Origin of the sequence: Trinickia caryophylli (assembly GCF_034424545.1) — a bacterium.
Classification (GTDB): Bacteria; Pseudomonadota; Gammaproteobacteria; order Burkholderiales; family Burkholderiaceae; genus Trinickia; species Trinickia caryophylli.
In genome coordinates, this window is the sequence record NZ_CP139970.1 from 1,375,139 (window position 1) to 1,431,080 (window position 55,942).

The following is a 55,942-nucleotide window of genomic DNA, read 5'->3' on the forward strand; positions in this document are numbered from 1 at the left end:
ACACGATGGCCGGACGAGAAAGCTTGCGCGCGGGCAGCGAGTCGAGCGCATCGACGGCGACGGTCGCACCGTCAGCGAGCATCACCTCCCGCGCGCTCGAAGCGAACGCATGAATCCGCCCTTCGCCGCCATCCGGAAGACGCCGGCGAAGGTGGTCGAGCGTTGCGCGCCCCAGCCAGCCCGTCGCGCCGGCAACGACGTAGTCGAAGTCGGTATCGGTTGCCATCGCCATGCCAGTCAGAAGGTCTCGATCCCGCGGGCAAACGCCCCGACGATCGCGGCCTGGTTGGCCTCGTTGCGCTCGAGCGGCACGCGCTGGAGCTCGCCGTCGCCCACCGGCATGATCACGCGATAATGCGTTTGCGAATGCTTCTTGTCGCTTTCGAAATGCTCGAAGAGCGACTGAGCCGACACGCGGCCGAGCGAACTCAACGTGCCGCGCACCGGCTCGAGCAACGTCTTGACATGCGCGGCGAGCGTCGCCGCACGCGCTTTCCCGTGCTCGGACAAGCGCTGCGTCTCGAGTGCGAACTGATGGGCCGTCAGCATGCCGACGCCCACGGCGATGCCGTGCGGCACCTCGAAGTGCGTAGCGGATTCGAGCGCGTGACCGAACGTGTGTCCGAAGTTGAGCAGCAACCGTTCCGCGCGATCGAACTCGTCCGTCTCGATAAACCACTTCTTCGCTTTCAGGCTGCGCTCGACGATCGAAAACGCCTTGTCGCGCGCGAGCGGAACACCGGGCTGCAATGCCAGATAGGCGTCGAATTCGTCAGCGCCGCGTGCATAACAGATCTTCACCGATTCCATGAGGCCGCTCGTCAGTTGAGCGGCGTCCAGGCTGTCGGTGAAGCCAAGATCGATGAGGATCCGCGCCGGCGGATGGAAGTTGCCGACGAGATTCTTGTACGTGCCGACGTTGATGGACGACTTGCCGCCGATGCAGGAATCGACCATGCCGAGCAAGGTCGTCGGACAGTAGTGCCAGCGCAGGCCTCGCATGTACACCGATGCGACGAACGTCGCGATGTCCTGGACGATGCCGCCACCTACGGCGACGATCTCGGTCTCGCGCGTGGCGCCGAAGCGCTTCAACTGCTCGATGACCGGGGCCATGCGCTCGAGCGCCTTGTTTTCCTCGGTCGCATCGATTTCGATGACGGGGCCGGAAACGAAGCTCACCTGCTCGCGCAGCCGTGCATCGACGATAAAGATACGGTGCGCGGGCGATTCGACGACCTCGCGCACCAGTCCCTCTCCCAGCGCGACGCTGTAAGCGCCCGTGGAGCTATTGATTTCAAAGGATGCGCGCATACGAAAAACCTTTATCGACAGTGATGAACTGCCCTGTGATCGCCCGATGCGAGGGCGAGCAGCAGAATTCCACCGCTGCCGCGACATCGTCGACGCGCGCAAGCTTGCCCGACGGCGTGGCAGCCTCGAGCTTCGCGATTTGTTCGGCGCTCAGATTCGCCCGCGTCATCGGCGTATCGAGCGCGCCGGGCAGCACCGCGTTGATGACGTGGCCCGCCGCGGCGAGATCGATCGAGACCGAACGCACGAGCCCCTGCAATGCCGACTTGGTCACGCAATAGGACAGCTTGTTCTGGCGGGCGATGTCCTGCCAGATCGAACTGATCACGCACAACCGCGCACCGTCGCGCGCAAGGCGCCCATGCTCGATGAGCGCGTGCAGCGAGGCAAGCACGTGCACGACGTTGGCCTCGTACATCTGACGATGCCGTTCGAGGTCGAACTGGGCGATGTTGTCGTTGCAGTTGTCGCCCTGCGCCCATACCACCGCATCGAGCGACTCCAGTGGAGCAGGCGGCACGGCCTGCGCCGCGGGCGCCCACGCCACGCGCGCGCAGCCGGCCACGGGCTCGCCGTCGCCACGGGCGACGGCGAGTACCTCCCACCCTCGCTGGGCAAACCAGGCCACCAGCGCACTGCCGATGGCCCCGGTCGCACCGAAGACGGCGATTCGAGCTCGCTTCGATGACACGACGCGCCTCTTAGGAGTTGCCGTTCAGCACTTTCCACCGCTCTTCGAGCATGCGGATGCGCTTGTCGTCTTCCTTCTCGATGAGGCCGTAGTACTCACGCTTGTTTTGCAGCCACAGCAATTCGAAGTGCACGGCCTGCAGCAGACCGGCCTCGATGTTCGGCTGGCGCAGCGCATCCGCCGAGTAGATGATCTTGCGCGTTTCGAAACGCGTGAGATAGTTTTCGCTGAGACGGCGCAGGGCCGGCAAGGCATCCATCGACACGCCGCCGCCCACGACGAGCTCGAGGCCCGCCTGCTTCGCCGCCGTGCCGGTGGCGATCGCATAGTCGGTTACCTTGTCGCTGTTGATATCGTCACGCGACATGCCGTTCGAGAGCGAGAAATCCACGCGGCCGAACACGACACCCGTCAGGCCGTTGGGTACGCTCGCCGCGCCCACGAGGCCCTGCAGGTTGTTGTAGCCAGTGATCGTCTCGAGGTTGAACAGGAACTTCGTATCCTGTTGCTCTTCGGCCGAATAGACCTTGTTCTTGGCTTCGATAAACTTGCTCACCGCATAGGGCGACTCGATCATCGGCGCAATGATGTATTCGACGCCGATTTGCTTGCTTTCGAGCAGATCGCGGATGGCTTCACAGCCGCCGATCTTCAAACCCACACCGACACCCGCCTTGCGCGCGATTTCGATCAGGCGCAGCAGTTCGTCGACACGCGTGCCCTCCGCTTCGAACTCGGCCTTCACGGCGAGGTAGCCGAATTCCTCCTTCCCTCGGCGAAGGATTTCCAACATCTTGCGTTCACGGCTATTCATCAACAGCTCCTCATTAAGAATATCTGCGCTGACGCCGCCAACGGCCAGCGGCGGCAACCACTTCTGTTCGACTTTGGGAATGCGGGGGGCGCATTTTCGCTCGCTGACTTGTCGTTGGCGGGCAAACAATACCCGGCCGGCCCTGAGCAGCGTGCAGTGTACTCGTTACAGTTTGCGCTGCAAAGCCTTCGGAGACCGGCCATGGGGGCGAGTCGGCAAACGTTTCCCGATTTCGGCTGCACAAACCACATCTGTAGGGATTTTCTGCCCGATCTTTAAGGCAATTGCCAATGATACTCATTGACAATTGTTGATACTCCTACCGTTTGTAACCAGCCGTATCACGCCTTGAGGAATTGTTCGCGCCCCCCGAGCCAGCGCCCAAGGTGTTGCGCCACCGTCTCGGGATAATCGGACATGAGGCGTGCCGCCGCCTCTCGTGCCGGCTCGATGAGCCACGCGTCATGCTCGAGGTTGGCAAAACGCAACATGGCCGCCCCCGATTGACGCGCCCCGAGAAATTCGCCCGGGCCGCGGATCTCGAGGTCGCGCCGAGCGATTTCGAAGCCGTCGGTCGTCTCGCGCATCGTCTTGAGCCGCGCACGCCCCGTGAGCGACAGCGGTCCGCCATAAAGCAGCACGCAGACGGAAGCCGTGCTGCCGCGGCCAACCCGCCCTCGCAACTGGTGCAATTGGGCAAGCCCGAACCGTTCCGCATGCTCGATCACCATCAGCGAGGCATTCGGCACGTCCACGCCCACTTCAATAACCGTCGTGGCCACGAGCAGTTGGACCTCGTTGCGCGAAAACGCATCCATGACGGCGGCCTTTTCGGCAGGCGCCAGACGGCCATGCACGAGCCCCACGCGCAATTCGGGCAAGGCCGCGACGAGCGTCTCGAACGTTTCGACGGCCGTCTGCAACTGCAGCGTCTCGCTTTCCTCGATGAGCGGACATACCCAATACACCTGCCGCCCGCCGAGCGCCGCCTCGCGCACGCGCGCGATCACTTCGTCGCGGCGCCCATCCGATATGAGCTTGGTCACGATTGGCGTCCGGCCCGGGGGCAGTTCGTCGATCGTCGATACGTCGAGATCGGCGTAATACGTCATCGCGAGCGTGCGCGGAATCGGCGTGGCCGACATCATCAGCTGATGCGGCTGAAAGTCGCTCGCGCCGTCGGCCGCGCGATGCGCCTTGGCCCGCAGCGCGAGCCGCTGCGCGACGCCGAAGCGGTGCTGTTCGTCGACGATGACGAGGCCGAGCCGCGCGAATTCGACGGTGTCCTGGATGATGGCGTGCGTACCGACCACGAGCTGCGCGGCGCCCGATGCCGCGGCTTCGAGCGCCGCGCGCTTGTCTTTCGCCTTGAGGCTGCCCGCGAGCCAGGCCACGCTCACCCCCAGCGGCTCGAGCCAGCCGCGCAGCTTGCGGGCATGCTGCTCCGCCAGGATTTCCGTCGGCGCCATCATCGCCGCCTGGTAGCCCGCGCCGATCGCCTGGGCAGCGGCAAGCGCCGCCACCACGGTCTTGCCGCTGCCGACGTCGCCCTGCAAGAGCCGCTGCATCGGATGCGGCGCGGCCAGGTCGCCCGAGATTTCCGCGCTGACGCGCCGCTGCGCGCCCGTCAGCGCGAACGGCAGCGCGCCGAGCAGCCGGGCCGTGAGCGAGCCCGCGTCCGCCTCGGCCGGCCGTGGCATGGGCGGCGCCGTGCGGCGGCGCCGTTCGTCGTGCGCGCGCTTGAGCGAAAGCTGCTGCGCCAGCAACTCGTCGAACTTGATGCGCGCCCAGGCGGGATGGGTGCCGTCGATGAGCGCCGTTTCATCCGCATCCGCACTCGGATGATGCAGCGTGCGCACGGCCTCGTCGAGCGGCGGCAGGCCGAGCGGGCGGCACAGGGCGTTCTCCACCGGCTCCGGCAGAAGTTCGGGCAGCCGCGTGCACGCGAGCGCATTGTCGATCGCCTTGCGCAGGTAGGCTTGGGATACACCGGCCGTGCTCGGATAGACGGGCGTGAGCGCCTGCGGCAGCGGCGTATCGTCCTCGACCGGCCGCACCGCCGGGTGCACCATCTCGAGCCCGAAAAAGCCCCCGCGCACATCGCCGCGCACACGCAGGCGGTGCCCCACCGCCATCTGCTTCACCTGCGAGCCGTAGAAGTTCAGGAACCGCAGCATCAACTCGTGGCCAGCTTCGTCGCGCAGCTTGACCACGAGCTGGCGCCTGGGCCGATAGGCGATCTCGTTGTCGACCACGACCCCTTCCGCCTGTGCCGTTTCGCCGGGCAGCAACTCGCCGATCGGCGTGAGCGACGTTTCGTCCTCGTAGCGCATCGGCAGATGCAAGACGAGATCGATGTCGCGCAGCAGGCCGAGCTTGGCGAGCTTGTCGGCCGGCTTCGGGGCGGACTTCGGCGCCTGCTTTTGCGGCTGCTTCGGCGCCTGGTTTGCCCCCTTGGGCGCGGATGCGGCGTCATCGGCCGCCGGCTGCCTGTCGGTGGCCGGGGTAGCCGGGGTAGCCGGGGTAGCCGCAGCGGCCGGTCCGCGCTTTTTCACCCGCGCCACCGCGCCGCGGCGCGGGCCGGCTGCCGGCTCGCCCGCATGCGGCAATGCCCCGGCGGAATCGACGGCATCGGCCAGGGGTTCGGACGGGCTGCGGCGCGGCAAGGGCATGACTCTCTTCGCAAGTACAATATCGGTTTTCGTTCATTCGATCGCGCTGCACACGCGCGAAGCGGGCCTGGATGATCGCTCGCGGCTGCCGCGATCTTGCGATCATAGCGGCTCGCAGCGCTCGCGCACGCCGCGGCGCGGTGCAGTGCGGATCAACCCAGCATGTTCACGCTTTCCGATTTCGATTTCAATCTGCCGCCCGAACTGATCGCGCAAGAAGCGCTGCCCGAACGCAGCGCGAGCCGCCTGCTCGAGGTCGACGCGGCGCACGCGCCGGCGCGCCTCGTCGATCGCCGCTTCGCCGAGCTGCCCGATTGCCTGGCGCCCGGCGACCTGCTCGTATTCAACGATACGAAGGTGATCAAAGCACGCTTTTTCGGGACCAAGGCGAGCGGCGGCAAGATCGAGGTGCTGATCGAGCGCCTGACCGGGGAGCGCACGGCGCTCGCGCAGATCCGCGCGAGCAAGAGCCCTGCGCCAGGCACGACGCTGCGCCTGGCCGACGCCTTCGACGTCTCGGTGGGCGAGCGCGTCGAGCCGTTCTACACCCTGCATTTCCCCGCGCCGTGTCTCGCGCTCATCGAGCGCCACGGACGTCTGCCGTTGCCGCCCTATATCGAGCACGATCCCGATTCGACCGACGAGGCGCGCTACCAGACGGTGTTCGCGCGCAACCCCGGCGCCGTGGCAGCGCCCACGGCGGGGCTGCATTTCGACGACGCGGTTCTCGCGCGGCTCGAGGCACGCGGCATCGAACGGGCGACGCTCACGCTGCACGTCGGCGCAGGAACCTTCCAACCCGTGCGCGTGGAAAATATCGCCGAGCACAAGATGCACAGCGAGTGGTACCAGCTCCCGCAGGCGCTCGTCGATAAAATCGCGGCCACGCGGGCGCGCGGCGGGCGCGTCGTCGCCGTCGGCACCACCTCGCTGCGCGCGCTCGAAGCCGCCGCGCGCGACGCCGAGGCGGCGGGCGGGCCGCTCGCGGCCGCCACGGCGGAGACCGACATCTTCATCACGCCCGGCTACCGGTTTCGTCTCGTCGACCGCCTCGTCACGAACTTCCACCTGCCGAAGTCGACCCTGCTGATGCTCGTGTCCGCGTTCGCGGGCATGGACACGATACGCGCCGCCTACCGGCACGCCGTCGAAGCACACTATCGCTTCTTCAGCTACGGCGACGCCATGCTGCTCACGCGGCGGGACGGCTGATTTCCTCGCCGTGGGGCTCGCTCTGCGGCTTTCGCCCGCGCAAGACCAATTCGCGCGCGGGTGCTCGTGCGCATTTCGCCGGGCCGCGCCGCACCGCGACGCGCCCGGCGGTACAAGAAGCAAGGAGTTTTGAATGACCGAAGGTCATCGCCATCATCCGAACGCCGCTGCGTCCACCGTCGCGGGCGGCTTGCGGTTCGAGCTCATCGCGACCGACGGGCAGGCGCGTCGCGGGCGGCTCACGCTCAATCACGGCGTGGTCGAGACGCCGATTTTCATGCCGGTGGGCACCTACGGCACCGTGAAGGCGATCCAGCCGCGCGAGCTCGAAGAAATTCAGGCGCGCATCATTCTCGGCAACACGTTCCATCTGTGGTTGCGCCCGGGGCTCGAAACGATCGCCGCGCACGGCGGGCTGCACGACTTCATGGGCTGGCGGCGGCCGATCCTCACCGACTCCGGCGGCTTCCAGGTCTTCTCGCTCGGCGATTTGCGCAAGATCACCGAGGACGGCGTGACGTTCGCCTCGCCGATCAACGGCGACAAGCTCTTCCTGTCGCCCGAAGTGTCGATGCAGATCCAGAAGGTCCTGAACTCGGACATCGTCATGCAGTTCGACGAGTGCACGCCGTATGCGACCGACGGCGTGCCGACCTCGCACGCCGACGCGGCCGGGTCGATGCGCATGTCACTGCGCTGGGCGCTCCGCTCGATCGACGAATTTTCGCGGCTCGCGAACCCCAACGCGCTCTTCGGCATCGTGCAGGGGGGCATGTACGAGGACTTGCGCGAGGAGTCGCTTGCGGGTCTCGCTGAAATCGGCTTTCACGGCTTGGCCGTGGGCGGCCTGTCTGTTGGCGAGCCGAAGGAGGACATGCTGCGGATCCTCGATTTCATCGGCCCGCGGCTGCCCGCCGACAAGCCGCACTATCTCATGGGCGTCGGCACGCCCGAGGATCTCGTGGCCGGGGTCGCGGCCGGCATCGACATGTTCGACTGCGTGATGCCGACGCGCAACGCGCGCAACGGCTGGCTCTTCACGCGCTTCGGCGATGTCAAGATCCGCAATGCCGTGCACAGGAATTCGCTGCGCCCGCTCGACGAATCGTGCGGTTGCTACACTTGCCGCCATTTCACGCGCGGCTATCTGCATCATTTGCACCGCGTCGGCGAAATTCTCGGTGCGCAGTTGAATACGATTCACAATCTGCATTACTACCTGGAACTGATGAGCGAAATCCGCACCGCCATCGAGACCGGAACTTTCGACGCTTTTCGCAAGCGCTTCGCCGAGGAGCGCGCAAGAGGCGTCGAATAAGCCTCGGACCGCCGTCGCCGCTTGGCGCCGGTGGTAAAATACGCGGCCCTTTTTCGATCGTCCCGATCGTTTTTAACGGAGAAACCAACGTGTCGCTGATTCCCAACGCATTCGCGCAAGGCGCAGCCGGCGGTGGAGCCGAGTCGAGCCTGATGAGCTTTTTGCCGCTCATCCTCATGTTCGCGGTGCTCTATTTCATCATGATCCGCCCGCAAATGAAGCGCCAGAAGGAGCATCGCAATATGCTGGCGGCGATGGCCAAGGGCGACGAAGTGGTGACCACCGGCGGCGTCGTCGGCAAGGTGACGAAGGTCGGCGAGGCGTATGTCGGCGTCGAGATCGCCGAGGGAACCGAGATCACCGTGCAAAAGGCCGCCGTGACGACGATCCTGCCCAAGGGCACGATCAAGTCGCTCTGACGCGACCACACTCCGCGCGCGGCGGCTACGCGCGCGGCCGGCGCGCCGAAAGCCGCGCTCAGCCGCGCCCCGACGCCCTCACGCCCACACCCGTTCGGCAGACCCCATGAATCGTTATCCCCTCTGGAAATATGTCGTGATGGTCGTGGCGCTCGCCATCGGCCTTCTCTACACATTGCCCAACTTCTTCGGCGAAGCGCCGGCGGTGCAGGTGTTGAGCGGCAAGGCCACCGTCAAGCTCGACGCCACCACGCTCTCCGAGGTCGAGGCTGCGCTGGCCGCGAACCAGATCAAGCCCGACGACGTCACGTTCGACAACAACGCGGCGAACCCGACCATCCGCGTGCGGCTGAAGGACACCGACACCCAGCTCCACGCGAAGGACGCACTGCAAAAGGCGCTGAACCCCGATGCCGGCGATCCGCAGTACGTCGTCGCGCTGAATCTGCAAAGCGCCTCGCCGCGCTGGCTTTCCGCGCTGCACGCGCTGCCGATGTACCTCGGCCTCGACTTGCGCGGCGGCGTGCACTTCCTCATGCAGGTGGACATGGCCGGCGCGATCAACAAGCGCCTGGACGCCGATGCGTCCGAAGCCCGCACGCTCCTGCGCTCGAAGAGCATCCGCGAGGGCGGCGTCAATCGCGTCGGCCAGAGCGTCGTCGTCAGCTTCGCCGATCCCGACGCGGCGAACCGCGCCCGCGGCGAGCTCGCCAGCGCGGTGACGGAGCTGCAGTGGAACAGCCGGCCCGCGGCCGGCGGCGGCGTGGAGCTCGTCGGCACCTTCGCGCCGGCGCAGCAGCAGGCGGTCGAGGAAGCCGCCGTCAAGCAGAACATCACGACCCTGCACAACCGCGTCAACGAACTCGGCGTGGCCGAGCCGATCATCCAGCAACAAGGCGCCGATCGCATCGTCGTCGAGCTGCCGGGCGTGCAGGACACGGCCAAGGCGAAGGAAATCATCGGCCGCACGGCCACCCTCGAAGCCCGCCTCGCCGATCCGCTCAACACGCACCCCACCCCCGGCGCGCCCGTGCCGGCCGGCGACGAGCTCTTCACCGAAGGCAATCAGGTGCCGGTACTGCTGCGCAAGCAGGTCATCTTCACGGGCGACAGCATCATCGACGCTTCGGCGGGCTTCGACGAGCATCAGCGGCCGTCGGTCAACATCCGACTGAATTCGTCGGCCGGCCGCGAACTCGCCAGCGTCTCGCGCGACAACCTGTATAAGCCGATGGCGATCGTGCTCTTCGAAAAGGGCAAGGGCCAGGTGCTCACGGTCGCGACGATCCAATCCGAGCTGGGCGACCGCTTCCAGATCACGGGCCAGCCCACGCCGCAGGCGGCCACCGATCTCGCCTTGCTGCTGCGCGCGGGCTCGCTCGCCGCGCCCATGGACATCATCGAAGAGCGCACGATCGGCCCGAGCCTCGGCGCCGACAACATCAGGAAGGGCTTCGACTCGGTTGTCTACGGCTTCGCGGCCATCGCCGCCTTCATGATCGCCTATTACCTGCTCTTCGGGCTCGTCTCGGTCATCGGCCTGTCGGTGAACCTGCTGCTGCTCGTCGCCGTGCTGTCGATGCTTCAGGCCACGCTCACGCTGCCCGGCATCGCGGCCATCGCGCTCGCGCTCGGTATGGCGATCGACTCGAACGTGCTCATCAACGAGCGCGTACGCGAGGAGCTGCGCAACGGCGCGCCGCCGCAGTTGGCCATCCAGAACGGTTATGCGCATGCCTGGGCCACGATCATCGACTCGAACGTAACCACGCTGATCGCCGGCCTCGCACTGCTTGCCTTCGGGTCCGGTCCGGTGCGCGGCTTCGCCGTGGTGCACTGCATCGGCATTCTCACGTCGATGTTCTCGGCGGTGTTCTTCTCGCGCGGCCTCGTCAACCTTTGGTATGGCGGCAAGAAGAAGCTGAAGTCGCTCGCGATCGGGCAGGTGTGGCGTCCGGCCGGCGCCGGCGCGTCCTACGCGGGTGTCGATACGGATGCCGATGCCGAGGGTGCGGCGCAAGCCCCCGCGCTCAACGCGCCGGGCAACGCGGCTGCCGCGCCGAAAGCAAGGAACAAGGGTGGCCGCGAAGGAAAGCCGGTGCTGCGCAATCGCGCGCGCGACGGCGCGGCCCCGCGTAAACCGGGCTCGCCCAGCTAACGGGTCCATCGGGCTCCGGAGATCAGAACATGGAATTTTTCCGCATTCGCAAAGACATTCCGTTCATGCAGCGCGCGTTGATCTTCAACGCGATCTCGTTTCTCACCTTTTTCGCAGCGGTGTTCTTTCTGCTCCATCGCGGGCTGCATCTGTCGGTGGAATTCACCGGCGGCACGGTGATCGAGGTGCAGTATCCGCAGGCGGCACAACTCGAGCCCGTGCGCGAAACGCTCGGCAAGCTCGGCTACCCTGACGCGCAGGTGCAGATTTTCGGCACCTCGCGCGACGTCATGATCCGCCTGCCGCTCAAGGCCGGCCTCAGCTCGTCGCAGCAGAGCAATCAGGTCATGGACGCGCTCAAGCAGCGCGACGCGGCCGCCCAGTTGCAGCGCGTCGAGTTCGTCGGTCCGCAAGTCGGCAAGGAACTGGCAACGAACGGTCTGCTCGCGCTCGCCTGCGTCGTCGCGGGCATCATGATTTACCTGTCGTTTCGCTTCGAATGGAAGTACGCGGTGGCCGGCATCATCGCCAACCTGCACGACGTCGTGATCATTCTCGGCTTCTTCGCATTCTTCCAGTGGGAGTTCTCGCTATCCGTGCTGGCCGCCGTGCTGGCCGTGCTCGGCTACTCGGTGAACGAGTCGGTCGTCATCTTCGACCGGATCCGCGAAACGTTCCGGCGCGAACGCAAGATGGGCGTGATCGACGTCATCAATCACGCGATTACGAGCACGATGTCGCGTACGATCATCACGCACGGTTGTACGCAGATGATGGTGCTGTCGATGTTCTTGTTCGGCGGCCCGACACTGCACTACTTCGCGCTCGCGCTGACCATCGGCATTCTCTTCGGCATCTACTCGTCCGTGTTCGTCGCGGCCGCGCTCGCGATGTGGCTCGGCGTCAAACGCGAAGACCTGCTCAAGGAAAAGCGTCCGCGTCACGACCCCAACGATCCGAACGCGGGCGCCGAGGTCTGACGCACGTTCGGGGCGGCCCACCCGGTCAAGGCGTTTCGAACACCGTCGACGCCTGGCCGAGAAACGTTTCCCGTCCAACGCCCAACGATCGCGTGGCCATCCGGCCGCGCGATTTTTTTTGCCCACCCGCATCGCGCACGCGCGCCCGACAAACAAAGAAAAGCCGCCACGGGCAGGCGGCCCGAGGCGGCTGGTGGCGGATGCGGCGCGCCGGCGGATTTATTGCTGCTTGACGCCTTCAGCCTGGATCTGAAGCGCCGTTTCCATCTTGAAGCCGTACTGCTTGCCGAAGTCAAGACCGTAGTCGGCGCGGTCGAACTTCGCACTGGCTTCGACGCCGCACACTTCACGCTTGAGCATCGGATGCATCATGCATTTGAACGAATCGATCTTCAGGTTCAGCGGTTTCGTCACGCCATGCAGCGTCAGCGTGCCGATGACCTCCACGGGCTTGTCGCCGTCGAACTTGATCTGAGTGCCCTTGTACGTAGCGGCCGGGAATTTCGAGGTATTGAAGAACTCGTCGCCCTTCAGGTGATCGTCGAGCTTCGCGTTACCGGTGTCGATCGAGGCCGGATCGATCGTGACGTCGACGGTTCCCGTCTTGGCCTGACGATCGAGCGTCACGGTGCCGGCTGCCTTCGTGAACTTGCCGCGCCAGACAGACAGGCCGCCGAAGTGGTCGGCCGCGAAGCTCGGGTAGGTGTGGCTCGGATCCAACTGGTACGTGTCGGCGGCGAAGACACCGCACGAGAGGGAAGCGGCGATCGCCGCGGCGGCGGCCAGAACGGTCGTTTTCAAAGGACTCTCCTTATACGAGCAATAAGTGCGTTAAATGCGCACAACGCGCAGAAAGCGAAAAAACGTCAACAACGCGACAGCGAGCGGACAGAACCCCGGGGGCAGCCCCGGGGCCGGGCGTTCGGTTTCACGCCTTTTTAGCCGAACCGGCAACGACGATATGGAACTTGATGATGACCTCGTCCGCAACGACAGAGGTGTCTTTCCATTCGCCGGTGCCGACCCCGAACTGCAGGCGCTTGATCGGCAATGCACCGTCGAATACCTGCAACGGACCTTGCTGTGTCACGGTCACGGGCACGGTTACGTCCTGCGCGTGGCCCTTGATCGTGATCTTGCCCTTCACGTTGTATTTATTGCCGCCCGCCGGGGCGATAGCGCTCGAGACGAACGTCGCCGTCGGATAGCTCTTTGCATCGAACCAGTCCTTGCCCGCGACCTGGTTGTTGTATTCCTTGTCGCCGAGATCGTAGCTCGCGACATCGATGGTGAACTGCGCGCTGCCGGCGGTTGGCTTGGCCGGATCGAAGCTCACCTGCGCGGTGAACTTGTTGAACTTGCCGTCTACCGGCACGTTCATCTGCTTGGACGTGGCCACGATCGAGCTTTTGGCGGTGTCGACCTCGGCTCGCGCGGCGCCGCTCGCGGCGAGCGCCGTCGCGGCAAACGCGGCAAGCATGTAGCGATAAAACGAAGCTTTCATCTTCATGTGGTTGAGCTCAGGAGGAGGATCGTTTCAAAAACGGGATCATCCGCGCGAGCAGCCCGTCGCGGTCGATCCAATGATGCTTGAGCGCCGCGGCCACATGCGCGAGCACGAACGCGCCGAGGACATAATCGAGCGTCACGTGCGCCGTCTTCAACACTTCCTTCAACGTCGGATCGGGCGCGATGATGCGCGGCAGCGGCACAAGGCCAAGGTAGACGACAGGCACGTTGGCAGCCGAGCTGTACAGATAGCCGGTGACGGGCACCGCGATCATCAGCAGATAAAGCAGTCCGTGCACGGCATGGGCGGCGGTGCGCTGCCATGCCGACATTCGCTGAGGCAACCCGGGTGCTTCGTGCGTGAGGCGCCAGAGGATCCGCAGCAGCGCGAGCGCGAAGACCGTCACCCCGATCCACTTGTGCCACGAGAAATAGCGGAGCTTTTGCGGCGTGAAGCCGGGAATGTCGGTCATGACGAGGCCGATCGCGAAAGCGCTCACGATCAAAAGCGCGATAAGCCAGTGCAAGGCGATCGCAGTGCGCGTGTAAGCCTCGGCAGAGGCAAATGAAGGCAGTCGTTCAGTCGACATATGAAGCGGCGGCGATTGAGCGCGAGAAAAAAAATGAAAGGGCGGATATCGCAACAACGAACGGGCGACGGTCCTTATTCCACACCGGCGCCATGCTACCGCAAGCGGGGATGGCGTGGGGAAGGCGCCCGGCCCCGATTCCGGCTGCTTGCGGCGCATGGCCGGGCGTCCCAGCCGCGAGGACACGCCCGGCCGGCAACGAAACGAAATATGCGGCGCTGCCCGGGCCGAGTTGCCGCAAATCCCCTTTTGGTAAGATGGGCGCGGGTTTGCGGCCCCTGGCCACGACCCCGATCTGCCCCGAACCGTGAGGACCGCAGCCCGTGCCTATGAACCGCCTGAACGTGATTGCATGCCACGAATGCGACGCACTGTTGCAAAAACCGCACCACGCGCAACAGGCGAACACACGCTGCCCACGCTGCGGAGCCATCCTTTTCCGCTCGAGCGCGATGCATATCGACCGCATCGCCGCCCTCGCGCTCGCCGCGCTGATCACGTTCGTGATCGCTCAGGGCTTTCCGATCGTCGAGCTCGAACTCAATGGCAACACGTCGCAAACGACGCTGATGGGCGCGCTCGTGGCACTGTGGAGCGAGGGCATGGAACTCGTCGCCGTCATCGTCTTCTGCTCGACCATCCTCTTTCCGCTGATCGAGCTCGTCGCGCTGCTCTACGTGCTGATGCCGATACGCTCGGGCGTCGTACCGCCTGGGTTCAATCTCGTCTTGCGCGCCATTCAGTTCGTGCGCCCATGGGGAATGGTCGAGGTGCTGATGCTCGGCATTCTGGTCACGATCGTGAAAATGACTTCGCTCGCACGCGTGGTTCCGGAAGCCGCGCTCTTCGCCTTCGGCGGCCTCACGCTGATGCTCGCCGTCGTGGTCATGTTCGATCCGCGGGCGCTCTGGGACATCGCCGATTCGCTCGAGAACCGGCGTGCCGATACGGCGGGCACGGACGCAGCCCGATCCCACCCGGGCGCGCGATGAAGTACACAACGGCGGCGCGCACAGGACTCGTCGGCTGCCATGCATGCGGCAACGTCGAGCCGCGCGTGCGGCCGGCGCACGGCCATCAGCATTGCTCGCGCTGCGGCGCCGCGCTGCACCTGCGCAACCCCGACAGCATCATGCGAACATGGGCGCTCCTCATCGCGGCGGCGCTGCTCTACATCCCGGCCAATCTGCTGCCGGTGCTGCACACGAGCTCGCTCTTCGGTGACGAAGACGACACCATCATGAGCGGCGTCGTGTACTTCTGGGTGTCCGGAGACTGGCCGCTCGCCGTCATCGTCTTCGTCGCCAGCATCCTCGTGCCGATGATGAAGCTCTCGGTGCTCGCCCTGCTCGCCGCCACCGCCCAGCAACGTTCGCCGTGGCGGCCGCTCGAGCGCACCCGGCTCTACCGCATCGTCGAGCGCATCGGCCGCTGGTCGATGCTGGACGTATTCGTCGTCACGCTGACCGTCGCGCTCGTGCGCTTCAAGTCGCTCGCCGTCATCACCGCGGGCTGGGGCGCGCTTGCGTTTGCCGCCGTCGTCGTACTTACGATGCTGGCCTCGCTGCAATTCGACCCTCGCCTCATCTGGGATGCCATCGATGACGATGGCGAAGGCAACGGCCAAAACGAAGCCTACGGACGCGGCCGCCCCACGCCCCCTCGCCGCAGCAACGATTCAGGAACCACGCCATGACCAGCCCGCAAGGACAGCCCCCCCGATCCAACGGCGGCGGGAATTTGCCGCCCGATCTGCCAGAGCCGCTGAGCGCGCGGCGCGGCGGCTGGCTGCCATCGCTCGTCTGGCTCGTGCCGCTCATCGCCGCATTGATCGGCATCTCGCTCGTCGTCAAATCGATCGCCGAGCGCGGCCCGACGATCACAATCAGCTTTTCGACGGCCGAAGGGCTCGAGCCCGGCAAGACCAAGGTCAAGTACAAGGACGTCGATATCGGCGCGGTCAAGACGATCCGGCTCTCGAAGGACCACCGGCGCGTGCTGGTCGAGGTACAGCTCTCGAAGGAAGCCGAGGATTTCGCGGTAGAGGACACGAAGTTCTGGATCGTGCGCCCGCGCATCGGCACGAGCGGCGTATCGGGGCTCGGCACGCTGCTGTCGGGCGCCTACATCGGGGTCGATGCGGGGCGCTCGCACAACGCCGAATCGAGCTTCGTCGGGCTCGAAAAGCCGCCGGCCGTGACGGGCGACCAGCGCGGCCGCCGCTACACGCTGGAGGGCGGCTCGCTCGGCTCGATCGACATCGGCTCGCCCATTTATTACCGGCGCGTGCAGGTAGGCCAAGTGGTCGGTTTCTCGCTCGACAAGGACGGCACCGGCGTGACGATCGAAGTCTTCGTCGACGCGCCTTACGATCAATACGTGGGCACCAACTCCCGCTGGTGGCACGCGAGCGGCGTCGATCTGCGCCTCGATTCGAGCGGGCTCAAGCTGAACACGCAATCGCTCGCAACGGTGATCATCGGCGGCATCGCGTTCGAGTCGCCTCCTGGCCAGGCGGTAGGCGAAACGGCGCCCGACAACGCGGTGTTCCGCCTCGCCTCGAACGAGGGCGATGCGATGCGCGAACCCGATGGGCCGCCCGTCACCGTGGTCATGAAGTTCAATCAGTCGCTGCGCGGGCTGTCGCCGGGCGCGACGGTCGATTTCCGCGGCATCGAGCTCGGTGAGGTCACCCAGATTGGCGTCGAGTATGACCCGAAGGCGCGCAACTTCACGATGCCGGTCACGATCAACCTCTACCCCGACCGGCTCGGCAAGCAATTCCGCGAAGCGATCGCGCGCGGCGGCCCGAGCGCCGGCAACGATCTGCTGAGCACGCTCGTCGCGCATGGTCTGCGCGGCCAGTTGCGCACGGGCAATCTGCTCACGAACCAGCTTTACGTGGCGCTCGATATGTTCCCGAACGTGCCGAAGGCGGCGGTCGACGTGAGCAAATCGCCGATCGTACTGCCGACCGTACCCAACACGCTCGATGAACTGCAGCTGCAAGTAGCGGACATCGCCAAGAAACTCGACAAGATACCGTTCGACGAAATCAGTCAGAACCTGAACGGCACGCTCAAGAACGCGAACAACCTGTTCAAGCAGCTCGACACCGAGCTCGCTCCGCAGGCACGCGAGACGCTCGCGGCCGCCCGCCAGACGTTCGGTGCCGCGCAAGCGACGCTGCAGCAGGATTCGCCGCTGCAGTCGGACATGCATCAGGCGCTCAATCAGCTCACCCAAACGCTGCAATCGCTCAATGCGCTTGCCGACTACCTGGAACGGCACCCCGAATCGCTGCTTCGCGGCAAGCCCAAGGACCAACCATGATGGATGCATGCCTTTCGCGCGGCACGCGCGCCCTGCTCCGCCTCACGGCGCTTGCCGCCGCTCTGGCGCTCGCCGCCTGCGCCTCGCCCGCGAGCCGCTTCTATACGCTCGGCGCCGGCAGCGGACCGGCAGGCGGCGACGCGCCGGGCGCGGCCCGCACAGCCGGGGCCAAACCGGCGTTCCTCTTCGAATTGGCGCCAGTCGACGTGCCGTCGCAAGTGGCGCGCAACCAGCTCGTCGTGGAAGCGGGCGGTTCGCGCGTCGACGTCCTCGAGCAGGAACGCTGGGCCTCGCTTCCGGGCGACGAGATCCGCCGCGCGCTCTCGGGCGATCTCGCGGCCCGGCTCGGCACGTTCGACGTCTATGGCGCGCCCTATCCTGCCGGCGTACCCGTCTATCGCGTGACGGCGAACGTGCGCCGCTTCGAGTCGTGGCCGGGCGAGCGGGCCGTGCTCGATGCCGTCTGGAGCGTGCGTGCCGTCAGCTCGCAGTCGGTTCTGACGTGCCGGACGCTCGCGGACGTGCCGGTGGGTGCAGGCTACGCCGCGCTCGTGGAAGGCCACCGGCGCGCCGTGGCGCAAATGGCCGATCAGATCGCGGCGGTCCTGCGCGCGCAACGCGGGCCGTCGCAGCCGGTGCCGCCGGCCGACATCGACTGTACCGTGGGACGCCCGACGCCAGTCAAATGAGCGCGGAGCTCGAACGGTTGCATTGCCCTCGGCCCCATCGAGCGCTATCGGACGCCGCCTGCTCGGGAACGAGCCGGGGAAAATCCCAAGCCTCGGTGGCTGCGTGTCTCGGTGGCTGCGTGTTCCTGACGCCCGCGTGCGACCGCGGTATTTAGTCGGGCCACACGCTCGGCCGGCATAAGGCAATCGATCTGCTCGTGCCAGGGACCAGCGCATCGGCCCGGGAGTGCCCGCTGCGGCGGGCCGCGTACAATGGCGTCTTTGCACGCCTTGTGTCGCCTTATGTCCTCCCCCACGCCGTTCGATTTTTTCGCCCCCTGCCCGCGCGGGCTCGAAGCCGCACTTGCAGCCGAACTCGCGGAGATCGCCGCGCGCCTCGCGCGTGACGCGACCGCACCCGCCCTGTTCGAAGCCGGCTCACAGGTGCCCGGCGGCGTGCATTTTCGCGGCGGCTGGCCGATCGGCATGGCCGCCAATCTGCATTCGCGCATCGCCAGCCGTGTCTTGCTCAAAGTCGCCGAGCGACCCTATCGCAACGAGCAGGACATTTACGCGCTTGCCGCGGAGCAGCGCTGGGAACAGTGGTTTTCCGCGAACGAAACGCTGCGCGTGGATCTGACCGCGATCAAATCGCCGCTGCGCAGCCTCGAGTTCGCCACGCTGCGTGTCAAAGATGCGATCTGCGACCGCCTGCGCAGCATCAGCGGCGCGCGCCCGAGCATCGACACGGCGCAGCCCGATGTGCGCGTGTTCGCCTTCCTCACGGCCGATGCCTGCACGCTCTATCTCGACACCTCGGGCGAGCCGCTTTTCAAGCGCGGCTGGCGCCTCGACAAGGGCGCGGCACCGCTGCGGGAAAACCTGGCGGCAGGCATCCTGCGCGTCGCGGGCTGGGCGCCCGGCACGCCGCTTTACGATCCGATGTGCGGCAGCGGCACCTTTCTCGCCGAAGCCGCGCAGATGGCACTCGGCGTCGCGCCCGGCGTCGAACGCCGCTTCGGCTTCGAAAAGCTCAAGCAATACGACGTCGGCGCGTGGCAGGCCATGAAGGTCGCCGCCCTCGACGCGAAGCGCGCCGCACGCGCGACGGACGCCGCCACCTTGCAGGTTTTCGGCAGCGACATCTCCGGCGACATGCTCGAAAAAGCGCGCGCCAATCTCGCGCGAGCCGGCGTGCCTGCGCTCGCCCTCAAGCAGATCGACGCGCGCGCGATGACGCCGCCTTGCACGACACCCGGCATCATCGTCGCCAATCCGCCCTACGGCGAGCGGATCGCCGTTCGCGGGCGAGGGCCTCGCGACGCCGGCGGCGATGGCTTCCGGCGCGCACAGGACGAGACACCCGACGCCGAGTTTTTCCACGCCTTCGGCGACGCGCTCAAGCAGCGCTTCGCGGGCTGGCGCGCGTTCGTACTCACGGCCGACCGCAAGCTTCCCGGGCAGATGCGCCTGCGGGAATCGGCCAAGACGCCTCTTTTCAACGGCGCGCTCGAGTGCCGGCTCTTCCGCTTCGATCTCGTGGCGGGCAGCGTGAAATCACGCTCGGCCGGCACATCGGAAGATACGACGCGCGCCGGGTAAATCGCGACGCGCAGTACCAGGCACAGCCAGGCAAAACCAGGCAGTACCCCGCAGAAGCAGGCAAAAGCAGACAAAAACGAGCTGACGCGGCGCGGGAGGCAATCCGCGCCGCACTTCGCTGCAAGCCCCATCAAGACACGTCCGCTCCCGGTCGAAAACCGCGCCTTCGGCGTTCGTGCCCGCCGCGCGCGCCCCTCGGCGCGTCCTTCGCTCCCTCATTCCTCCCGCCATCCTGCTGACAGAACGGTGTCAGCAGTGCCTGTGCACACTTCTCCTCACGCGCTACCCGGCGCTTCCCTCACACCCCGCCACTCTGTATGGAGACTGACATGACTGCCGTCGCTACTGCCAATCGCGTCATCAACTGGTTCGAAATTCCCGCCATCGATTTCGAGCGCGCAGTCCGCTTCTATGAAACGGCGCTCGACGTCGAGCTGCGCCGCGAGACGATGGCGGGCGTGCCGATGGCCATTTTCTCCCGCGCCGACGAAGCGACGGGCGGCTCGATCGTTCACAACCCGCGCCAGATGCTGCCGGCCGAAAACGGCGCGGGTGTGGCCGTCTATCTGAACGCCGAGCCCTCGCTGCAGGCAACGCTGGCCCGCATCGAACGCGCGGGCGGCAAGCAATCGGGCTCGCTCCTCGAATTGCCGCGCGATCTCGGCTATATCGGCTTTTTCGTCGATACGGAAGGCAACCGGATCGGCCTTCACTCGCAGCAGTTGCGCTAAGGCGCTTTCTGCCCCGCGCGCGCTATCATCGCGCCATTCCCCGCGCGCCGCGCGGGCCACGTCATGCCGCCGCCCCATCGACGCCCCATCGACGCCCCATCGACGACCGTTGCCAGAATGAGCCGCCGAGCCGACCGTCTTTTCCAAATCGCCGAATTGCTGCGCGGCAGGCGGCTCACGACCGCGCAGCAACTGGCCGAATGGCTGCGCGTATCGCCGCGCACCGTTTATCGCGATGTGCGCGATCTGCAGCTTTCGGGAGTGCCGATCGAGGGCGAGGCCGGCATCGGCTATCGGCTGAGCCGCTCGGCCAGCCTTCCGCCGCTCACGTTCACGGCCGACGAACTGGCGGCCTTGGCGGCCGGCGCGCGCATGATCGAAACGTGGGGCGGCACGGCCATGGCGGGCGGTGCCCGCAGCGCGCTGGCGAAAATCGCCTCGGCCATGCCCGCCGAAAAGCGAGCGACGCTCGAGCGGCTCGCCGTCTTCGCTCCCTCGTATCACATCGATCGCCAATTCTTCGAGAACGTCGACGCGCTGCATCGCGCGGTCGACACGCGTCATGTCGTGGAGTTTGCCTACCGCGATAAAGTCGGCGCCGAGACACGGCGGCGCATCTGGCCGCTCAGCCTCGTCTACTGGGGCGGTCAGTGGACCGTCGGCGCGTGGTGCGAGCTGCGCGCCGACTTCCGCAACTTCGATATCTCGCGCATGAGCGAAGTCATGCTGCACGAGCGCTTTCCCGACACCGAGGGCCGGCGGCTCGCCGACTACCTGCGCCGCGTCGAAGCGCCATCGGCGTGATGGCGGCACCCGGCGGTCATTCGACGGCCTTCACCATGTCCTCGATGACTTTCTTCGCATCGCCGAAGACCATCATCGTCTTGTCCATGTAGAAGAGCTCGTTGTCGAGGCCCGCATAGCCGGCCGCCATCGACCGCTTGTTGACGATCACGGTACGCGCCTTGTATGCCTCGATGATCGGCATGCCCGCGATCGGCGATTTGGGGTCGTTCTTCGCGGCGGGGTTCACCACGTCGTTGGCGCCGAGCACGAGCACGACGTCGGTCTGCCCGAACTCGTTGTTGATGTCCTCCATCTCGTAGACGAGATCGTAGGGCACCTCGGCTTCCGCGAGCAGCACGTTCATGTGCCCCGGCATACGGCCCGCAACAGGATGGATCGCATAGCGCACATCCACGCCCTTGTGGACCAGTTTGTCGGTCAGTTCCTTGAGCGCATGCTGTGCGCGCGCCACGGCAAGCCCATAGCCGGGCACGATCACGACGTTCTCGGCATTCGAGAGCATGAACGCCGCGTCGTCGGCCGAACCTGACTTCACCGGCCGCTGCTCCGCCGCGCCGCCCGCCGCGGCCGCTCCGGGTTCAGCGCCGAAGCCGCCGAGCAGCACGTTGAAGAACGAGCGGTTCATCGCGTGGCACATGATGTACGACAGAATCGCGCCCGAGGAACCGACGAGCGAGCCGGCCACGATCAGCATCGCGTTGTTGAGCGAAAACCCGATACCGGCCGCAGCCCAACCCGAATACGAGTTCAGCATCGACACCACGACGGGCATATCCGCTCCGCCGATCGGGATGATGATCAGCACGCCGAGCGCGAACGCGATCAGCGTCATGACGATGAACGGCAGCCACGACTGCGTGAGAAAGAAGATGACGCCGAAGCCGACCATTCCGAGCGCAAGCATGAGGTTGATCAGATGCTGACCGGGATATACGACGGGCGCGCCCTGAAAGAGCCGGAACTTGTATTTGCCCGAGAGCTTGCCGAACGCGATGACGGAGCCCGAAAACGTAATGGCGCCGACGAACGTACCGATGAAAAGCTCGACGCGGTTGCCATACGGCAGATAGCCGTCGAACGGTGCATCGGGCGGCACGAGGCCGAATGCGGCGGGCTCGGAAACGACCGCATAGGCGATCGCCACCGCCGCGAGGCCGATCAGCGAGTGCATCGCGGCAACGAGCTCGGGCATCTTCGTCATCTCGACGCGTGCGGCCACATAGGCGCCCACGGCGCCGCCGACGACGAGCGCGGCAAAGAGCAGCCCAAGGCCGAGCCCCAGGTTGGAGCCGAAAAGCGCCGCCTCCTTGACGATGAGCGCGAGCGTCGTGAGGATGGCAATCGCCATGCCGGCCATGCCGAAGACATTGCCGGCTCGCGCGCTTTTCGGATTCGAGAGCCCCTTGAGCGCCTGGATGAAGCAGACCGACGCGACGAGGTAGAGGAGCGTGACGACATTCATGCTCATTTACGCACCCTCCTTGCCGGCCTGCTTCTTCGGCTCTTTCTTCTTGAACATCTCGAGCATGCGCCGGGTGACGAGAAAGCCGCCGAACACGTTGACCGCCGCGAGAAGCACGGCGAACGTGCCGAAGAACTTGCCCGCGCCGCCGACGGTCAGGCCCGTGGCCAACATTGCACCGACGATGACGATCGCCGAAATCGCGTTCGTCACGGCCATGAGCGGCGTATGCAGCGCGGGCGTGACGTTCCAGACCACGTGGTAGCCGACATAGACGGCCAGCACGAAGATGATGAGGTTGATGACCGTGTGGCTGATGATTTCCATCGTCTGTCTCCCTGAGCCTCAGGCTTTGCGCGCGAGCTCGCCGTCGCGCGCGATCAGCGTCGCGGCGACGATGTCGTCGGCCATGTCGATGTTGAGTGCGCCTTCTTTCGTCACGATCAGTTTCAGAAAATCGAACAGATTGCGCGCATAGAGCGAGGATGCGTCGGCGGCCACCATCGCCGGCAGATTCGTGTGGCCCACGATCGTCACGCCGTACTTCGTCACGACCTTGTCGGCCTCGGTAAGCGGGCAGTTGCCGCCGCGCACGCCGGGCTGTCCCGGCAGTTCGGCACCGCGCCCGGCCGCCAGATCGACGACGACCGAGCCCGGCCGCATGGCCTGGACGGTGGCCTCCGGCAGCAGCATCGGTGCGTCGCGCCCTGGAATCAGCGCCGTGGTGACGACGATATCGGCCTGCTTCGCGCGCTCGTGCACGCGTTCGGCCTGGCGCGCAAGCCAGCTGGGCGGCATCGGTCGCGCATAGCCGCCGACGCCCTCGGCCGCCTCGCGCTCCTCCTGGGTTTCGTACGGCACGTCGACGAACTTGGCGCCGAGCGATTCGATCTGCTCCTTGACGGCCGGCCGCACATCCGAGGCCTCGATCACCGCGCCGAGCCGCTTCGCCGTGGCGATCGCCTGCAGGCCCGCCACGCCCGCGCCCAATATCAACACGCGCGCGGCTTTGACGGTGCCCGCCGCCGTCATCAGCATCGGCATGAAGCGCGGGTAGAGATCGGCCGCGATCAACACGGCCTTGTAGCCGGCGATGTTGGCCTGCGACGACAGCACGTCGAGGCTTTGCGCGCGCGTCGTACGCGGCGCGGCCTCGAGCGCGAACGCGGTGAGGCCGGCTGTTGCGAGCCGCCCGGCGTTCGCGGCGTTGAACGGTTCGAGCATGCCCACGAGCACCGCGCCGCGCTTCATCATCGAAAGCTCGGTTTCGTTCGGGGACTGGACTTTGAGTACGAGCTCGGCGCCGAACGCCGTGGCGGCATCGGTGAGCTCGGCGCCCACCGCGGCAAAGGCGTCGTCGGTATAACTCGCGGCGCTGCCCGCGCCTCGCTCGATCGTGACGCGGTGACCCGCCGCCACGTATTTCCTGACCGTCTCGGGCGTCGCGGCCACGCGCGCTTCATACGGGCGTGTCTCGGCTGGCACTCCGATGTGCATCGTTCGATCCTCCTCACCTTCTCGTTCATCAAGCGAAGACGGGCCGACGATGCGTGGGGCCGGCTCCATCTCTCGAGTACTCGGCTTCAACGGCTGATTCGGGTGCTTCCGGTCGGAGCGCGGCTCCTGCGAGGGGGCGCGCCGAAGCGTCACTTTAACCGAACTTGCCCGGTGCGACGAAAATCGGTGCGGATCCACCACGGGCAGCCGCGGCCGGCAGGCGGTAAAATGCCGGGCTATGGCACAGTCGCGCTGGACACCGCATGTCACGGTCGCCGCCGTCGTGGAGCGCGCGGGGCGCTTTCTCGTCGTCGAGGAAAACACCATCGACGGCTTGCGTATCAATCAGCCGGCGGGCCATCTCGAGGCCGGCGAGACGCTCGTCGATGCCGTGGTGCGGGAAACGCGCGAGGAAACCGCGCACGCGTTCGCGCCAGCAGCACTGGTCGGCGTCTACATGACCCACATCGACCGGCCGGACGGCGGCGCCACCTATTTGCGCTTCACGTTTTGCGGCACGACGGCCACGCGCGGCCACGAGGCCGCCTCGAGCAGGCTCGACGCGGGCATCGTGCGCGCGCTGTGGCTCACGGCCGACGAGTTGCGCGCGTGCCGCGCGCGGCACCGCACGCCGCTCGTGCTGCGCTCGCTCGAGGATTACCTCGCGGGGCGCCGTTTTCCGCTCGACTTCGTGCACACGCACTCGGTCGCGCCGCCGGGCACGAAATAACCCCGGCATCAACCAGGCAGCAATTGATTCGATGAGCAAGCAAAGAGTCGTAGTAGGGATGTCGGGCGGCGTCGATTCGTCGGTCACCGCATGGCTCCTGAAGGAAGCGGGTTACGAAGTCGTCGGCCTCTTCATGAAGAACTGGGAGGACGATGACGACAGCGAGTACTGCTCGACGCGGCAGGACTGGATCGACGTCGTCTCGGTGGCCGACCTCATCGGCATCGACGTGGAGGCAGTCAACTTCGCATCCGAGTACAAGGACCGGGTATTCGCGGAGTTCCTGCGCGAATACTCGGCCGGCCGCACCCCCAACCCGGACGTGCTTTGCAACGCCGAGATCAAGTTCAAGGCGTTTCTCGACCACGCGATGTCGCTGGGCGCCGAGACCATCGCAACCGGCCACTACGCGCGCGTGCGCGAGGTGGACGGCCGCTTCGAGCTGCTCAAGGCCAATGATCTGACGAAAGACCAATCGTATTTCCTGCATCGGCTCAATCAAGCCCAACTGTCGCGCACGCTCTTTCCGCTCGGGGAGATGCCGAAGACGCGGGTCCGTGCAATCGCCGAGCAGATCGGGTTGCCGAACGCGAAGAAAAAAGACTCCACCGGCATCTGCTTCATCGGCGAACGGCCGTTTCGCGAGTTCCTCAGCCGTTATCTGCCGACGAAGCCGGGCCCGATGAAGACGCCCGACGGGAAGATCGTTGGCGAGCACATCGGGCTGGCGTTCTACACGTTCGGCCAGCGCAAGGGGATCGGCATCGGCGGCAGCAAGGCCGGCAGCGGCGAGCCCTGGTTCGTGGCCGGCAAGGACATGGCGGCAAACACGCTCTACGTCGTGCAGGGCCACGACCATCCGTGGCTGCTGTCGGAAACGCTCGTGGCCGGCAACACGAGCTGGGTCTCCGGCGCGGCGCCGCAACCGGGCACCCGCCTCGGCGCGAAGACGCGCTACCGGCAGGCCGACGCACCGTGCGTCGTCGGTCCGCGGGACGATCCCGAGCGCTTCTCGCTGCACTTCGACACGGCTCAATGGGCGGTCACGCCCGGGCAGTCGGCCGTGCTCTACGACGGAGAGATCTGCCTCGGCGGCGGCATCATCGAGGAGGTGGCGGCCAATCGCCAGATCGCGCAGGCCCACGAGTCCGCGCTCGTCCAGGCGGGTTGAGCCGCTCGAGCAGGCGCGGCGCCGCGTCGGCTCCCGGCACTCGACGGCGGCCGAACCGCATGGCCGTCGCGCCGCGCTAGTCGCGCCATTGCCGCGGCGATGGCCGCCCGCGCACGAAAGCCGACAGCAGGGCCGCCAGTAACCGGAAGACAAGCGTCAGCCCGATAAGCAGAAAGAATGCGGCATAAACACCGCTCGCGTTGAACTGGCGAAGCGAGTGGACAAGCAGAAAGCCAATGCCGTCACGCGCGGCGACGCACTCTCCAAGCACGGCGCCCGCGAGAGCCAGCCCGCAACGCGCCTCGAACCGAGCGAGCAGCGGGATGCGCAGCGAGGGATCGGTGAGTGCGATTGCTTCGTCGCCGCCGCGTGCGCGTGTTCCGCGGCGTGCGCGTATCCCGCGGCGTGCGCGTGTTCCGCGGCACGATTCAAGAAAGACCAGCAGCGCGGCACAGGCAACCGCCGCCAGCATCGAGCCGCCGCCCGCCAGCGCGACGGCGGCCACCAGCGCAATCCACGCCCCCGGCCAAAGCAGGCGCACGACGAGCCAGACAGCGTCGCCAGCCCACGTATCACGTGCCAGCGCGACCGCGCCGAGCCAACCGACAAGCGAGCCGGCAACGAGGCCAAGGGCGGCGTCGCGCAGCGTCGCACCGATATGGCGAATGAGCGGCCCGCGCGAGGTGGCGCCATTGCACCAGTCGACGATTTGCCACGCGATGGCCGACGGCCGCGAAACGAAGAACGGATCGGCGAACCCGCGGCGGACCGCCAGCTCCCATGCGAGCAAGAGCACACCGGCCGAAACGGCAACGGCCGCCCAGGCGGCGACCGCCCGGCGCAAGCGTCCGCGCGGCGCAATCGCGCGCAGGCCGGAAGCCGGCGCCGCGACGGGACGGCCGCTATGCGGCGCGCCGGTGGGCTCGGGCATGCGTACTCCTCACTGAACGTCGGCGCCCCGCCCGTGGCCCCTCGGCGCTCAGGCGGGGATGGTATCGAGGAACGACTGGCGTTGCGACAGCTTGGCGAAGTGCTTATCCAGATTGACGTGCTTCTCGCGCCAGTTCAGGTCCGGCATGCGGAAGTCGAGATAACCGAGCGCGCAGCCGACGGCAACATCGGCGAGCGACATATGATTGTTCGAGCACCAGGGCTTGCCGGCCAGCCCCTGCGACATCGCATCGAGCCCTTCGTCGATCTTGCGCTGCTGGCGCGCGACCCAGCGCTCGCTGCGCTCCTCCTGCCCGCGCTGCGTGGTTTCGAGCCGGATCAACACCGCGGCATCGAGCACGCCGTCGGCGAGCGCTTCCCAGCATCGAACCTCCACCCGCTCGCGGCCGGACTGCGGAATGAGCCGCCCGACCGGCGACAGCGTATCGACGTACTCGCAGATGACGCGCGAATCGAACACAGCCTCTCCGTCTTCCATGACGAGGCACGGCACCTTGCCGATGGGGTTGAAGGTATGGATGGTCGTTTCGGGCGACCAGACGTCCTCGAGCACCAGTTGGTAGTCGATCTTCTTTTCGGCCAGCACGATGCGTGCTTTACGCACGAAGGGGCTGGCGAGCGAACCGATTAGCTTGATCATCTGCTTTTCTCTGAAGTGCGACGAAGAGTATACGTTGCCGACGATCATAATGGCGGACAGGCCTCCCATGCTATCGGCCCGATGACACCCCCCGGCGGCTGTCGGAGGAATGCAACAGCCCGGCAGGCGGCTCGTGCCGCATGGCGCGGCCGCCCGGCGTACCGCGCCCTTTGAGCGCTACAATCTCACGATGAATCAGCCGATCGAAACCCCTATCGCCACGGCCGTCTACCGCGAGCGGCGCGAACGCGTGCTTGCGGCCCTGCGCGCGGCGGGCGGCGGCATCGCCGTCGTGCCGACCGCTCCCGAGGTGGCGCGCAACCGCGACAGCGACTACCCATACCGGCACGACAGCTACTTCTACTACCTGAGCGGGTTCACCGAACCTCAGGCGATGATCGTGCTCGATGCAGATGCCCCGCCGGGCGAGCCCGCGTCGATCCTCTTTTGCCGCCCGAGAAACGCCGAACGGGAGACCTGGGAAGGCTTCCACTACGGCCCCGAGGCGGCGCGCGAGGCCTTCGGCTTCGACGCGGCGTTCGCCATCGAGGAGCTCGACACCCAGTTGCCCCGCCTGCTCGCCGACGCGCCCGCCGTCCATTACGCCTTCGGCCGCTCGCGCGAGCTCGATGCCCAGGTGCGCCGCTGGATCGAGGCCGTGCGGGCGCAAGGCCGCAGCGGCCTGACCGCCCCCACGGCACTCGTCGACATCGCGCCGGCGCTCGACGACATGCGCCTGTTCAAGGACGAGCACGAGCTCGGCATCATGCGGCGCGCGGCGCGGATCTCGGCCGAAGCGCATCGCCGTGCCATGGCCGCCTGCCGCGCCGGCATGCGCGAGTACGAGATCGAAGCGGAGCTGCTTTACACGTTTCGCCGCCGGGGCGCGCAGGCGCCCGCGTACGGTTCGATCGTCGCAGCGGGCGCCAACGCCTGCGTGCTGCACTACCCGGCCGGCAACGCCCTCGTGCGCGACGGCGAACTCGTGCTGATCGACGCTGCCTGCGAACTAGACGGCTACGCGGCGGACATTACGCGCACCTTCCCTGCGAACGGACGTTTCTCCGCGGCCCAGCGTGAACTGTACGAGATCGTGCTGGCCGCGCAGCAGGCCGCGATCGATGCCACCCGCGCGGGCGCCGGCTTCGAAACGCCGCACGATGCAGCCGTGCGCGTGCTCGCGCAGGGTCTGCTCGACACAGGCATCATCCCGCATACGCGCTTTTCCTCGGTGGACGACGTCATCGCCGAGCGCGCCTACGCGCGTTTCTACATGCATCGCACGGGGCACTGGCTCGGCATGGACGTGCACGATTGCGGCGACTATCGCGAGCGCGGCGGGCAGCACGACGCGGCGCTCCCGCCGCCGTGGCGCACGCTTCGCCCATCGATGGTGCTCACGATCGAGCCAGGGCTCTACGTACGGGCGGCAGAAGACGTGCCCGAGCGCTACTGGAACATCGGCATTCGCATCGAGGACGATGCGATCGTCACGGATAACGGCTGCGAGCTCATCACGCGCGACGTCCCGGTAGCGGCGGACGACATCGAAGCGCTGATGCGCGAGGCGCGGCACACAGCGTCATGAGCGGCGACGATGAACGCAATTCATTCGTCTGATTCAGCGGTGGCGCCCGCCGATTTCGACGTCACGATCGTCGGCGCGGGCCCGGTCGGCCTTGCGCTTGCCGCCTGGCTCGCGCGGCGCAGCGCAAGCGCGGATTTCTCGGTTGCGCTCGTCGATGCGCGCGAACCCGAGGATGCCGCCGGCGACCCTCGCGCGATCGCCGTATCGGAAGGCAGCCGGATGTTGCTCGAGCCGCTCGGCGCCTGGCCGGCCGACGCACACCCGATCGAGCGCATTCATGTGTCGGAGCGCGGCCGCTTCGGCCGCACGCTGATCGAACGCGACGAGCACGCGCTCAGCGCGCTCGGCTACGTCGCGCGCTATGGCTCGATCGTACATGCGCTTGCGGCAGCCGTACGACGCACGCCCGTGCACTGGCTCACGTCGAGCAAGGCGCTGGCGCCGCAATCGCTGCCGGGCGATGCGATCGTCGCGCTGCCGATCGAGCAGGGCCCCGTGCGGCGCACGCTCCGCACCCGCATTCTCGTCAACGCCGAAGGCGGCCTTTACGGCGACACGCGCGCAATCGAGCATCCGCAGGCCGGCGAACGCGGCCACGCACGCCGCGAGACGCGCGACTACGGGCAGACCGCGATCGTCGGCACCGTATCTGTTTCGGCGCCGCAGCCCAACACGGCATGGGAGCGTTTCACGCAGGAAGGGCCCATCGCTCTGCTGCCGACAGGCGGCGTGCGCCATGCGGACTATGCGCTCGTCTGGTGCATGCGGCCGGACGAGGCGCAGCGGCGCATGCAGCTCGCGGACGGCGACTTCCTCGCCGAGCTCGGAGCCGCCTTCGGCGCGCGGATGGGGCGTTTCAACTCGATTCGTGCGCGCGCGGCCTTTCCGCTCGGCCTCGCGGCCGCGAAAACGCTCGTCGACGGACGCATCGCCGCGATCGGCAACGCGGCGCAAACACTGCATCCTGTCGCGGGCCAGGGGCTCAATCTTGGCTTGCGCGATGCACACGCGCTGGCCGATGCGCTCGCCCGGCGGGGCTCGACACCCGAGGCGCTGGCCGAGTTCGGCCGCACGCGCGCGCTCGACCGGCGCCTCACGATCGGCGCCACCGACACGCTCGCCCGGGTTTTCACGGCCGACCTCGGCCCGTTTTCGGCACTGCGCGGCCTGGCGCTGACCGCGCTCGAGTTTGTGCCGCCCGTCAAGAAGGCGCTCGCGCGGCAGATGATGTTCGGCCAGCGGCAGTAGCGAAACGCAGGCGGCGCCCGTTCGGGATCGCCGCACTCGCCGAAGCCCCGCCCGTTAACGGTAAAATGCCTGTTTCCCTTGTCGCGTTCGCCGCGCCCGAGCATCCGGCCCGAGCGCGGTCAACCGTTTCGTCATGCCCACCATCGGCCCGCACACCCTGCGCAACAACCTGTTCGTCGCCCCGATGGCCGGTGTGACAGACCGGCCGTTCCGCCAGCTCTGCAAGCGGCTCGGCGCGGGCTATGCCGTGTCCGAGATGGTTGCATCGAACGCCCAGCTCTGGAAAAGCGAAAAAACGATGCGGCGCGCCAACCATGCAGGCGAAGTGGAGCCGATCGCCGTGCAGATCGCCGGCGCCGAGCCGGAGATGATGGCCGAAGCCGCCCGCTACAACGTGGCGAATGGCGCGCAGGTCATCGACATCAACATGGGCTGCCCGGCCAAGAAGGTCTGCAACGTCGCCGCGGGTTCGGCGCTGCTGCAAAACGAGCCGCTCGTCGCGCGCATCGTCGAAGCCGTTGTGGCGGCGGTCGGCACGGGCGCGGGCGCCGTGCCGGTCACGCTGAAGATCCGTACCGGCTGGGACCGCGAGCACAAGAACGCGCTGCGGATCGCACGCATCGCCGAAGACGCCGGTATTTCGATGCTGACGGTCCACGGCCGCACGCGAGCGGATCTCTATCACGGTGAAGCGGAGTACGACACGATTGCGGCCGTGAAGGCGGCCTCGCGCATTCCGGTCGTCGCCAACGGCGATATCGACTCGCCGGCGAAAGCGCGGGCGGTGCTGGCGGCGACACGAGCCGACGCGCTGATGATCGGCCGTGCCGCACAAGGGCGTCCCTGGCTCTTTCGCGAGATCGGGCATTTCCTCCAGACGGGCGAATTGCTGCCGCCGCCGCGCATCGCCGAGATCCGCGAGCTGATGAACGAACACCTCGAGGATCATTACGCGTTTTACGGAGAATTCACGGGCGTACGTACTGCGCGCAAGCACATCGGCTGGTACACTCGCGGCCTTCCTGGCGCCAACGCGTTCCGGCACAGGATGAATACGCTCGATACCACACGCGAACAGCTGCGTGCCGTCAACGAGTTTTTCGACGCGCAACAGGCTCTGTCCGATCGCCTCGTCTACGTGGAGGACGACGCACCCGAGAACGGCGAGCCTTCCCGAAACGAACCCTTAGCAGCATGAGCAAGCACAACATCGAACAATGCGTCCGCGACAGCCTGGAGATGTATTTCCAGGACCTCGACGGCGCCAAAGCGCACGACGTCTATGAAATGGTGATGTCGTGCGTGGAAAAACCGATGCTCGAGGTGGTGCTCGAGCAGGCGGGCGGCAATCAGTCGCTTGCCGCCGAATATCTCGGCATCAACCGCAATACGTTGCGCAAGAAGCTGCAACAGCACGGTCTGCTGTAGTCGCGCCGCCCTCGTCTCTTTTCGGTCTCCGTTCCTATCATGATCAAGCAAGCGCTCATCTCCGTCTCCGACAAATCCGGCATTGTCGAATTCGCCCAATCGCTCTCGGCGCTCGGCGTCAAGATCCTGTCGACGGGCGGCACGGCCAGGCTGCTCGCCAACGCGGGCCTGCCGGTCACCGAGGTCGCCGATTACACGGGCTTTCCCGAGATGCTCGATGGCCGCGTGAAGACGCTGCATCCGAAGGTGCACGGCGGTATTCTCGCGCGGCGCGATCTGCCCGAGCACATGGCCGCGCTCGAGGCGCACGGCATTCCGACGATCGACCTGCTCGTCGTGAACCTCTACCCGTTCGTCGCCACCGTGTCGAAGGATGAATGCACGCTTGAGGAAGCGATCGAGAACATCGACATCGGCGGCCCGACAATGCTGCGCTCGGCTGCCAAGAATCACCGCGACGTGACGGTCGTCGTCGATCCGGCCGACTACGCGGCGGTGCTCGACGAAATGCGCGCGAACGGGAACACGGTCGGCTACAAGACGAACTTCCGCCTCGCGACGAAGGTATTCGCGCATACGGCGCAGTACGACGGCGCGATCACGAACTACCTGACGAGCCTGACCGAAGCGCTTCAGCACAACTCGCGCAACACGTACCCGGCCACGCTGAACCTCGCGTTCGAGAAGGTGCAGGACCTCCGCTACGGCGAAAACCCGCACCAGAGCGCCGCGTTCTACCGCGATCTCGCGGCGCCGGCCGGCGCGCTCGCCGCTTACCGCCAGTTGCAGGGCAAGGAGCTTTCGTACAACAACATCGCCGATGCCGATGCGGCCTGGGAATGCGTGAAGACATTCGACGCAGCGGCCTGCGTCATCATCAAGCATGCGAACCCTTGCGGCGTGGCCGTCGGAGCGGAACCGCTCGAGGCCTACTCGAAAGCGTTCCAGACCGATCCGACCTCGGCATTCGGCGGCATCATCGCGTTCAACCGCGAAGTGGACGAAGCCGCGGCCACGGCCGTGTCCAAGCAGTTCGTCGAAGTTCTGATCGCCCCGTCGTTCACCGATGGCGCAAAAGCCGTGTTCGCTGCGAAGCAAAACGTGCGGCTGCTCGAAATCGCGCTGGGCAACGGCCAGAACGCGTTCGACTTCAAGCGCGTCGGCGGCGGGCTGCTCGTGCAGTCGCCCGATGCGAGAAACGTCTTGCCGCGGGAGTTGCGCGTCGTCACGAAGCGCCATCCGACGCCGCAGGAAATGGACGATCTGCTCTTCGCCTGGCGCGTCGCGAAGTACGTCAAGTCGAATGCGATCGTGTTCTGTGGCAAGGGCATGACGCTCGGCGTCGGCGCGGGCCAGATGAGCCGGGTCGATTCCGCTCGCATCGCGAGCATCAAGGCGCAAAATGCGGGCTTGAGCCTGAGCGGTTCCGCCGTGGCCTCCGATGCATTCTTCCCGTTCCGCGACGGCCTCGACGTGGTAGTGGGTGCCGGTGCCACCTGCGTGATCCAGCCCGGCGGCTCGATGCGCGACGATGAAGTGATCGCCGCCGCCGACGAGCACAATATCGCCATGGTCATGACGGGTGTGCGCCACTTCCGGCATTGATCGTCTCAGCGCTGCGCCCGCATCCGCGGGCGCACGCGCGCCGCAGGCTCTTCCGCGCTTCCCTTTCCCCGCCTCTCTTTCCCCGCTTCCCCTCCCTCCTTCTCCGCGCTTTTGCGTCGCTCCATTTCGTCCGATTTTTACTATCGGACAGCCAGAGCGCGCGCAGGGCGATGGCACGCTCCACCGCTCGAAGGCGATTTCCCGCACGGAGGACAGCCATGAGCTACAGCCTCGTTTCACCCGAGCAGTTCACCGAAAAGCAACAGCAATACGTCGAGCGGTTCCGGCGCGCGATAGAAGGCGCATCCAAGCGCTCGGCCACCTGCTTCGGCGCGAAGGACATCCATTCGAGGCACATCGTCGCGACCGACGCCTACGCGAAGATCGTCGGCCTGACCAAAGGCGGCGAGGTGGCGGGGCGCTTCGATCGCGACATGCCGTGCGAGGGCACGGCACGATTCGCCGAGTGCTACGTACGCGAGGACGGCGCACTGCTCTCGCGCCGCGATCCGAACCGCATGACGTCCGTGCTCAACGTGCACGAGTACAGCGACGGCCTCAAGGCGCTCGTGTTCGATAAATTCACGCTGGAGCACCGCGCCTCGCGCGCCATCCTCGGCACGATATACAGCGCCCGCCGCGTCGACCTTTCGCGCTTCTTCACGACGCTGCCCACCTACACGTTCGAGTTCGGTCTCGGCTGCAGCATCGAATGCACCGATAGCGACGCAGTCGCCGCGAACGTTGCCCTCACCGATCACGAGCACGAGGTAGCGTTTCTGTTCGCCATGAACTGGACCGTCGAAGAGATCGCGCAGTTCATGCGCGCACGCATGCCGTCGCCCGACACGCGCGTGCTCGAAACGCTGGCCATGCTGGCGGAAAAATTCGACGAGGGCGCGCTTGCCGCCTACCGTCTGCGCGAAAAACTGATCGATTTGCGCGTTCATCAGAAAATGCCGCGCGCGCTCTTCGACAGACTGATCGGCTCCGCCTCGTTGTAGACTGCTCTCCCGCGCCTCGCATTTGCCTCGAACCTCACACGACCCGTCGCTTTCCATGTACGCAAACGCCCCGCTCATCGGCGCCCCCGGTGGCCGCGCCCGGCTCGATACGCCGGCCCTCGTCGTCGATCTGCCCGCCCTGAAGCGCAACATCTCGCGCATGGCGGCGCTCGCCCAAGCACGAGGCATTGCGCTGCGCCCGCACGTGAAAAGCCACAAATCCGCGCGCATCGCACGGCTCCAAATCGATGCCGGCGCACACGGCGTGTCGTGTGCGACGCTTGGCGAAGCGCAGGTCATGGTCGATGCCGGCATCCGCGGCGTACTCGTCACGTCGCCCGTCGTCGGCGAGCACAAGGTGCACCGGCTCGTCGAGCTGGCTCGCAAGGCCGGGCCGCGAGCGGTGATGGCGGTCGTCGATCATCCCGACAACGTCGCCGAGCTCGCGAGTGCGGCCGCGAGCCTCGCCTTCCCGCTCGGCGTGCTGATCGATTACCACGCCGGCTACGGACGCACCGGCGTGACCGACGAGCACGCCGCGCTGGCGCTGGCAAAACGGATCGGCGAAGCTGCTCCGCTCGCGCTGCGCGGCCTCCAGGCGTACGGCGGAAACCTGCAGCATATCGGGGAACGCGCGCAACGCGAAGCAGCGGCGGCCGCGCTGCGCGCCAGAATCGTGAAGATCGTCGAGACCTTGCAGGCGGCGGGGATCGAACTCGAAATCGTGACCGGCGTGGGCACCGGCACGCACGACATCGATTCGTCCGACGAGGTCTTCACTGAAATGCAGGTCGGCTCGTACGTCTTCATGGACGCCGAGTATGCGCAGGTGCTCAGCGCCGCTTCGGATACCCGCTTCGAAACGTCGCTCTTCGTGCAGAGCACGGTCGTGAGCGTGAATGCGCCCGACTGGGTGACGGTGGATGCCGGCATCAAGAGCTTCGCCACCGACAGCGGCATCCCGCTCGCAGCACGCGGAATCGACGGCCCCTCGCAGTACGCCTTTTTTGGCGACGAGCACGGCAAGCTCGTGGTGGACGCCCCGCATCGGCCCACGCTCGGAGCGCATATCGAATTCGTCGCGCCACATTGCGACCCGACTGTCAATCTCCATCAGGTCTATCACATAGTCGACGGCGATACGCTCGTCGGCATCTGGCCCGTCGACGCGCGCGGGCATTTTTGAGATTTTCGACGCGCGGTGCAGGCGGCTTTCAGCGCGATGCCCGTTCGTTGTAGTATCGCTAGCACCTCGTTTCCGCCGCCTTCATGAAAATCCTCGGCATCGACCCCGGCTTGCGCGTCACGGGCTTTGGCGTCATCGAACAATCCGGCCAGCGCCTCACCTATGTGACGAGCGGCGTCATCCGCACGGCCGATGCCGATCTGCCTTCCCGGCTCGGCACGATCTTCGCGGGCATTTCCACGCTGATCCGCGAGTACGCGCCCGATCAGTCGGCCATCGAAAAGGTCTTCGTCAACGTCAATCCGCAATCGACGCTGCTGCTCGGTCAGGCCCGCGGCGCCGCCATCTGCGGCCTCGTCGCGGGGGGCGTGCCCGTTGCCGAGTACACCGCACTGCAGCTCAAGCAGGCCGTGGTCGGCTACGGCCGGGCGACCAAGGAGCAAATGCAGCAGATGGTCGGCCGGCTGCTGAACCTGCCGGGCCTGCCCGGCACCGACGCGGCCGATGCGCTCGGCATGGCCATCTGCCACGCGCACGGCGGCAGCGCGATCGGCGCACTGGGCGGCATGGCGCCGTCGCTCGCGAAGAAGGGGCTGCGCGTGCGCCGCGGGCGGCTCGTCGGCTAAGGCTTGTCGCGTCACGCCGGACCGGGCGGTGCAGCGCACGCGCGGCAGTGCGCTACACTCGCGCTTTCGCTCCCCCCCTCGTATCCGTCATGATCGGTCGCATTGCCGGCACGCTGCTGGAAAAGAATCCGCCTCACCTGCTCGTCGACTGCCACGGCGTCGGCTATGAGATCGACGTGCCGATGAGCACGTTCTACAACCTGCCCGCCACCGGCGAGAAGGTCATCCTGCTGACCCAGTTGATCGTGCGCGAAGATGCGCATCTGCTCTATGGCTTCGGCACGACGGAGGAACGTACGACGTTTCGAGAGCTGCTGAAGATCAGCGGCATCGGCGCGCGCATGGCGCTGGCCGTGCTGTCGGGCATGAGCGTGCAGGACCTCTCGCAAGCCGTCACGCTGCAGGACGCAGCACGCCTCACGCGCGTGCCCGGCATCGGCAAGAAAACGGCCGAACGGCTCTTGCTCGAGCTCAAAGGCAAGCTCGGCGCCGATATCGGCGCCGTTGCCGCGGCGGCCTCTCCGTCCGACCACGCCTCGGACATTCTCAACGCGCTGCTGGCCCTCGGCTACTCGGAAAAGGAAGCGCTCGCGGCCATCAAGAACGTGCCGGCCGGCACGGGGGTGTCCGAAGGCATCAAGCTTGCCCTGAAGGCGCTCTCGAAGGGCTGAGGCAGCTGAGGCCGCGCCGCGTCCGACGCTTGAGCAGCCGGCGCGCGCGGTACAATGGCGCGCATGATCGAGACCGACAAGCTCGCCGCCGAGCGCATCATTTCCGCCACGCCCGCCTCCTCGCACGAGGAGGCGTTCGAACGCGCGCTGCGTCCGCGTCAGCTCGACGAATACGTCGGACAGCAAAAAGTCCGCAACCAGCTCGAAATCTTCATCGAGGCCGCCAAGCGCCGCTCGGAGGCGCTCGACCACGTCCTGCTGTTCGGGCCGCCCGGGCTCGGCAAGACGACGCTCGCGCACATCATTGCACGCGAGATGGGCGTGAACCTGCGGCAAACGTCGGGGCCCGTCCTCGAGCGGGCCGGCGATCTGGCCGCCCTGCTGACGAACCTCGAAGCGAACGACGTCCTTTTCATCGACGAGATTCACCGGCTGTCGCCCGTCGTCGAGGAAATCCTCTATCCGGCGCTCGAGGACTATCAGATCGACATCATGATCGGCGAAGGGCCCGCCGCACGCAGCGTCAAGCTCGACCTTCAGCCGTTTACGCTCGTCGGCGCCACCACGCGTGCCGGCATGCTCACGAACCCGCTGCGCGACCGCTTCGGCATCGTCGCACGCCTCGAATTCTATGGCGCCGACGAACTCGCGCGGATCGTCACGCGCTCGGCGTCGCTGCTCGGCGCGCAAATCCATGCCGACGGCGCGCTCGAAATCGCCAAGCGCTCGCGCGGTACGCCCCGAATCGCCAACCGGCTCCTGCGCCGCGTGCGCGATTTCGCCGAGGTCAAGGCCGATGGCAACATCACGGCACGCGTGGCCGACTCTGCGCTGAAGATGCTCGATGTCGACCCCGTCGGCTTCGACCTCATGGACCGCAAGCTGCTGGAAGCGATCCTGCACAAGTTCGACGGCGGCCCCGTCGGCGTCGACAATCTGGCGGCCGCCATCGGCGAAGAACGGGATACGATCGAAGACGTTCTGGAGCCCTACCTGATTCAGCAGGGCTATCTGCAGCGCACGCCGCGCGGGCGCGTAGCCACACTCGCCGCCTATCGGCACTTCGGGCTGGCTGCGCCCGATGCCGCGAGCCCCGTGCGCGGCCTCTGGGACACGGATGCGCCCTGAGCGCGCCCCGCCCCGCGCAGAGGCCCGCTCAGGCGTCACGCAGTGAGGAAAGCACGATGTCCGACCAGGCACGCGACCAGCCCAGCGAGCCCGTCCGGCTCGGGCAGCGGCTTGCCGGCGCCCTCAGAACGCAGTTGGCGGGCGCCGTCACGCATTTGACCACGGGCGGCGGCGGTCCGTCGCTCGACTACTCGTCTCCGCCGGGCGATCCGGGTCTCTTCGGCCCCGATGCCGTCTGCTGGCGCGTGCACGCCGATTTCACGTCGATGATGGTAGGGGGTGTCAGCGCGCTGATGCTGCAGGCGCTGCATCCGCTCGCGCTCGCGGGCGTGTGGGATCACTCCACCTTCCGTAACGATATTCTCGGCCGCCTGCGCCGCACCGCAACGTTTATCTCGGGCACGACGTTCGGCAACCGGCACGATGCGCTGGTGCTGATCGAGCGCGTCAAGCGCATTCACGAGAGCGTCACGGGCGTGGCTCCCGACGGCCGGCCCTACCGCGCCAGCGATCCCGCGTTGCTTACCTGGGTACACGTTGCCGAAGTGTCGAGCTTTCTGGCCGCACACCTGCGCTATGTGAACCCGGCACTGAGCAATGCGGAGCAGGATCGCTATTTCTCCGAAATGGCGCGCATTGCCGCACTGCTGGGCGCGCCCGACGTGCCGGCTTCGCGCCGCGAGATCGCAGCCTATCTGAGCGAGATGCAGCCGGAACTCGACGCCGGGCCGCGAGTTCAGGAGGTCGTGCGGATTCTGCGGCATGCCGCCCCGCCGTCGCCCCTCGTGCGTCCAGCCGGCGCCATGCTGATGCACGCCGGCATTGATTTGCTGCCGCCATGGGCGCAGCGCAAGATCGGCTTCACGGCACTCGCGCGCCTCGGCGGACGATGCGCACGCCCAGGCGTTCGCGCGTTGGCGCCGGTGCTGCGCTGGGCGCTCGTCAATGGGGTGTCGAAACGGGCACGGCGCCGCGTGGCCGGCACGCAAAGCTGAACGCCGCGGGGAGGCCCCTTGCTCAGCGCCCGGCGGCGGCCCGCCGTGGCTGAAGACCGTCGTCGTCGGCTGCTTCGCCGAGATGATCGACGTCGCCCCAGGAGACGATGTCCACCCGCCCTTCGCGATCGAATTCGACCGTATTGATGCTCGCGTTGAGCAGCGGGTAGCTGCGCGGCACGTCGAGCGATAGTCCGCGCGCCCGGCGATAGATGCAATCGAGCACGCCGCCGTGTGTGACACAGGCGATACGGCCTTGCGGGTGGGCGACGACGACGTCGGCGACCGCACTCAGCACTCGATCGTAGAACGCACGCGACGATTCTCCGCCTTCGGGCACGAACCCGGCATCTCGCGTCTGCCAGACTGCATAGGCTTCAGGAAACCGCGCCGCGATTTCGTGGCGCTCGAGTCCTTGAAACGCACCATAGTGGCGTTCGCGCAACCCCGGCACGAGTTGCAACGGCAGGCCGAGCACGCTCGCGCTCGGCTGCGCGGTTTGCCGCGCGCGGGTCAGATCGCTCGCATAGATGGCATCGAGCCCTGAGCCGTCACGGGCCTCACGCTCGAGTCGCGCCGCGAGCCGGTCGGCTTGCGCCACGCCCGATTGCGCGAGGGGAATATCGATATGGCCCTGAATCCGCTTGACGCGGTTCCATTCGGTTTCGCCGTGGCGGATAAAAAGAATGCGAGTTGTCATGCGATGGCTCACGCGGCGCGCGTGCGCAGCCAGAACGTGACAGGGCCGTCGTTGACGAGCGAGACCTGCATGTCGGCGCCGAACTCTCCCGTCTCGACGTCTGGGTGGCGCGTGCGCGCTGCGGCGACGAAGTAGTCGAAAAGACGCCTGCCTTCGTCGGGCGGCGCCGCGGGTGTGAAGCTCGGGCGCAAGCCGCTGTCGGTATCGGCAGCAAGCGTGAACTGCGAAACCAGCAACAGCCCCCCCATGCGCCCGGCCCCATCGATATTCGTCACGGGCAGATTCATCTTGCCGGCTGCGTCGCTGAACACGCGGTAGCCGAGCACCTTGGCGAGCAGCCTGTCGGCGCTCGCTTCGGTGTCGCCGCGCTCTGCGCAAACGAGTGCGAGCAGCCCGGCTCCGATCTCGCCGGTGATACGGCCACCGACGCGCACGTCGGCGCGCGCGACCCGCTGAATCAACGCGATCATGGCCGCAACATCATGCCGACAGCGAGACGCGCGCGAACCGGCGCTTGCCGACCTGCACGACATATTCGCCCGCTTCGATTTTCAGCGCCTTGTCGGACACCGTCGTGCCGTCGATCTTGACACCGCCCTGCTCGATGTTGCGCAGCGCTTCGCTCGTCGACGGCACGAGCCCGGCCTGCTTGAGCAACTGGCCGATGCCGAGCGGCGCGCCCGCGAGCGAGACGGTCGGAATGTCGTCCGGCACGCCGCCCTTCGCGCGGTGGTTGAAATCCTCCAGTGCGCGCTCGGCATCGGCCTGCGAATGAAAGCGGGCGACGATTTCCTGTGCGAGCAGCACCTTGAAGTCACGCGGGTTGCGCCCTTCCTCGATCTCGCGCTTGAAGCGGGCGATGTCGTCGAGGCTGCGGAACGACAGCAGTTCGTAATAGCGCCACATCAGCGTGTCGGAAATGCTCATCAGCTTGCCGAACATATCCGACGGCTTTTCTGTGATGCCGACGTAGTTGCCTTTCGATTTCGACATCTTCTCGACGCCGTCGAGCCCTTCGAGCAGCGGCATCGTGAGGATGCACTGCTGCTCCTGCCCGTACTGCTTCTGGAGTTCGCGCCCCACCAGCAGGTTGAATTTCTGGTCGGTGCCGCCCAGTTCGAGATCGGCATTGAGCGCCACGGAATCGTAACCCTGCATGAGCGGGTAGAGAAACTCGTGAATCGAGATCGCCACGCCGCCCTGAAAACGCTTCGTGAAGTCTTCGCGCTCGAGGATGCGCGCGACCGTGTAGCGCGAGGCGAGCTTGATCATGCCGTCGGCACCGAGCGGCATCGACCATTCGCTGTTGAAGCGGATCTCGGTCTTCTCGCGATCGAGCACGAGCGCAGCCTGGTCGAAGTAAGTCTTCGCATTCGATTCGATCTGCTCGCGCGTGAGCGGCGGGCGCGTTGCGTTGCGGCCGGAAGGATCGCCGATCAGCGACGTAAAGTCGCCGATCAGAAAGATCACCGTATGGCCGAGATCCTGCAACTGACGCATCTTGTTCAGCACGACGGTGTGGCCGATATGGATGTCGGGCGCCGTCGGGTCGAGCCCGAGCTTGATCCGCAGCGGCTTGCCGGTGGCGCCGCTGCGTGCGAGCTTCTGCGCAAACTCCTCTTCGATCAGCAGTTCATCGGCACCGCGCTTGGCGACGGCGAGCGCATGGCGGACCTCGTCCGTGACCGGGAACGTCGAGGTGGGTTGGGCAGTGGACGCGTTGCTCATCTGGGAATCTGTCGGGCGGAAACGTTGCAAAAGTCTCAATTCTCCCATATTCTCGCCGCGCCCCGCCCTGTCAGTTCCGCTGACGTGCAAGCCCCGCAGCGGGGATAATCTATAGCCACTGCCACGACGATGCTCGAAGGCGAAGCTCGAGCACTTTCATCACGCCAAGGCCGCCCAAGACGACGAGGAGCCCTCCGTGCCACGAACCCCAACCGCCGCACCCGGCGACGGTGATGCGATCTACTTCGGCCTGATGTCGGGCACGAGCATGGACGGTGTCGACGGCATCGCCGCGCGGTTTTCGCCGGCCAAGGCGCCCGTCGTGCTGGCGGATGCGTTCGTCGGCTTTGCCGACGGTCTGCGCGAGGCGCTGTTCGCGCTGCAACAGCCGGGCGAAAACGAGATCGAACGCGAAGCGCTGGCGGCATCGGCGCTCGCCGCGCGCTACGCCGTGTGCTGCCATGAGCTGCTGCGCTCCGCCGGCATCGCGCCGTCGGACGTCCGGGCGGTCGGCGTGCACGGCCAAACCATTCGCCACCGCGTCGATCTCGGCTTCACGCGCCAAACCAACAACCCGTCGCTGCTCGCGGAAATGACGCATATCGACGTCGTAGCCGACTTCCGCAGCCGCGATGTGGCGGCCGGCGGTCAGGGCGCACCGCTCGCACCGGCATTCCATGCGCAGATATTCGGCAGCGAGAACGAAACGCGCGTCGTCTGCAATCTGGGCGGCATCAGCAACATCACGATCCTGCCCGCGGGCGGCACGCAGGCCGTACGCGGCTTCGATTGCGGTCCGGCGAACGTCCTGCTCGACGAATGGGCGAAGCGCAAGCTCGGCACGCCTTTCGATGAAGGCGGGCGTTTCGCCGCAAGCGGTAACGTGCACCAGGCGCTCTTGAACGTTCTGCTCGACGAGCCGTTTTTCGAGCTGCAGCCGCCGAAAAGCACGGGGCGGGATCTGTTCAACGCCGATTGGCTCGATACGAAGCTACGCGGCTTCGAGCAATTGAGCCCGGCAGACGTTCAAGCGACGCTCACCGCGCTGACCGCCGTCACGATCGCCCGGGAAATCGAACGGCATGCGGGCGGTTGCCGCGCGGTCTATGTGTGCGGCGGCGGCGCGCGCAACCCGCACCTGCTGGCCGCATTGGCCGACGCGCTGGAGAAAACGGGGGTGAGCGGTGCGCGCGTGGAGACGACGGACGCGCTGGGGGTACCGCCCAATCACGTGGAAGCGCTGGCGTTCGCGTGGCTGGCCATGCGTTGCGTCGAGCGCGAAAGCGGCAATCTGCCGGCCGTGACGGGCGCAGCGGGCGAGCGCGTGCTGGGCGCGATCTACCCGCGGTGAGCGGTGAGCCGCGTCAGTCGCACAATTTCCCGGCATCAATGAGAAACGGGGCCATAGGCCCCGCTTGGCGCAATCGATCACAATCGCTCGGCCGGCGGCCCGCACTCGCCGGGTGCCGGCCTGCGATCGGGCTCGTTCAGACGGAAAACGACGATCCGCAGCCGCAGGTGCTGTTTGCGTTCGGATTCTTGATGACGAACTGCGCGCCGTTGAGGTCGTCCTTATAGTCGATCTCTGCGCCAACGAGGTACTGATAGCTCATCGAATCAATGAGCAACTGCACGCCCGCCTTGTTCATGATGGTGTCGTCTTCGTTCACCGTCTCGTCGAACGTGAAGCCGTACTGGAAGCCCGAGCACCCGCCGCCCTGCACGAACACGCGCAGTTTGAGCTCAGGGTTGCCCTCTTCGTCGATCAATTGCTTCACTTTCTCGGCCGCCGCGTCCGTGAAGACGAAGGGGGCCGGCATTTCGGTCACGGGATTTTCGGTCACGGCGTTCATTCGAACTCTCCAAAAAAGCTGCTACCCGCCATTGTAGGGTGCTTCCGAAGATCGTGCTGGAAGCCCTCGAAATCAATGGGTGCTTGCAAAATCGGGGCAGAGCCCTCTGCCCATGGGTAGCCGAACGTTGCGCCCGACAGTTGCGCCCACACGACAAAAAAGCCGCCCATGCGGTTCGCATCGGCGGCTTTTTCGTGCAGCCACGCCGGAAACACCGGCGCGGCGTGCAAAGCGGGATTAACGCTTCGAGAACTGCTTGCGGCGGCGTGCCTTGTGGAAGCCGACCTTCTTGCGCTCCACTTCACGAGCGTCACGCGTCACGAAGCCGGCGCTCGACAGTGCCGGCTTCAGCGTTGCGTCGTAGTCCATCAGCGCACGGGTGATACCGTGGCGAACGGCGCCTGCCTGGCCCGTTTCACCGCCGCCCGCGACGTTGACCTTGATGTCGAACGTCGCGGCGTGGTTCGTGAGCTCGAGCGGCTGACGAACGATCATCAGCGATGTTTCGCGCGAGAAGTAATCCGCGATGGGCTTGCCGTTGACGACGATGTCGCCCTTGCCAGCCTTGATGAAGACACGAGCGACGGCGCTTTTGCGGCGGCCCGTACCATAGTTCCAGTTACCGATCATGTACGATCCCCTTAGATCTCGAGCACTTTCGGCTGCTGCGCCGTGTGCGGATGCGTGGCTTCAGCGTAGACCTTCAGCTTCTTGATCATCGCGTAGCCGAGCGGGCCCTTCGGGAGCATGCCCTTGACGGCCTTCTCGAGCGCGCGGCCCGGGAAACGCTCTTGCATCTTGCCGAACGTCGTCTCGTAGATACCGCCCGGGTAGCCCGAGTGACGGTAGTACTTCTTGTCCGTGGTCTTGTTGCCCGTGACCTTCAGCTTGCCGGCGTTGATGACGACGATGAAATCGCCAGTGTCGACGTGCGGAGTGAACTCAGGCTTGTGTTTGCCGCGAAGACGGCGTGCCACTTCGCTGGCGACACGGCCGAGAACCTTATCCGTCGCGTCAATCACGTACCATTCGCGCTTCACCTCTTCGGCTTTTGCGGAAAAAGTCTTCATGATCGATCCAAAAAAATAGGCCAGCCCTTGATGTTGTTCCTGCTTGGATGGTGCGCTTCGAGGCGCGGTGCAGGCTCTCCCTGTTCTTCTTCCGCGGGCGTGGTTGCGGAAGAGCCCTGAATTATAAAGGAATTCGAACCGCCTAGTCAAAAAAAAGCCCGAACGCTCGGTTCGGGCTTAATCCACCTAAGGAGGAGGGTGGAGGAGACATGCGGAGATTGCCGGACGTCAGCAATCAATGTGTTGCATTGTACAGACGCATCGCCCAGCATGCAAGAAAATTTGCATTGCGAAAACGGAACTCATAATGCGAAATGAAGGGCATGCCGCGCCGGCTCGGCGGAGCGGGCGGCGCACGGCTACAATGCGCCTTCGATTGACCGACTCATTGATTCACCGATTACACACTCGACGGGAGCCACGATATGGAATGCAAGGTGAGCTGGATGGGGCCTGACGGCATGGCGTTCGCCGCCGAAACCGGCAGCGGCCATCTGGCCATGATGGATGGCGCTCCGGAAGGGGGCGGCCGCAACCTCGCGCCGCGGCCGATGGAAATGGTGCTGCTCGGCACGGGCGGCTGCACGGCATACGACGTGGTCATGATCCTGAAGAAGAGCCGGCAGGAGATCGCCGGCTGCTCGGTCACGCTGAAGGCCGAGCGGGCGAGCGTGGACCCCAAGGTGTTCACGAAGATCCACTTCCACTTCACGGTGACGGGCAAGAACCTGAACCCGGCCACGGTCGAACGCGCGATCAATCTTTCCCACGACAAGTACTGCTCCGCGTCGATCATGCTTGCCAAGACGGCCGAACTCACCCACTCTTTCGAGATCGTCGAGCAGTAGCCCCTGGCTGCCATGCCGGCAGGCCTGCTCCGCGCAGGTGCGCGAAGCAAAAGAGCAAAAACAAAACCGGCGCCCGGTTCATGAACCGCGGCGCCGGTTTTTTTCATCGGGGTGGCAAAGCGAGCCGGTAAGCCGGATTCTGTGCGCGCGCGGGGCCTTGCGGCACCGCGCGCGTGGCAGCCATTCCTCTAGGCGCGCCATTGCTGACGCGCTCAAGCTTCCTACCCGCAGACGGACGGGGGCCCCGCCCTGCATCGCCGAAGCGATGCGTGCCTGCCTATTTGGAATTGCTCCGGGTGGAGGTTACCGTGCCGGACTGCGTCGCCGCAGCCGCGGTGCGCTCTTACCGCACCGTTTCACCCTTACCTGATCCCGGCTCTCGCCGGGCCATCGGCGGTTTGCTTTCTGTTGCCCTGTTCCGCGTGTCGCCACGGATGGCCGTTAGCCATCACCCTGCCCTGTGGAGTCCGGACTTTCCTCGCCCTTTCGCGGCTTTCGCCGAAAAAGGCCGCGGCTGCCTGGCCCGCTTTGCTGCCTGCGATTCTATCACCGGCCAGCCCCGCCGCCGCCGCGCCGCCCACGCCGGAACACGCGTTCATCGCCATAAAAAGCGGGATTCGCGTTGTCCGCGCACCATCCCGGGATACCGAGCACGGGCAACGGCGCAAAAAGCCGGCTGGTCAGCGGCGCGCATAGCAGCGCTTCGCTGACCGCCGCATCGAGCCAGTTGGCCTGCTCGGCGGCGGGCCAGCCGAAAAAGCCGTCGGGCGCGTCCACAAGCCACGCGTGCGCGGTGCAAGCCTTATAGGGTGAAATCAGCTTCTCGAGCAGCGCGTGCCCGAACGGCCGCACCGCGCACCGTGTGCCCCACGCCGCACGCGCCTGCCCGAAAAGCCGCCCCCAGTCGAACGCGATGAGCGCTTCGCGCAGCGCCGGGTCCGTCGACACGAAAAGCACCGCGTTCTCGTCGAAAAGCGTCAGCGCATCACGCTCGGCGCCGCGGGTACCGCCGACGCCGTCGCGCGCGATTGCGTCCGCCTGCCGCGCATTGAGCACCGCTTTGATGCGCGGATAGGCAAACCAGGTCAGCGCGTTGAAGAAATCATGGAGGTTCTCGCGCGTCGGCACGCCGCCCGTCTCGGCGATGTGCGCCTCGTAGGCGGTGCCGGGAGGAAGATCGTCTTGCGCGATAAAACGAAGCGGGGCGCCACGGCCCGTGCGCTGGCCGCTTTCGATAGCGTCGCGTGTCAGTTCCGCCAGATACGCGTCTGGCCGGGCGAGCGCGACCGCCTGCCAGCGGCGGCCGCGCGCGGCCAATGCGGCGAGCCACGGCGCGGACCAGTCGATGCGTTCGAATCCGGCGAAACGGGGCATGGCCGGCGCCGCCGGCGCACACGATACGGGCGTCATGACGGCAGGCCGCGCGTCAGACGAGCCGCCAGCCGATCTCTTCCCCGCCCCTCAGCGGCACGACGGTCGTATCGCCGGCATCGAAGGCCGGCGGCAAGGTCCAGCGTTCGCGCACGAGTGTGACCGTCTCCCCGCTGCGCGGCAACCCGTAGAAATCCGCGCCGAAAAAGCTCGCGAAACCTTCGAGCTTGTCGAGCGCGCCGGCCTGCTCGAACGCCTCCGCGTAAAGTTCGACCGCGTGCAGCGCCGTGTAGCACCCCGCGCAGCCGCAGGCGTGCTCTTTCGCGCCTTTCGAATGCGGCGCGCTGTCCGTGCCGAGGAAAAAGCGCGGATTGCCCGAGATCGCAGCCGCAACGAGCGCCACACGGTGCGTCTCGCGCTTGAGCACCGGCAGGCAGTAGTAATGCGGGCGAATGCCGCCCTGGAAAATGGCGTTGCGGTTGTAAAGCAGATGGTGCGCGGTGATGGTCGCCCCGAGCAGCCCGGGCGCCGCGCCCGCATCGCGCACGTATTCGGCCGCGTCCTTCGTGGTGATGTGCTCGAACACCACCCTCAGCGCCGGGAAATCGCGCCGTAGCGGAATCATGACGCGATCGATGAAGACCTTCTCGCGATCGAAGAGATCGATTGCCGGATCCGTCACCTCGCCGTGGACGAGCAGCGGCATCCCCGTCTCCTGCATGGCTTCGAGCGTCTTCCCGCATTTCGCGAGATCGGTCACGCCGGCATCGGAATTCGTCGTTGCGCCGGCCGGGTAGAGTTTCACGCCATGGACGAATCCGCTTTCGCGCGCACGCCGGATTTCGTCGGGCGGCGTGTTGTCGGTCAGGTAGAGCGTCATCAGCGGCTCGAAAACGGCCCCGGCCGGCAAGGCAGCCAGGATCCGCTCCCGATAGGCGCGCGCCGCCTCCGTGGTCGTAACAGGCGGCTTCAGGTTCGGCATCACGATCGCCCGGCCGAACTGGCGCGCCGTATGCGGCAGTACCGCCGCCAGCATCGCGCCGTCGCGCACATGCAGATGCCAATCGTCAGGCCGGGCGAACGTGAGCGACGACGGAGCGCCGGCACCCACGGCGGCGGCTATTGAAGAAGGAGAAACGGTCATGGCGACGATCGGACGAAGGAGGAGGTACGAGCGAGCCGGCCCGAAGGCGCGGCGATACGAGGCGAAAAAAATACCGGCGCCGCACAGGCCGTGGAGAAAGCGCAACGCCCGGACAGGCACTCGCGCCGATTTCGCTTTTTTCGACCGGCTGCTCGGTATATGCTTCAAAAAAATATATTGTAGCGGGTCGCCCAGCGGCCCGTTCGGTTACCGCCACGAATCATGTGCCAACTTCTCGGAATGAACTGCGCCGCGCCGACGGACGTCACGTTCTCTTTCACCGGCTTTGCGGCGCGTGGCGGCGTAACGGATCATCACTCGGACGGCTGGGGCATCGCGTTTTTCGAGGACAAGGCCTGCAGACTCTTCATCGATCATCAGTCGTCGGCCACCTCGCCGATCGCCGAGATGGTCAAGCGCTATCCGATCAAGTCGAAGAACACGATCGCGCACATCCGCAAGGCAACCCAAGGCCATATCCTGCTCGAGAACTGCCATCCGTTCATGCGCGAGTTGTGGGGGCGGCACTGGATCTTCGCGCATAACGGCGATCTGCAAGGCTACCGGCCCACGTTGACGGGCGTCTACCAACCGGTGGGCACGACCGATAGCGAGCTCGCGTTTTGCGCGCTCATGCAAGGCTTGCGCGAGGCGTTCCCGTGCGCGCAGCCGCCCCTGCACGACCTCTTCGCCGCCGTTTCGGCGCTCACGCGCGAGATCACGAATTACGGCGTGTTCAACTTCCTGATGTCGAACGGCCAAGCGCTCTTTGCGCATTGCTCCACGCATTTGCACTATCTCGTGCGGCGCTGGCCATTTTCCACCGCGCATCTGATCGATGCCGACATGTCGATCGACTTCGCCCAATACACGACGCCCGAAGACCGGGTGGCCGTGATCGCCACGCAGCCGCTTACCGACGACGAGATCTGGACGGCATTCGCGCCGGGCGACCTGCTGATGTTCCAGGACGGCGATGTGGCCGCACGCACGCACATCCCCGTGCCGGCATCGGTGCTCGAAAAGGCGCGCAACCCCGCATGCGATCCGAGCGCCTCGGCGCCGCGGCATGCGAGCGGCGGCGACTTCGCCGCGGAAGCCGACGACATCGCGGCGTTCGAATCGTAGGAAAGCCACGCGTACGCTCCGGCGCGGCCCGTTCCGGCAGAAATGCCGAGCGGGCACCGGGGTGCCCGCTCGATGCGAGGCCGCAAGGGCCTCGAGCGCCTAAAGCCCGGACAGGGCTCGCCCCGGCATCAGTGGAGGATCTTGGCGAGGAAGTCCTTCGCGCGATCCGACTTGGGATTGGCGAAGAAGTCTTCCTTGCGATCGTCCTCGACGATGACGCCGCGGTCCATGAAGATGACACGGTGCGCGACCTTCTTGGCAAAGCCCATTTCGTGCGTTACGCACATCATCGTCATGCCTTCGCGCGCGAGTTCGACCATGACGTCGAGCACCTCGTTGATCATTTCCGGATCGAGCGCCGAGGTGGGCTCGTCGAAGAGCATCGCCACCGGGTCCATCGACAGCGCGCGCGCGATCGCCACACGCTGCTGCTGCCCGCCCGAAAGCTGGCCCGGATACTTGTCCGCATGGGCTTTCAGCCCGACGCGATCGAGCAGCTTGAGCCCCTTCGTCATGGCTTCGTCCTTCGAGCGGCCGAGCACCTTGATCTGCGCGAGCGTCAGGTTCTCGGTGATCGACAGATGCGGAAAGAGCTCGAAGTGCTGGAAGACCATGCCGACTTTCGCGCGCAGCTTCGAGAGATTCGTGCTCTTGTCCGTCAGAGACTGACCGTTCACGACGATATCGCCCTGCTGAAACGGTTCCAGGCCGTTCACCGTCTTGATCAGCGTCGACTTGCCCGAGCCCGACGGGCCGCACACCACGACGACCTCGCCCTTTTTGACCTCCGTCGTGCAGTCGGTGAGCACCTGGAAGTGGCCGTACCACTTCGATACGTTCTTGATTGAAATCATCTTGCGACCTTTTTCCGAAGTCCTTTCACAACGCTTGACGCGACCGAGCAAATGACGAAATACACGGCACCGGCAAAGAGCACCATCTCGACCATCGTACCGTCACGATCGCCGATATTCGTCGCCGTGCGGAAGAAGTCCGCCAGACTGATCACGTAGACGAGCGATGTGTCCTGGAACAGAACGATCGCCTGCGTGAGCAAAAGCGGCACCATGGCGCGAAACGCCTGCGGCAAAATGACGTAGCGCATCGATTGAGCGTAGGTCATGCCGAGCGCGAACGACGCGTTGGCCTGGCCGCGCGAGACGGCCTGAATGCCGGCGCGGATGATCTCCGAATAATACGCGGCCTCGAACAGCGAGAACGCAATCATCGCCGAGGCAAGCCGGATGTCGATGTCGGGGGACAGGCCGAGCACGCTTTGCAGGAACTGCGGCACGATCAGGAAGAACCACAGCAAGACCATGACGAGCGGGATCGAGCGAAATACCGTTACGTATCCCCTCGCGAACCAGCCGAGCGGCGCGATGCCCGACAAACGCATCAGCGCAAGCACGGTTCCCCAGACGATACCGACCACGATTGCGAGCACCGTGATCTGCAGCGTGATGATGGCGCCGCTCCATAGCGTCGGCAGTGCGCCTGGAATGCCGCTCCAGTCGAAATGATGCATCACTTGCCTCCAATGTAGCCGGGCAGGCGGCTCTTGTGCTCGATGAAGCGCATGACGCCCATGACAACGAGGTTGATCAGCACGTATGCGAGCGTCACCGCGATGAACGACTCGTAAGTCTGCGCCGTATAGTCGACGAGCTGACGCGCCTGAGCCGACAGATCGAGCAGGCCGATCGTCGAGGCGACCGCCGAATTCTTGAAGATATTGAGGAATTCGGAGGTGAGCGGCGGCACGATGATCCGGTACGCAACGGGCAGCAGCACGTAGCGATACGTCTGCCACTGCGTGAAGCCGAGCGCGAGCCCCGCGGCGCGTTGCCCGCGCGGCAGCGCCTCGATGCCGGAGCGCACCTGCTCGCACACGCGGGCGCCCGTGAAGAGCCCGAGGCAGATGATCGACGACGAGAAGAACTGCGCGCCTGGCGGCAATTGCTTGAACCAGGTGCCGATCGACACGGGCAGCAACTCGGGCACGACCAGGTACCAGACGAAAAACTGCACGATGAGCGGCACGTTGCGGAACACGGCCACGTAGACGGTACCGATGGCGGCAAGCCGGCGATCCTGTACGGTGCGCAGCACGCCGAAGAGCGAGCCGACGATGAGCGCGATGACCCATGCCGCGAGCGAAACGGTGATCGTCACGCGCATGCCCGACAGCAGCCAGCCGAGATAGGTCGTGGGTTCGCCCGTCGAAACCGGCTGGAGCAGAATGCCCCAGTTCCAGTGATAGGACATGATGAGGACTCCAACGAAAAGAACGGAAGAAGCCAGGCCCTACGCTTCTTCCGTTCGATTCAACTTCCGATTGCGGTGAGCGACGCTTAGTCGATCGCCTTGTCGTTCGGGTTCTTGAACAGCGCCTTCATGTCGTCGCTTTCCGGGAAGTTCAGATTCAGCCCCTTCGGCGGAATCGGCGATTCGAACCACTTCTTGTAGATCTGATCGCCCTCGCCCGACTTCTCGACCTGTGCGATTGCATCGTCGACGACCTTCTTGAACTCGGTGTCGCCCTTGCGCATCATGCAGCCGTAGGCTTCCTTCGACTGCGGCGCGCCGACGATCACGTATTCGTTCGGCGTGCGCGACTTCGCACGTTCGCCCGCGAGCAGCGCGTCATCCATCATGAACGCGACGGCACGGCCGGTTTCGAGCGTCTGGAACGACTCGCCATGGTCCTTGGCGCTGATGATGGTCATCCCCATGCTCTTGTCCTGGTTCATCTTGCGCAGCAGGCGCTCGGACGTCGTGCCGGCCGTCGTCACGACCGTCTTGCCCTTCAGATCGGCCCAATCCTTTACGCCCGAATCCTTCTTCGTCATGAGGCGCGTGCCGATCACGAAAATCGTGTTCGAGAAAGCCGCTTGCTGCTGGCGCTCGAGGTTGTTCGTGGTCGAACCGCACTCGATGTCCACCGTGCCGTTCTGCACGAGCGGAATGCGGTTTTGCGACGTCACGGGAATGTTGCGGACCTGCAGGTTCGGCAGATTCAGCTTCTTCTTGATCGCATCGACGACCTTCATCTGAAAGTCGCGCGAGTAGCCCACCACTTGCTGCTTGTCGTCGTAGTACGAGAACGGAATCGAAGATTCACGGTGACCGAGCGCGATGACGCCGGTGTCCTTGATCTTCTTCAGCGTGCCCGATTCCTGTGCAAAGGCGCTGCCGGCGGCAAGCGCGCACAGCGTAACGACGAAAAGCGCGGTCTTCTTGATCTTCATTTGCGGTGATCTCCATGGCCAAAACCGGCGCCAGTGTACCAAGTTACGTTTTTGAAAGCATCGGTATTCGTATTAATGTCGCTTAACGGTCGCACGCGGTGAACGCCAACCGATAAAGGAAGCGGGCGACATCGATCGATGCCGCCCGCGCCAAGGCGCCGGGCACGCCGCCTTGTGCGCGGCGTGCCGGACTACGGGGGAAAACTCCCGGGGTAACCGGATCAGGGGTACAACCCGCGCATTTCGCGTGCCATCAGAATGCGTTTGCACGCAACGATGAACGCAGCCGTGCGCATCGAAACACTGTTTTCGCTCGCGACTTGCCAGACGGCATTGAACGCCTCGCGCATCACGCGCTCGAGGCGCTGGTTGATCTCGTCCTCGGTCCAGAAAAAGCTCGAGAAGTCCTGCACCCATTCGAAGTACGAGACCGTCACGCCACCTGCGTTGGCCACCACGTCCGGAATGACGAGCACACCCTTGTCGTGAAGGATGTCGTCCGCGGCCGTCGTCGTCGGGCCGTTCGCACCCTCGACGATAATCTTCGTCTTGATCTTGCCTGCGTTCTTCTCGGTGATCTGGTTCTCGAGTGCCGCCGGGATCAGGATATCGGTCTCGATCGTCCAGAATTCCTCGTTGGCGACCGGATCCGCACCCGTGAAACCGCCCACGCCGCCCGTTTGCGCCACGTGAGCAAGCAGCGCGACGGTGTCGACGCCCTTCGCGTTGAAGAGCGAGCCCGTGTGGTCCTGCACCGCCACGACCTTCGCACCCGCTTCCTGAAACAGACGTGCCGCAATGCCGCCCACGTTGCCGAAGCCCTGCACGGCCACGCGCGCGCCCTCGATGTCGAGGCCCACGCGGCGCGCCGCCTCCGTGCCGACGACGAACACGCCGCGGCCCGTCGCTTCCTTGCGGCCCAGCGAGCCGCCGAGCGAGATCGGCTTGCCCGTCACGACGCCCGTGGCCGTCTGGCCCTGGTTCATCGAGTAGGTGTCCATCATCCACGCCATGATCTGCTCGTTCGTATTGACGTCAGGGGCGGGAATATCGGTGTTCGGTCCGATGATGATGCCGATCTCGCTCGTGTAACGGCGCGTGACGCGCTCGAGCTCGCCGCGCGAGAGCTTGCGCGGATCGACGCGGATGCCGCCCTTCGCGCCGCCGTACGGCACGTTCACCGCCGCGTTCTTGACCGACATCCATGCGGACAGCGCCATCACTTCGGACAGCGTCACGTCCTGATGGTAGCGCACGCCGCCCTTGCCCGGACCCCGCGAGACGTTGTGCTGCACGCGATAGCCTTCGAAGTGCGCCACCGTGCCATTGTCGAGTTCGATCGGCACGTCGACGATCATGATGCGCTTCGGGCGCTTGAGGGTTTCGATCCAGCGCGAGAGCGTGCCGAGGTACGGCGCGACACGGTCGACCTGGCGCAGGTAGTTGCCCCAGGGCCCGAGATCGTCAGCATGCAAATACGACGGAATGGATTGCGTGGTTGCAGCTGACGGCAATGGCGAAGACATGAAGACTCCAACGGTCACGGAATGGCGCCATTGTGGAAAATCGGCCTTCCGAAATCCAATGCCGATTGGTCATCCCGTTATGCGTTTTATGCATAATCGCCGTTCGAGCTACGAAGGTCCGCAGTCGCAACCATGTCCTGGTCGTGCCGACTAGGCTTCCTTGTCCGCCGCCTCCTTTGCCGCCAGCTCGTTGGCGACGACGTCCCACAAGCGGCGCACGAGCGCGTGCCGTGGATCGTCGCCCGCCGCGGCGAGCTTGTCGCGGTACAGCCGGATTTCCATCGTCAACGTGAACCGGTCCGCCGCCACGCCTCGCATCGGGCGGTCCAGCCGGATCAGCTCGCCAGCCGCCACCTCGTCCTCCACCGCGCTGTGCGGCAGGAACGCGACGCCGTGTCCCGCCGTCGCCATCGCCTTGAGCGCCTCGGCCATATCGGTCTCGTAAATACGATCGAGGTAGAGGCGCTCGGGCGCTTTACCGATGATCACCTCCGTCATCCGGCCAAGGTAGGCGTTCTGCGTGTAGGAGAGGTAAGGCACCGGCGCTTCGGCGGTACCCGGCAGCACGTAGCGTGCTTTGCCGGCGCGCCCCGGCGCCGAGAACGGGCTGATCGGCTCGAAGCCGAGCGTGAGCATGTCGTAGCGCGCGGGGTCGAGCGCCACCGGATGGCTCGGGTGGTGATAGCCCATGACGAGATCGCATCCGCCCTCCACGAGCGAAAGCACCGCGTCGTGCACGTTCAGCGCGCGCAGCCGCGTATGTACGGGCCCCATGCGCGCCTCGATGCGCTGCAGCCACCGTGGATAGTAGGTAAGCGAGATCGTGTGCGGCACCGCGAACTCGATCGTCGCGGCCGGAGCGCCGACATGCCCGCGCAACACTGTGCGCGCCTCGTGCATTTGCGAAAGCATCGCGAGCGCCTGCTCATAGAACACTTCGCCCGCCTGCGTGAGCCGCGTCGGGTACACCGAACGGTCGATGAGCTCGGTGCCAAGCCACGCCTCGAGCGCCTGGATGCGCCGTGAAAAGGCCGGCTGCGTGACGTGGCGCAACTCCGCCGAACGGCTGAAGCTGCGCGTTTCGGCCAACGACACGAAGTCTTCGAGCCATTTGAGTTCCATGCGGTGTTTCCCTGAGCCGTCGTCTGCGACGAACGGCATTGTACCGGGCGCGCCGCGCTGTTCCCGCCCCGCCCGGCTTGCCGCCGGGCCGCGCGCGCGCCGCCCGCTATGGCCCCCGTCGCCGGCATCCGGCGCAGTGTTGCCGCAACGCACCATCGCTGCGCGTGGCGCACGGCCGCAGTGCCCGCCGCGCAGCGGTGGTGCGCCCTGCCCCGCGACGGCCCCCTTTCGCCCGCTCAGGCGCGCCGGAAGGCGCTCCAGCCCCGCTGCGCATAGACCCAGGAGCCGCGCGACGCAAGCATTGGTGCCTGTCTTGCGACCTTATGGCACGGCCCTTGCGTATGCCGACCGTCGCGCTGCACCGCAAAATAACAATGCGCGATTCAACTCCAATCACTCGACGCGAGGATGTCATGAAGAACCTGCAACACGCGCTACGGAGCGGCAACTGGCGTTCGCTCCTCGCCTGTTTTCTCTATTTCGATACCGGCTTCACCGTTTGGGTTCTTTATGGCCCGCTCGCGCCCTTCATCGGCAAAGACATCGAAATGTCGGCCGCGCAGCAGGGCTTCCTCGTGGCGGTGCCCGTGCTGGCCGCGGCCATCCTGCGCGTGACGCTCGGCAACCTCTACCAGTCGGCCGACGGTCGCCGCGTCGCGCTTGCAGGCGTACTGCTGTCTGCGCTGCCGACAATCGTGCTGCCCCTGCTGCCGTCGACACCCTCGTACACGTTGCTGCTCGTACTCGGCGTGTTTCTCGGCGTAGGCGGCGCGAGCTTCGCCGTCGCGCTGCCGATGGCCGGCAGCAGCTATCCGCCGAAGGTCCAGGGCCTCGTGCTCGGCCTTGCCGCCGCGGGCAACATCGGCGCCGTGCTCGACGGCTTCCTCTTCCCGCGCGTCGCGAGCGTGCTCGGCTGGCAGTTCGCCACGGCCGCCGCGTTGCCGCTGCTCGCGATCGCAGGCCTCGCGCTTTTCGTCTGGGCGGAAGACCGCAGCGAGAAATCCGGCAGCGTGCTGCGCGCCTCGCTGTCGTTTATCGCCACGCTCGTGGGCCTCATCGTGCTGGTGCTGGCGGTGAAGGCCGGCGTATTCGGCTCGGGCAAAGCCGGCCTGCTGCTTTTGCCGGTGCTCGGCGCCGCCGGTGCGATCGCGCTGCTGCCCGCGCGCTATCGCGCGGTGCTCGCGGAGCGCGATACCTGGGTCATGATGCTGATCTACAGCATCACGTTCGGCGGGTTCGTCGGCATGTCGTCGTACGTGACGCTGCTGCTCACGAATCTCTACCAGATGCCGAAGCTCGAAGCGGGCCTCTTCATGTCGCTGCTCGCGTTCCTCGGCGCCATGGTGCGCCCGCTCGGCGGCTATCTGGCCGACCGCGTCACCGGCGTGCGCGCGCTGCTCGTGCTGCTCGCGGCCATCTCCGTCGCCGACTTCGCGTTCGCCGCCTGGATGCC

General features: G+C 65.8%; 55 protein-coding genes, 1 other RNA gene and 1 pseudogene (2 of these 57 cut by a window edge). 29 read left to right on the top strand and 28 right to left on the bottom strand.

The features are described 5' to 3' along the window. The 5 genes from U0034_RS06210 to recG all read right to left on the bottom strand — a co-directional run. Window positions 1–226, bottom strand: partial view of an NAD-dependent epimerase/dehydratase family protein gene (locus U0034_RS06210; protein WP_158243519.1) — the 5' portion only. 725 nt of this gene lie to the left of the window's left edge; only the first 226 of its 951 coding nucleotides appear in the window; it begins with the start codon at window positions 224–226; its stop codon lies off the left edge, out of view. Window positions 227–237: 11 nt separating this feature from the next. Next, entirely contained in the window at window positions 238–1,314 is a 1,077-nt protein-coding gene (locus U0034_RS06215; RefSeq protein ID WP_158243518.1) for a 3-dehydroquinate synthase family protein, read from the bottom strand. Continuing rightward, window positions 1,298–2,005, bottom strand: a complete 708-nt coding sequence (locus U0034_RS06220) for an SDR family NAD(P)-dependent oxidoreductase (protein ID WP_085224372.1) — start codon at window positions 2,003–2,005, stop codon at window positions 1,298–1,300. The genes U0034_RS06215 and U0034_RS06220 overlap by 17 nt, the downstream gene beginning before the upstream one ends. A 10-nt stretch (window positions 2,006–2,015) precedes the next feature. Then, window positions 2,016–2,819, bottom strand: a complete 804-nt coding sequence (locus U0034_RS06225) for an aldolase/citrate lyase family protein (RefSeq protein WP_085224370.1) — start codon at window positions 2,817–2,819, stop codon at window positions 2,016–2,018. Window positions 2,820–3,160: 341 nt separating this feature from the next. Continuing rightward, entirely contained in the window at window positions 3,161–5,491 is a 2,331-nt protein-coding gene (gene recG / locus U0034_RS06230) for an ATP-dependent DNA helicase RecG (RefSeq protein WP_085223362.1), read from the bottom strand. Window positions 5,492–5,653: 162 nt separating this feature from the next. Here recG and queA point away from each other — a divergent pair, with 162 nt between their 5' ends. The 5 genes from queA to secF all read left to right on the top strand — a co-directional run bounded on the left by queA (window position 5,654) and on the right by secF (window position 11,578). Next, a complete protein-coding gene (gene queA, locus U0034_RS06235) occupies window positions 5,654–6,703 on the top strand; it encodes a tRNA preQ1(34) S-adenosylmethionine ribosyltransferase-isomerase QueA (protein ID WP_085223360.1) in 1,050 nt (349 codons plus the stop codon). 133 nt (window positions 6,704–6,836) lie between these two features. Next, window positions 6,837–8,021, top strand: coding sequence for a tRNA guanosine(34) transglycosylase Tgt (tgt, locus tag U0034_RS06240; RefSeq protein WP_085223358.1), 1,185 nt, complete (start codon window positions 6,837–6,839; stop codon window positions 8,019–8,021). Between the two features lie 89 nt (window positions 8,022–8,110). After that, a complete protein-coding gene (gene yajC, locus U0034_RS06245; RefSeq protein ID WP_085223356.1) occupies window positions 8,111–8,440 on the top strand; it encodes a preprotein translocase subunit YajC in 330 nt (109 codons plus the stop codon). A 106-nt stretch (window positions 8,441–8,546) separates the two neighbouring features. Continuing rightward, window positions 8,547–10,598: a protein translocase subunit SecD gene (secD, locus tag U0034_RS06250; RefSeq protein ID WP_085223354.1), complete on the top strand. Its 2,052-nt coding sequence runs from the start codon at window positions 8,547–8,549 to the stop codon at window positions 10,596–10,598. 29 nt (window positions 10,599–10,627) lie between these two features. Next, window positions 10,628–11,578 carry a protein translocase subunit SecF gene (gene secF, locus U0034_RS06255; protein ID WP_085223352.1) on the top strand — a complete coding sequence of 317 codons (951 nt, stop codon included), beginning with the start codon at window positions 10,628–10,630 and terminating at the stop codon, window positions 11,576–11,578. 219 nt (window positions 11,579–11,797) lie between these two features. Here the strand turns inward: secF and U0034_RS06260 are convergent, their stop codons facing one another. The 3 genes from U0034_RS06260 to U0034_RS06270 all read right to left on the bottom strand — a co-directional run bounded on the left by U0034_RS06260 (window position 11,798) and on the right by U0034_RS06270 (window position 13,677). Next, on the bottom strand, window positions 11,798–12,379 hold the full coding sequence (locus tag U0034_RS06260) for a YceI family protein (RefSeq protein WP_085223350.1): 582 nt from the start codon (window positions 12,377–12,379) through the stop codon (window positions 11,798–11,800). Window positions 12,380–12,506: 127 nt separating this feature from the next. Beyond that, complete coding sequence (locus U0034_RS06265) at window positions 12,507–13,082, bottom strand: YceI family protein (RefSeq protein ID WP_085224368.1); 576 nt, start codon at window positions 13,080–13,082, stop codon at window positions 12,507–12,509. A 16-nt stretch (window positions 13,083–13,098) separates the two neighbouring features. Further along, window positions 13,099–13,677, bottom strand: a complete 579-nt coding sequence (locus U0034_RS06270) for a cytochrome b (RefSeq protein WP_085223348.1) — start codon at window positions 13,675–13,677, stop codon at window positions 13,099–13,101. A 329-nt stretch (window positions 13,678–14,006) separates the two neighbouring features. Between U0034_RS06270 and U0034_RS06275 the strand changes: the two genes are divergently transcribed. The 7 genes and pseudogenes from U0034_RS06275 to U0034_RS06305 all read left to right on the top strand — a co-directional run. After that, entirely contained in the window at window positions 14,007–14,669 is a 663-nt protein-coding gene (locus U0034_RS06275; protein ID WP_085223346.1) for a paraquat-inducible protein A, read from the top strand. Beyond that, window positions 14,666–15,373: a paraquat-inducible protein A gene (locus U0034_RS06280; protein ID WP_085223344.1), complete on the top strand. Its 708-nt coding sequence runs from the start codon at window positions 14,666–14,668 to the stop codon at window positions 15,371–15,373. Before U0034_RS06275 ends, U0034_RS06280 begins: the two co-directional genes overlap by 4 nt. Further along, a complete protein-coding gene (locus tag U0034_RS06285) occupies window positions 15,370–17,010 on the top strand; it encodes a PqiB family protein (protein ID WP_085223342.1) in 1,641 nt (546 codons plus the stop codon). Before U0034_RS06280 ends, U0034_RS06285 begins: the two co-directional genes overlap by 4 nt. Next, a complete protein-coding gene (locus tag U0034_RS06290; protein ID WP_085223340.1) occupies window positions 17,007–17,699 on the top strand; it encodes a PqiC family protein in 693 nt (230 codons plus the stop codon). The genes U0034_RS06285 and U0034_RS06290 overlap by 4 nt, the downstream gene beginning before the upstream one ends. Window positions 17,700–17,981: 282 nt before the next feature. Continuing rightward, window positions 17,982–19,280, top strand: a complete 1,299-nt coding sequence (locus tag U0034_RS06295) for a THUMP domain-containing class I SAM-dependent RNA methyltransferase (protein WP_085223338.1) — start codon at window positions 17,982–17,984, stop codon at window positions 19,278–19,280. Window positions 19,281–19,609: 329 nt separating this feature from the next. Then, a complete protein-coding gene (locus U0034_RS06300; protein ID WP_085223336.1) occupies window positions 19,610–20,011 on the top strand; it encodes a VOC family protein in 402 nt (133 codons plus the stop codon). A gap of 117 nt (window positions 20,012–20,128) precedes the next feature. Continuing rightward, window positions 20,129–20,815, top strand: a pseudogene (locus U0034_RS06305) (helix-turn-helix transcriptional regulator); the annotation flags it as partial. 16 nt (window positions 20,816–20,831) lie between these two features. Here U0034_RS06305 and U0034_RS06310 read toward each other — a convergent pair. The 3 genes from U0034_RS06310 to U0034_RS06320 are packed head-to-tail and all read right to left on the bottom strand — an operon-like array spanning window position 20,832 to window position 23,777. Then, window positions 20,832–22,286 carry an NAD(P)(+) transhydrogenase (Re/Si-specific) subunit beta gene (locus U0034_RS06310; protein WP_085223332.1) on the bottom strand — a complete coding sequence of 485 codons (1,455 nt, stop codon included), beginning with the start codon at window positions 22,284–22,286 and terminating at the stop codon, window positions 20,832–20,834. Next, window positions 22,287–22,607 carry an NAD(P) transhydrogenase subunit alpha gene (locus tag U0034_RS06315; protein ID WP_085223330.1) on the bottom strand — a complete coding sequence of 107 codons (321 nt, stop codon included), beginning with the start codon at window positions 22,605–22,607 and terminating at the stop codon, window positions 22,287–22,289. Window positions 22,608–22,625: 18 nt separating this feature from the next. Then, window positions 22,626–23,777, bottom strand: coding sequence for a Re/Si-specific NAD(P)(+) transhydrogenase subunit alpha (locus tag U0034_RS06320; protein ID WP_085223328.1), 1,152 nt, complete (start codon window positions 23,775–23,777; stop codon window positions 22,626–22,628). A 238-nt stretch (window positions 23,778–24,015) separates the two neighbouring features. Between U0034_RS06320 and U0034_RS06325 the strand changes: the two genes are divergently transcribed. Further along, window positions 24,016–24,507 carry an NUDIX hydrolase gene (locus U0034_RS06325; RefSeq protein ID WP_085223326.1) on the top strand — a complete coding sequence of 164 codons (492 nt, stop codon included), beginning with the start codon at window positions 24,016–24,018 and terminating at the stop codon, window positions 24,505–24,507. Window positions 24,508–24,538: 31 nt separating this feature from the next. Further along, window positions 24,539–25,678: a tRNA 2-thiouridine(34) synthase MnmA gene (gene mnmA, locus U0034_RS06330; protein ID WP_085223324.1), complete on the top strand. Its 1,140-nt coding sequence runs from the start codon at window positions 24,539–24,541 to the stop codon at window positions 25,676–25,678. A 76-nt stretch (window positions 25,679–25,754) separates the two neighbouring features. Here mnmA and U0034_RS06335 read toward each other — a convergent pair whose 3' ends face one another. Both U0034_RS06335 and U0034_RS06340 read right to left on the bottom strand, forming a co-directional pair. Continuing rightward, window positions 25,755–26,609, bottom strand: coding sequence for a hypothetical protein (locus U0034_RS06335; RefSeq protein WP_085223322.1), 855 nt, complete (start codon window positions 26,607–26,609; stop codon window positions 25,755–25,757). 48 nt (window positions 26,610–26,657) lie between these two features. Continuing rightward, entirely contained in the window at window positions 26,658–27,269 is a 612-nt protein-coding gene (locus tag U0034_RS06340) for a glutathione S-transferase N-terminal domain-containing protein (RefSeq protein WP_085224364.1), read from the bottom strand. Between the two features lie 109 nt (window positions 27,270–27,378). Between U0034_RS06340 and U0034_RS06345 the strand changes: the two genes are divergently transcribed. The 11 genes from U0034_RS06345 to U0034_RS06395 all read left to right on the top strand — a co-directional run bounded on the left by U0034_RS06345 (window position 27,379) and on the right by U0034_RS06395 (window position 38,748). Next, the gene (locus tag U0034_RS06345; protein ID WP_386091972.1) at window positions 27,379–28,857 is read left to right on the top strand and encodes an aminopeptidase P N-terminal domain-containing protein; all 1,479 of its coding nucleotides are present in this window, start codon (window positions 27,379–27,381) and stop codon (window positions 28,855–28,857) included. 9 nt (window positions 28,858–28,866) lie between these two features. Then, window positions 28,867–30,105 carry a UbiH/UbiF/VisC/COQ6 family ubiquinone biosynthesis hydroxylase gene (locus U0034_RS06350; RefSeq protein ID WP_085223320.1) on the top strand — a complete coding sequence of 413 codons (1,239 nt, stop codon included), beginning with the start codon at window positions 28,867–28,869 and terminating at the stop codon, window positions 30,103–30,105. A gap of 133 nt (window positions 30,106–30,238) precedes the next feature. Next, a complete protein-coding gene (dusB, locus tag U0034_RS06355; protein ID WP_085223318.1) occupies window positions 30,239–31,303 on the top strand; it encodes a tRNA dihydrouridine synthase DusB in 1,065 nt (354 codons plus the stop codon). Next, the gene (locus U0034_RS06360; RefSeq protein ID WP_085223316.1) at window positions 31,300–31,533 is read left to right on the top strand and encodes a Fis family transcriptional regulator; all 234 of its coding nucleotides are present in this window, start codon (window positions 31,300–31,302) and stop codon (window positions 31,531–31,533) included. Before dusB ends, U0034_RS06360 begins: the two co-directional genes overlap by 4 nt. Before the next feature lie 39 nt (window positions 31,534–31,572). Then, complete coding sequence (gene purH, locus U0034_RS06365) at window positions 31,573–33,138, top strand: bifunctional phosphoribosylaminoimidazolecarboxamide formyltransferase/IMP cyclohydrolase (protein WP_085223314.1); 1,566 nt, start codon at window positions 31,573–31,575, stop codon at window positions 33,136–33,138. 218 nt (window positions 33,139–33,356) lie between these two features. After that, complete coding sequence (locus U0034_RS06370) at window positions 33,357–34,142, top strand: hypothetical protein (RefSeq protein WP_085223312.1); 786 nt, start codon at window positions 33,357–33,359, stop codon at window positions 34,140–34,142. 55 nt (window positions 34,143–34,197) lie between these two features. Continuing rightward, a complete protein-coding gene (locus U0034_RS06375) occupies window positions 34,198–35,328 on the top strand; it encodes a DSD1 family PLP-dependent enzyme (RefSeq protein WP_085223310.1) in 1,131 nt (376 codons plus the stop codon). 83 nt (window positions 35,329–35,411) lie between these two features. Continuing rightward, complete coding sequence (gene ruvC / locus U0034_RS06380; RefSeq protein WP_085223308.1) at window positions 35,412–35,954, top strand: crossover junction endodeoxyribonuclease RuvC; 543 nt, start codon at window positions 35,412–35,414, stop codon at window positions 35,952–35,954. Between the two features lie 89 nt (window positions 35,955–36,043). Then, window positions 36,044–36,625, top strand: coding sequence for a Holliday junction branch migration protein RuvA (gene ruvA / locus U0034_RS06385; protein WP_085223306.1), 582 nt, complete (start codon window positions 36,044–36,046; stop codon window positions 36,623–36,625). A gap of 63 nt (window positions 36,626–36,688) precedes the next feature. After that, a complete protein-coding gene (ruvB, locus tag U0034_RS06390) occupies window positions 36,689–37,753 on the top strand; it encodes a Holliday junction branch migration DNA helicase RuvB (protein WP_085224361.1) in 1,065 nt (354 codons plus the stop codon). Between the two features lie 56 nt (window positions 37,754–37,809). Continuing rightward, the gene (locus U0034_RS06395) at window positions 37,810–38,748 is read left to right on the top strand and encodes an oxygenase MpaB family protein (RefSeq protein WP_085223304.1); all 939 of its coding nucleotides are present in this window, start codon (window positions 37,810–37,812) and stop codon (window positions 38,746–38,748) included. A 22-nt stretch (window positions 38,749–38,770) separates the two neighbouring features. On the opposite strand, the gene U0034_RS06400 is transcribed toward U0034_RS06395, so the two are convergent. Genes U0034_RS06400 through tyrS form a run of 3 tightly spaced genes read right to left on the bottom strand, consistent with a single transcriptional unit; the run spans window position 38,771 to window position 41,176 of the window. After that, the gene (locus U0034_RS06400; RefSeq protein WP_085223302.1) at window positions 38,771–39,448 is read right to left on the bottom strand and encodes a histidine phosphatase family protein; all 678 of its coding nucleotides are present in this window, start codon (window positions 39,446–39,448) and stop codon (window positions 38,771–38,773) included. Window positions 39,449–39,456: 8 nt separating this feature from the next. Continuing rightward, window positions 39,457–39,918 carry a D-aminoacyl-tRNA deacylase gene (dtd, locus tag U0034_RS06405; RefSeq protein WP_085223300.1) on the bottom strand — a complete coding sequence of 154 codons (462 nt, stop codon included), beginning with the start codon at window positions 39,916–39,918 and terminating at the stop codon, window positions 39,457–39,459. 10 nt (window positions 39,919–39,928) lie between these two features. Continuing rightward, window positions 39,929–41,176, bottom strand: a complete 1,248-nt coding sequence (gene tyrS / locus U0034_RS06410; protein WP_085223298.1) for a tyrosine--tRNA ligase — start codon at window positions 41,174–41,176, stop codon at window positions 39,929–39,931. Between the two features lie 253 nt (window positions 41,177–41,429). Here tyrS and U0034_RS06415 point away from each other — a divergent pair, with 253 nt between their 5' ends. After that, entirely contained in the window at window positions 41,430–42,527 is a 1,098-nt protein-coding gene (locus U0034_RS06415; RefSeq protein WP_085223296.1) for an anhydro-N-acetylmuramic acid kinase, read from the top strand. Between the two features lie 136 nt (window positions 42,528–42,663). Here U0034_RS06415 and erpA read toward each other — a convergent pair whose 3' ends face one another. The 3 genes from erpA to rplM all read right to left on the bottom strand — a co-directional run bounded on the left by erpA (window position 42,664) and on the right by rplM (window position 44,099). Continuing rightward, entirely contained in the window at window positions 42,664–43,029 is a 366-nt protein-coding gene (gene erpA, locus U0034_RS06420; protein ID WP_085223294.1) for an iron-sulfur cluster insertion protein ErpA, read from the bottom strand. 237 nt (window positions 43,030–43,266) lie between these two features. Beyond that, the gene (rpsI, locus tag U0034_RS06425; protein WP_085223290.1) at window positions 43,267–43,659 is read right to left on the bottom strand and encodes a 30S ribosomal protein S9; all 393 of its coding nucleotides are present in this window, start codon (window positions 43,657–43,659) and stop codon (window positions 43,267–43,269) included. A gap of 11 nt (window positions 43,660–43,670) precedes the next feature. Then, window positions 43,671–44,099 carry a 50S ribosomal protein L13 gene (gene rplM, locus U0034_RS06430; RefSeq protein ID WP_085223288.1) on the bottom strand — a complete coding sequence of 143 codons (429 nt, stop codon included), beginning with the start codon at window positions 44,097–44,099 and terminating at the stop codon, window positions 43,671–43,673. A 425-nt stretch (window positions 44,100–44,524) separates the two neighbouring features. Between rplM and U0034_RS06435 the strand changes: the two genes are divergently transcribed. Then, window positions 44,525–44,947 (top strand): OsmC family protein, encoded by a 423-nt coding sequence (locus U0034_RS06435; protein WP_085223286.1) that lies wholly within the window; start codon window positions 44,525–44,527, stop codon window positions 44,945–44,947. A gap of 112 nt (window positions 44,948–45,059) precedes the next feature. Here the strand turns inward: U0034_RS06435 and rnpB are convergent. The 3 genes from rnpB to pyrC all read right to left on the bottom strand — a co-directional run bounded on the left by rnpB (window position 45,060) and on the right by pyrC (window position 47,462). Beyond that, an RNA gene (gene rnpB / locus U0034_RS06440) (RNase P RNA component class A) lies at window positions 45,060–45,477 on the bottom strand. A 16-nt stretch (window positions 45,478–45,493) separates the two neighbouring features. Then, window positions 45,494–46,321 carry a DUF3025 domain-containing protein gene (locus tag U0034_RS06445; RefSeq protein ID WP_233211916.1) on the bottom strand — a complete coding sequence of 276 codons (828 nt, stop codon included), beginning with the start codon at window positions 46,319–46,321 and terminating at the stop codon, window positions 45,494–45,496. Window positions 46,322–46,373: 52 nt separating this feature from the next. Beyond that, on the bottom strand, window positions 46,374–47,462 hold the full coding sequence (pyrC, locus tag U0034_RS06450; protein ID WP_085224359.1) for a dihydroorotase: 1,089 nt from the start codon (window positions 47,460–47,462) through the stop codon (window positions 46,374–46,376). A 222-nt stretch (window positions 47,463–47,684) separates the two neighbouring features. On the opposite strand from pyrC, the gene U0034_RS06455 reads away from it, so the two are divergent. Then, complete coding sequence (locus U0034_RS06455) at window positions 47,685–48,590, top strand: class II glutamine amidotransferase (RefSeq protein ID WP_085223281.1); 906 nt, start codon at window positions 47,685–47,687, stop codon at window positions 48,588–48,590. Between the two features lie 128 nt (window positions 48,591–48,718). Here U0034_RS06455 and U0034_RS06460 read toward each other — a convergent pair whose 3' ends face one another. The 6 genes from U0034_RS06460 to U0034_RS06485 form a co-directional block, all read right to left on the bottom strand. Continuing rightward, entirely contained in the window at window positions 48,719–49,444 is a 726-nt protein-coding gene (locus U0034_RS06460; protein ID WP_085223280.1) for an amino acid ABC transporter ATP-binding protein, read from the bottom strand. Next, window positions 49,441–50,118, bottom strand: a complete 678-nt coding sequence (gene gltK, locus U0034_RS06465) for a glutamate/aspartate ABC transporter permease GltK (protein ID WP_085223278.1) — start codon at window positions 50,116–50,118, stop codon at window positions 49,441–49,443. Before gltK ends, U0034_RS06460 begins: the two co-directional genes overlap by 4 nt. Next, window positions 50,118–50,858: an amino acid ABC transporter permease gene (locus U0034_RS06470; protein WP_085223276.1), complete on the bottom strand. Its 741-nt coding sequence runs from the start codon at window positions 50,856–50,858 to the stop codon at window positions 50,118–50,120. Before U0034_RS06470 ends, gltK begins: the two co-directional genes overlap by 1 nt. Before the next feature lie 86 nt (window positions 50,859–50,944). Beyond that, complete coding sequence (locus U0034_RS06475) at window positions 50,945–51,841, bottom strand: glutamate/aspartate ABC transporter substrate-binding protein (RefSeq protein WP_085223274.1); 897 nt, start codon at window positions 51,839–51,841, stop codon at window positions 50,945–50,947. 221 nt (window positions 51,842–52,062) lie between these two features. Next, window positions 52,063–53,367 (bottom strand): Glu/Leu/Phe/Val family dehydrogenase, encoded by a 1,305-nt coding sequence (locus tag U0034_RS06480; protein WP_085223272.1) that lies wholly within the window; start codon window positions 53,365–53,367, stop codon window positions 52,063–52,065. 150 nt (window positions 53,368–53,517) lie between these two features. Beyond that, window positions 53,518–54,489 (bottom strand): LysR family transcriptional regulator, encoded by a 972-nt coding sequence (locus U0034_RS06485; RefSeq protein WP_085223270.1) that lies wholly within the window; start codon window positions 54,487–54,489, stop codon window positions 53,518–53,520. A gap of 413 nt (window positions 54,490–54,902) precedes the next feature. Between U0034_RS06485 and U0034_RS06490 the strand changes: the two genes are divergently transcribed. Next, window positions 54,903–55,942, top strand: partial view of an MFS transporter gene (locus U0034_RS06490; RefSeq protein ID WP_085223268.1) — the 5' portion only. Its footprint extends 364 nt past the window's final position; 1,040 of the gene's 1,404 nt are visible here — the first part of the coding sequence; the start codon lies at window positions 54,903–54,905; its stop codon lies off the right edge, out of view.

Coding starts and splice junctions, on each gene's coding strand:
- gltK (WP_085223278.1), bottom strand. CDS start 50,118: ATGCATCATTTCGACTGGAGCGGCATTCCAGGCGCACTGCCGACGCTA.
- U0034_RS06280 (WP_085223344.1), top strand. CDS start 14,666: ATGAAGTACACAACGGCGGCGCGCACAGGACTCGTCGGCTGCCATGCA.
- tgt (WP_085223358.1), top strand. CDS start 6,837: ATGACCGAAGGTCATCGCCATCATCCGAACGCCGCTGCGTCCACCGTC.
- queA (WP_085223360.1), top strand. CDS start 5,654: ATGTTCACGCTTTCCGATTTCGATTTCAATCTGCCGCCCGAACTGATC.
- U0034_RS06415 (WP_085223296.1), top strand. CDS start 41,430: ATGTCGGGCACGAGCATGGACGGTGTCGACGGCATCGCCGCGCGGTTT.
- U0034_RS06265 (WP_085224368.1), bottom strand. CDS start 13,082: ATGAAAGCTTCGTTTTATCGCTACATGCTTGCCGCGTTTGCCGCGACG.
- U0034_RS06320 (WP_085223328.1), bottom strand. CDS start 23,777: ATGCACATCGGAGTGCCAGCCGAGACACGCCCGTATGAAGCGCGCGTG.
- purH (WP_085223314.1), top strand. CDS start 31,573: ATGATCAAGCAAGCGCTCATCTCCGTCTCCGACAAATCCGGCATTGTC.
- U0034_RS06470 (WP_085223276.1), bottom strand. CDS start 50,858: ATGTCCTATCACTGGAACTGGGGCATTCTGCTCCAGCCGGTTTCGACG.
- U0034_RS06275 (WP_085223346.1), top strand. CDS start 14,007: ATGAACCGCCTGAACGTGATTGCATGCCACGAATGCGACGCACTGTTG.
- mnmA (WP_085223324.1), top strand. CDS start 24,539: ATGAGCAAGCAAAGAGTCGTAGTAGGGATGTCGGGCGGCGTCGATTCG.
- U0034_RS06360 (WP_085223316.1), top strand. CDS start 31,300: ATGAGCAAGCACAACATCGAACAATGCGTCCGCGACAGCCTGGAGATG.
- U0034_RS06270 (WP_085223348.1), bottom strand. CDS start 13,677: ATGTCGACTGAACGACTGCCTTCATTTGCCTCTGCCGAGGCTTACACG.
- U0034_RS06300 (WP_085223336.1), top strand. CDS start 19,610: ATGACTGCCGTCGCTACTGCCAATCGCGTCATCAACTGGTTCGAAATT.
- U0034_RS06295 (WP_085223338.1), top strand. CDS start 17,982: ATGTCCTCCCCCACGCCGTTCGATTTTTTCGCCCCCTGCCCGCGCGGG.
- U0034_RS06460 (WP_085223280.1), bottom strand. CDS start 49,444: ATGATTTCAATCAAGAACGTATCGAAGTGGTACGGCCACTTCCAGGTG.
- erpA (WP_085223294.1), bottom strand. CDS start 43,029: ATGAACGCCGTGACCGAAAATCCCGTGACCGAAATGCCGGCCCCCTTC.
- U0034_RS06310 (WP_085223332.1), bottom strand. CDS start 22,286: ATGAGCATGAATGTCGTCACGCTCCTCTACCTCGTCGCGTCGGTCTGC.
- rpsI (WP_085223290.1), bottom strand. CDS start 43,659: ATGATCGGTAACTGGAACTATGGTACGGGCCGCCGCAAAAGCGCCGTC.
- U0034_RS06480 (WP_085223272.1), bottom strand. CDS start 53,367: ATGTCTTCGCCATTGCCGTCAGCTGCAACCACGCAATCCATTCCGTCG.
- U0034_RS06375 (WP_085223310.1), top strand. CDS start 34,198: ATGTACGCAAACGCCCCGCTCATCGGCGCCCCCGGTGGCCGCGCCCGG.
- U0034_RS06350 (WP_085223320.1), top strand. CDS start 28,867: ATGAACGCAATTCATTCGTCTGATTCAGCGGTGGCGCCCGCCGATTTC.
- tyrS (WP_085223298.1), bottom strand. CDS start 41,176: ATGAGCAACGCGTCCACTGCCCAACCCACCTCGACGTTCCCGGTCACG.
- U0034_RS06435 (WP_085223286.1), top strand. CDS start 44,525: ATGGAATGCAAGGTGAGCTGGATGGGGCCTGACGGCATGGCGTTCGCC.
- U0034_RS06225 (WP_085224370.1), bottom strand. CDS start 2,819: ATGAATAGCCGTGAACGCAAGATGTTGGAAATCCTTCGCCGAGGGAAG.
- U0034_RS06395 (WP_085223304.1), top strand. CDS start 37,810: ATGTCCGACCAGGCACGCGACCAGCCCAGCGAGCCCGTCCGGCTCGGG.
- secD (WP_085223354.1), top strand. CDS start 8,547: ATGAATCGTTATCCCCTCTGGAAATATGTCGTGATGGTCGTGGCGCTC.
- U0034_RS06325 (WP_085223326.1), top strand. CDS start 24,016: ATGGCACAGTCGCGCTGGACACCGCATGTCACGGTCGCCGCCGTCGTG.
- U0034_RS06370 (WP_085223312.1), top strand. CDS start 33,357: ATGAGCTACAGCCTCGTTTCACCCGAGCAGTTCACCGAAAAGCAACAG.
- U0034_RS06285 (WP_085223342.1), top strand. CDS start 15,370: ATGACCAGCCCGCAAGGACAGCCCCCCCGATCCAACGGCGGCGGGAAT.
- dusB (WP_085223318.1), top strand. CDS start 30,239: ATGCCCACCATCGGCCCGCACACCCTGCGCAACAACCTGTTCGTCGCC.
- pyrC (WP_085224359.1), bottom strand. CDS start 47,462: ATGACCGTTTCTCCTTCTTCAATAGCCGCCGCCGTGGGTGCCGGCGCT.
- U0034_RS06315 (WP_085223330.1), bottom strand. CDS start 22,607: ATGGAAATCATCAGCCACACGGTCATCAACCTCATCATCTTCGTGCTG.
- recG (WP_085223362.1), bottom strand. CDS start 5,491: ATGCCCTTGCCGCGCCGCAGCCCGTCCGAACCCCTGGCCGATGCCGTC.
- U0034_RS06445 (WP_233211916.1), bottom strand. CDS start 46,321: ATGCCCCGTTTCGCCGGATTCGAACGCATCGACTGGTCCGCGCCGTGG.
- U0034_RS06340 (WP_085224364.1), bottom strand. CDS start 27,269: ATGATCAAGCTAATCGGTTCGCTCGCCAGCCCCTTCGTGCGTAAAGCA.
- U0034_RS06215 (WP_158243518.1), bottom strand. CDS start 1,314: ATGCGCGCATCCTTTGAAATCAATAGCTCCACGGGCGCTTACAGCGTC.
- U0034_RS06485 (WP_085223270.1), bottom strand. CDS start 54,489: ATGGAACTCAAATGGCTCGAAGACTTCGTGTCGTTGGCCGAAACGCGC.
- U0034_RS06290 (WP_085223340.1), top strand. CDS start 17,007: ATGATGGATGCATGCCTTTCGCGCGGCACGCGCGCCCTGCTCCGCCTC.
- secF (WP_085223352.1), top strand. CDS start 10,628: ATGGAATTTTTCCGCATTCGCAAAGACATTCCGTTCATGCAGCGCGCG.
- ruvA (WP_085223306.1), top strand. CDS start 36,044: ATGATCGGTCGCATTGCCGGCACGCTGCTGGAAAAGAATCCGCCTCAC.
- ruvB (WP_085224361.1), top strand. CDS start 36,689: ATGATCGAGACCGACAAGCTCGCCGCCGAGCGCATCATTTCCGCCACG.
- U0034_RS06345 (WP_386091972.1), top strand. CDS start 27,379: ATGCAACAGCCCGGCAGGCGGCTCGTGCCGCATGGCGCGGCCGCCCGG.
- U0034_RS06475 (WP_085223274.1), bottom strand. CDS start 51,841: ATGAAGATCAAGAAGACCGCGCTTTTCGTCGTTACGCTGTGCGCGCTT.
- U0034_RS06400 (WP_085223302.1), bottom strand. CDS start 39,448: ATGACAACTCGCATTCTTTTTATCCGCCACGGCGAAACCGAATGGAAC.
- rplM (WP_085223288.1), bottom strand. CDS start 44,099: ATGAAGACTTTTTCCGCAAAAGCCGAAGAGGTGAAGCGCGAATGGTAC.
- ruvC (WP_085223308.1), top strand. CDS start 35,412: ATGAAAATCCTCGGCATCGACCCCGGCTTGCGCGTCACGGGCTTTGGC.
- U0034_RS06455 (WP_085223281.1), top strand. CDS start 47,685: ATGTGCCAACTTCTCGGAATGAACTGCGCCGCGCCGACGGACGTCACG.
- U0034_RS06335 (WP_085223322.1), bottom strand. CDS start 26,609: ATGCCCGAGCCCACCGGCGCGCCGCATAGCGGCCGTCCCGTCGCGGCG.
- dtd (WP_085223300.1), bottom strand. CDS start 39,918: ATGATCGCGTTGATTCAGCGGGTCGCGCGCGCCGACGTGCGCGTCGGT.